General features: G+C 71.8%; 49 protein-coding genes (2 of these 49 cut by a window edge). 19 read left to right on the plus strand and 30 right to left on the minus strand.

Annotated features, from left to right (window positions below; genetic code table 11):
- The 4 genes from ACWIGU_RS09170 to ACWIGU_RS09185 all read right to left on the minus strand — a co-directional run.
- A protein-coding gene (locus tag ACWIGU_RS09170; RefSeq protein WP_454398990.1) for a dolichyl-phosphate beta-glucosyltransferase crosses the window boundary here: on the minus strand, window positions 1–1950 show its 5' portion. Its footprint begins 549 nt before the window's first position; 1950 of the gene's 2499 nt are visible here — the first part of the coding sequence; its start codon is at window positions 1948–1950; its stop codon lies beyond the left edge, outside the window.
- Window positions 1947–2633 (minus strand): GntR family transcriptional regulator, encoded by a 687-nt coding sequence (locus ACWIGU_RS09175; RefSeq protein ID WP_454398992.1) that lies wholly within the window; start codon window positions 2631–2633, stop codon window positions 1947–1949. The genes ACWIGU_RS09170 and ACWIGU_RS09175 overlap by 4 nt, the downstream gene beginning before the upstream one ends.
- Before the next feature lie 101 nt (window positions 2634–2734).
- Window positions 2735–4090 (minus strand): aminotransferase class III-fold pyridoxal phosphate-dependent enzyme, encoded by a 1356-nt coding sequence (locus tag ACWIGU_RS09180; RefSeq protein ID WP_454398994.1) that lies wholly within the window; start codon window positions 4088–4090, stop codon window positions 2735–2737.
- Window positions 4091–4153: 63 nt separating this feature from the next.
- Complete coding sequence (locus ACWIGU_RS09185) at window positions 4154–4996, minus strand: VTC domain-containing protein (RefSeq protein WP_454398996.1); 843 nt, start codon at window positions 4994–4996, stop codon at window positions 4154–4156.
- A gap of 282 nt (window positions 4997–5278) precedes the next feature.
- On the opposite strand from ACWIGU_RS09185, the gene ACWIGU_RS09190 reads away from it, so the two are divergent.
- Together ACWIGU_RS09190 and ACWIGU_RS09195 are read left to right on the plus strand one after the other, a co-directional pair.
- On the plus strand, window positions 5279–7174 hold the full coding sequence (locus tag ACWIGU_RS09190) for a serine/threonine-protein kinase (RefSeq protein WP_454398998.1): 1896 nt from the start codon (window positions 5279–5281) through the stop codon (window positions 7172–7174).
- Window positions 7175–7248: 74 nt separating this feature from the next.
- Window positions 7249–8898 carry a substrate-binding domain-containing protein gene (locus ACWIGU_RS09195; RefSeq protein ID WP_454399000.1) on the plus strand — a complete coding sequence of 550 codons (1650 nt, stop codon included), beginning with the start codon at window positions 7249–7251 and terminating at the stop codon, window positions 8896–8898.
- Window positions 8899–8983: 85 nt separating this feature from the next.
- On the opposite strand, the gene ACWIGU_RS09200 is transcribed toward ACWIGU_RS09195, so the two are convergent.
- Entirely contained in the window at window positions 8984–10267 is a 1284-nt protein-coding gene (locus ACWIGU_RS09200; RefSeq protein WP_356276546.1) for an adenylosuccinate synthase, read from the minus strand.
- A 161-nt stretch (window positions 10268–10428) separates the two neighbouring features.
- Here ACWIGU_RS09200 and ACWIGU_RS09205 point away from each other — a divergent pair, with 161 nt between their 5' ends.
- A complete protein-coding gene (locus tag ACWIGU_RS09205; protein WP_454399002.1) occupies window positions 10429–11250 on the plus strand; it encodes a diacylglycerol kinase in 822 nt (273 codons plus the stop codon).
- 9 nt (window positions 11251–11259) lie between these two features.
- On the opposite strand, the gene ACWIGU_RS09210 is transcribed toward ACWIGU_RS09205, so the two are convergent.
- Together ACWIGU_RS09210 and ACWIGU_RS09215 are read right to left on the minus strand one after the other, a co-directional pair.
- A complete protein-coding gene (locus ACWIGU_RS09210; RefSeq protein ID WP_454399004.1) occupies window positions 11260–12903 on the minus strand; it encodes an ABC transporter permease in 1644 nt (547 codons plus the stop codon).
- Window positions 12900–13889: an ABC transporter ATP-binding protein gene (locus tag ACWIGU_RS09215; protein WP_454399006.1), complete on the minus strand. Its 990-nt coding sequence runs from the start codon at window positions 13887–13889 to the stop codon at window positions 12900–12902. Before ACWIGU_RS09215 ends, ACWIGU_RS09210 begins: the two co-directional genes overlap by 4 nt.
- A 92-nt stretch (window positions 13890–13981) precedes the next feature.
- Here ACWIGU_RS09215 and ACWIGU_RS09220 point away from each other — a divergent pair, with 92 nt between their 5' ends.
- Complete coding sequence (locus ACWIGU_RS09220; protein WP_454399008.1) at window positions 13982–14512, plus strand: GbsR/MarR family transcriptional regulator; 531 nt, start codon at window positions 13982–13984, stop codon at window positions 14510–14512.
- Between the two features lie 6 nt (window positions 14513–14518).
- On the opposite strand, the gene ACWIGU_RS09225 is transcribed toward ACWIGU_RS09220, so the two are convergent.
- The 3 genes from ACWIGU_RS09225 to ACWIGU_RS09235 all read right to left on the minus strand — a co-directional run bounded on the left by ACWIGU_RS09225 (window position 14519) and on the right by ACWIGU_RS09235 (window position 17599).
- The gene (locus tag ACWIGU_RS09225) at window positions 14519–15187 is read right to left on the minus strand and encodes a response regulator transcription factor (protein WP_356276561.1); all 669 of its coding nucleotides are present in this window, start codon (window positions 15185–15187) and stop codon (window positions 14519–14521) included.
- A gap of 31 nt (window positions 15188–15218) precedes the next feature.
- The gene (locus tag ACWIGU_RS09230) at window positions 15219–16622 is read right to left on the minus strand and encodes a sensor histidine kinase (protein ID WP_454399010.1); all 1404 of its coding nucleotides are present in this window, start codon (window positions 16620–16622) and stop codon (window positions 15219–15221) included.
- Window positions 16623–16726: 104 nt separating this feature from the next.
- Entirely contained in the window at window positions 16727–17599 is an 873-nt protein-coding gene (locus ACWIGU_RS09235; RefSeq protein WP_454399012.1) for an alpha/beta hydrolase, read from the minus strand.
- Window positions 17600–17721: 122 nt separating this feature from the next.
- On the opposite strand from ACWIGU_RS09235, the gene ACWIGU_RS09240 reads away from it, so the two are divergent.
- A complete protein-coding gene (locus ACWIGU_RS09240) occupies window positions 17722–18372 on the plus strand; it encodes a TetR/AcrR family transcriptional regulator (RefSeq protein ID WP_454399014.1) in 651 nt (216 codons plus the stop codon).
- Window positions 18373–18379: 7 nt separating this feature from the next.
- Here the strand turns inward: ACWIGU_RS09240 and kynU are convergent, their stop codons facing one another.
- The 11 genes from kynU to ACWIGU_RS09295 form a co-directional block, all read right to left on the minus strand.
- A complete protein-coding gene (kynU, locus tag ACWIGU_RS09245; RefSeq protein WP_454399015.1) occupies window positions 18380–19585 on the minus strand; it encodes a kynureninase in 1206 nt (401 codons plus the stop codon).
- Window positions 19578–20417 carry a tryptophan 2,3-dioxygenase family protein gene (locus ACWIGU_RS09250; RefSeq protein ID WP_454399017.1) on the minus strand — a complete coding sequence of 280 codons (840 nt, stop codon included), beginning with the start codon at window positions 20415–20417 and terminating at the stop codon, window positions 19578–19580. Before ACWIGU_RS09250 ends, kynU begins: the two co-directional genes overlap by 8 nt.
- Before the next feature lie 157 nt (window positions 20418–20574).
- Entirely contained in the window at window positions 20575–20988 is a 414-nt protein-coding gene (locus ACWIGU_RS09255) for a DUF3151 domain-containing protein (protein WP_454399019.1), read from the minus strand.
- A complete protein-coding gene (locus tag ACWIGU_RS09260; protein ID WP_454399021.1) occupies window positions 20985–22187 on the minus strand; it encodes a MalY/PatB family protein in 1203 nt (400 codons plus the stop codon). The genes ACWIGU_RS09255 and ACWIGU_RS09260 overlap by 4 nt, the downstream gene beginning before the upstream one ends.
- A 68-nt stretch (window positions 22188–22255) precedes the next feature.
- Window positions 22256–23287: a class II fructose-bisphosphate aldolase gene (gene fbaA, locus ACWIGU_RS09265; protein ID WP_100596406.1), complete on the minus strand. Its 1032-nt coding sequence runs from the start codon at window positions 23285–23287 to the stop codon at window positions 22256–22258.
- A gap of 167 nt (window positions 23288–23454) precedes the next feature.
- Entirely contained in the window at window positions 23455–24006 is a 552-nt protein-coding gene (gene pyrE / locus ACWIGU_RS09270; protein WP_383089127.1) for an orotate phosphoribosyltransferase, read from the minus strand.
- 10 nt (window positions 24007–24016) lie between these two features.
- A complete protein-coding gene (locus ACWIGU_RS09275; RefSeq protein ID WP_356276584.1) occupies window positions 24017–24811 on the minus strand; it encodes an aldose epimerase family protein in 795 nt (264 codons plus the stop codon).
- Window positions 24812–24831: 20 nt separating this feature from the next.
- Window positions 24832–25698 (minus strand): SRPBCC domain-containing protein, encoded by an 867-nt coding sequence (locus ACWIGU_RS09280; RefSeq protein ID WP_454399024.1) that lies wholly within the window; start codon window positions 25696–25698, stop codon window positions 24832–24834.
- 53 nt (window positions 25699–25751) lie between these two features.
- The gene (locus ACWIGU_RS09285; protein ID WP_454399026.1) at window positions 25752–27398 is read right to left on the minus strand and encodes a polyamine aminopropyltransferase; all 1647 of its coding nucleotides are present in this window, start codon (window positions 27396–27398) and stop codon (window positions 25752–25754) included.
- Window positions 27399–27488: 90 nt separating this feature from the next.
- Window positions 27489–28010, minus strand: coding sequence for a DUF2617 family protein (locus tag ACWIGU_RS09290; protein WP_454399027.1), 522 nt, complete (start codon window positions 28008–28010; stop codon window positions 27489–27491).
- A 368-nt stretch (window positions 28011–28378) separates the two neighbouring features.
- Window positions 28379–28687 carry a hypothetical protein gene (locus tag ACWIGU_RS09295; RefSeq protein ID WP_454399029.1) on the minus strand — a complete coding sequence of 103 codons (309 nt, stop codon included), beginning with the start codon at window positions 28685–28687 and terminating at the stop codon, window positions 28379–28381.
- 115 nt (window positions 28688–28802) lie between these two features.
- On the opposite strand from ACWIGU_RS09295, the gene ACWIGU_RS09300 reads away from it, so the two are divergent.
- The 4 genes from ACWIGU_RS09300 to fxsT all read left to right on the plus strand — a co-directional run bounded on the left by ACWIGU_RS09300 (window position 28803) and on the right by fxsT (window position 37178).
- Window positions 28803–29990: a pyridoxal phosphate-dependent aminotransferase gene (locus ACWIGU_RS09300; protein WP_454399030.1), complete on the plus strand. Its 1188-nt coding sequence runs from the start codon at window positions 28803–28805 to the stop codon at window positions 29988–29990.
- Between the two features lie 228 nt (window positions 29991–30218).
- Window positions 30219–31721, plus strand: coding sequence for a VMAP-C domain-containing protein (locus tag ACWIGU_RS09305; protein WP_454399032.1), 1503 nt, complete (start codon window positions 30219–30221; stop codon window positions 31719–31721).
- 94 nt (window positions 31722–31815) lie between these two features.
- Window positions 31816–32934 (plus strand): AAA family ATPase, encoded by a 1119-nt coding sequence (locus ACWIGU_RS09310; protein WP_454399034.1) that lies wholly within the window; start codon window positions 31816–31818, stop codon window positions 32932–32934.
- A complete protein-coding gene (fxsT, locus tag ACWIGU_RS09315) occupies window positions 32931–37178 on the plus strand; it encodes an FxSxx-COOH system tetratricopeptide repeat protein (protein WP_454399036.1) in 4248 nt (1415 codons plus the stop codon). Before ACWIGU_RS09310 ends, fxsT begins: the two co-directional genes overlap by 4 nt.
- 50 nt (window positions 37179–37228) lie before the next feature.
- Here fxsT and ACWIGU_RS09320 read toward each other — a convergent pair whose 3' ends face one another.
- Window positions 37229–39133 (minus strand): HEXXH motif domain-containing protein, encoded by a 1905-nt coding sequence (locus ACWIGU_RS09320; protein WP_454399038.1) that lies wholly within the window; start codon window positions 39131–39133, stop codon window positions 37229–37231.
- Window positions 39127–39366 (minus strand): hypothetical protein, encoded by a 240-nt coding sequence (locus ACWIGU_RS09325; RefSeq protein ID WP_356276614.1) that lies wholly within the window; start codon window positions 39364–39366, stop codon window positions 39127–39129. Before ACWIGU_RS09325 ends, ACWIGU_RS09320 begins: the two co-directional genes overlap by 7 nt.
- A gap of 474 nt (window positions 39367–39840) precedes the next feature.
- Here ACWIGU_RS09325 and ACWIGU_RS09330 point away from each other — a divergent pair, with 474 nt between their 5' ends.
- A complete protein-coding gene (locus ACWIGU_RS09330) occupies window positions 39841–41052 on the plus strand; it encodes a mannosyltransferase family protein (protein ID WP_454399040.1) in 1212 nt (403 codons plus the stop codon).
- A gap of 32 nt (window positions 41053–41084) precedes the next feature.
- Here the strand turns inward: ACWIGU_RS09330 and ACWIGU_RS09335 are convergent, their stop codons facing one another.
- Window positions 41085–41621: a YbjN domain-containing protein gene (locus ACWIGU_RS09335; protein WP_454399042.1), complete on the minus strand. Its 537-nt coding sequence runs from the start codon at window positions 41619–41621 to the stop codon at window positions 41085–41087.
- 126 nt (window positions 41622–41747) lie between these two features.
- Entirely contained in the window at window positions 41748–44372 is a 2625-nt protein-coding gene (gene clpB / locus ACWIGU_RS09340) for an ATP-dependent chaperone ClpB (RefSeq protein WP_454399044.1), read from the minus strand.
- 141 nt (window positions 44373–44513) lie between these two features.
- Between clpB and ACWIGU_RS09345 the strand changes: the two genes are divergently transcribed.
- On the plus strand, window positions 44514–44942 hold the full coding sequence (locus ACWIGU_RS09345; protein WP_356276624.1) for a pyridoxamine 5'-phosphate oxidase family protein: 429 nt from the start codon (window positions 44514–44516) through the stop codon (window positions 44940–44942).
- A gap of 100 nt (window positions 44943–45042) precedes the next feature.
- Here the strand turns inward: ACWIGU_RS09345 and ACWIGU_RS09350 are convergent, their stop codons facing one another.
- Complete coding sequence (locus tag ACWIGU_RS09350) at window positions 45043–45387, minus strand: Rieske (2Fe-2S) protein (RefSeq protein ID WP_100596421.1); 345 nt, start codon at window positions 45385–45387, stop codon at window positions 45043–45045.
- A 309-nt stretch (window positions 45388–45696) separates the two neighbouring features.
- Here ACWIGU_RS09350 and ACWIGU_RS09355 point away from each other — a divergent pair, with 309 nt between their 5' ends.
- Window positions 45697–46680 (plus strand): helix-turn-helix transcriptional regulator, encoded by a 984-nt coding sequence (locus ACWIGU_RS09355; protein ID WP_454399047.1) that lies wholly within the window; start codon window positions 45697–45699, stop codon window positions 46678–46680.
- 23 nt (window positions 46681–46703) lie between these two features.
- Window positions 46704–47681, plus strand: a complete 978-nt coding sequence (locus ACWIGU_RS09360) for a LuxR C-terminal-related transcriptional regulator (protein ID WP_454399049.1) — start codon at window positions 46704–46706, stop codon at window positions 47679–47681.
- A gap of 136 nt (window positions 47682–47817) precedes the next feature.
- Here ACWIGU_RS09360 and ACWIGU_RS09365 read toward each other — a convergent pair whose 3' ends face one another.
- On the minus strand, window positions 47818–48945 hold the full coding sequence (locus ACWIGU_RS09365; protein ID WP_454399051.1) for a sugar ABC transporter substrate-binding protein: 1128 nt from the start codon (window positions 48943–48945) through the stop codon (window positions 47818–47820).
- A 438-nt stretch (window positions 48946–49383) separates the two neighbouring features.
- On the opposite strand from ACWIGU_RS09365, the gene ACWIGU_RS09370 reads away from it, so the two are divergent.
- The 5 genes from ACWIGU_RS09370 (at window position 49384) to ACWIGU_RS09390 (ending at window position 55007) form a co-directional block, all read left to right on the plus strand.
- Window positions 49384–50493, plus strand: coding sequence for a hypothetical protein (locus ACWIGU_RS09370; protein WP_454399053.1), 1110 nt, complete (start codon window positions 49384–49386; stop codon window positions 50491–50493).
- Window positions 50494–50732: 239 nt separating this feature from the next.
- Window positions 50733–51761, plus strand: a complete 1029-nt coding sequence (locus tag ACWIGU_RS09375; RefSeq protein WP_454399055.1) for an outer membrane protein assembly factor BamB family protein — start codon at window positions 50733–50735, stop codon at window positions 51759–51761.
- 175 nt (window positions 51762–51936) lie between these two features.
- Complete coding sequence (locus ACWIGU_RS09380) at window positions 51937–52785, plus strand: helix-turn-helix domain-containing protein (RefSeq protein WP_454399056.1); 849 nt, start codon at window positions 51937–51939, stop codon at window positions 52783–52785.
- Window positions 52782–52991, plus strand: a complete 210-nt coding sequence (locus ACWIGU_RS09385; protein ID WP_454399058.1) for a DUF397 domain-containing protein — start codon at window positions 52782–52784, stop codon at window positions 52989–52991. Before ACWIGU_RS09380 ends, ACWIGU_RS09385 begins: the two co-directional genes overlap by 4 nt.
- 57 nt (window positions 52992–53048) lie before the next feature.
- Window positions 53049–55007, plus strand: coding sequence for a PA14 domain-containing protein (locus ACWIGU_RS09390; protein WP_454399060.1), 1959 nt, complete (start codon window positions 53049–53051; stop codon window positions 55005–55007).
- A gap of 126 nt (window positions 55008–55133) precedes the next feature.
- Here ACWIGU_RS09390 and ACWIGU_RS09395 read toward each other — a convergent pair whose 3' ends face one another.
- The 3 genes from ACWIGU_RS09395 to ACWIGU_RS09405 are packed head-to-tail and all read right to left on the minus strand — an operon-like array spanning window position 55134 to window position 56911.
- Window positions 55134–56000 (minus strand): hypothetical protein, encoded by an 867-nt coding sequence (locus tag ACWIGU_RS09395; RefSeq protein WP_454399062.1) that lies wholly within the window; start codon window positions 55998–56000, stop codon window positions 55134–55136.
- A 51-nt stretch (window positions 56001–56051) separates the two neighbouring features.
- Window positions 56052–56504, minus strand: coding sequence for a hypothetical protein (locus tag ACWIGU_RS09400; protein ID WP_454399064.1), 453 nt, complete (start codon window positions 56502–56504; stop codon window positions 56052–56054).
- Between the two features lie 47 nt (window positions 56505–56551).
- Complete coding sequence (locus ACWIGU_RS09405; RefSeq protein WP_454399660.1) at window positions 56552–56911, minus strand: helix-turn-helix domain-containing protein; 360 nt, start codon at window positions 56909–56911, stop codon at window positions 56552–56554.
- 652 nt (window positions 56912–57563) lie between these two features.
- On the opposite strand from ACWIGU_RS09405, the gene ACWIGU_RS09410 reads away from it, so the two are divergent.
- A protein-coding gene (locus ACWIGU_RS09410; RefSeq protein WP_454399066.1) for a hypothetical protein crosses the window boundary here: on the plus strand, window positions 57564–57671 show its 5' portion. The gene runs 435 nt beyond the window's last position; only the first 108 of its 543 coding nucleotides appear in the window; its start codon is at window positions 57564–57566; its stop codon lies beyond the right edge, outside the window.

The following is a 57671-nucleotide window of genomic DNA, read 5'->3' on the forward strand; positions in this document are numbered from 1 at the left end:
CCGGTCGAGCGCGAGGGCGAGCAGCATCCCGAGCGCGGGCGCGCACACCATCGCGACCCGCGACTCGATGACCGACTCGAACAGGGGCCGGTGGGCGAGCAGCGCCCAGGGGCCCGGCAGCACGACGCCGGTCAGCGGGACGCGGAACTTCGGGCCGAGCGAGAGCAGCGCCGCCGCGACCGCGGTGAACGCGAGCGCCTTCACGGCGGCGCCGCGCCACAGCCGTACGACGATCGCGAAGGCGAGCGCGACGAGCGGCCAGCCGTAGAAGGCGTTCTGCTCGGTCGGGTTGAGGGCGAGCGTGGCGGCGCGCTCGCGGGAGCCGGCGAGGGAGCGCTCGGCGAAGGAGAGGAGGGCGAGAGGGCTGTTGCCCGCGTTGTCGCCGTGCAGCACGCTCTTGTAGCTCTGCGGGCCGAGGAACTGCCAGTACAGGGGGAAGGCGACGAGCGGCAGGGCGACCGCGGCGGCGATCCCGAGCCCGCGCAGGAGCGGGCGCCAGGCCGCTTTCGCCACGTCCCTGCGCACGACGGCGTAGGCGAGCGCGAACAGCGCCATGCCCATGACGGCGAGCAGCAGCGGCTCCTCGCCGAGGAAGATCTGGTACGCCGCGAAGAGACCGAGCACCACGCCGTCGCGCACCACGCGCTTGCCCTCGCACAGCTGCAGCGCCCGCTCGATGATCAGCGGGATCATGAAGAGCACGACGAAGTTCGGGTGCGCGTGCGCGTGGCTGACCATCGGGGGCGCGAACGCGGCGAGGAGCGCGCCGGTCGCGGCGGCCCACGGGGTCCGCACGAGCCGTTTCAGGATCAGCCGGTACCAGGCGAACGCGGTGGCGGCGAGGCCGCCCGTCATCGCCACGTTCAGGGCGACGGCGGGGCCGAAGAGCCAGGTCACGGGGGCGAGCGGGACGGACAGGCCCAGCATCGCGGTGTTGGCCATCAGGTTCACGCCGTCCGGGAAGCCCTGGAGCGTCGTGAACAAGGGGTTGTGGAGGTGGCGGACGCTGTCCGCCGTCACCGCGAAGAACCACTCCCACTGGTTCTGGTCCTGGAGGGAGTCGGGGAGGTAGCGGTGGGCGGGCGCCGCCCAGCGGCCCGAGTACAGGGCGACGGACAGGACGAGGAAGAGCGCCGCCACGAGGAGGTGGGCCTTCGGCACCGCCTGCGCCCTGAGCGTCACCAGCTCGGCGAGGACCCGTACGTAGTCGAAGGGGCGCACTTTCGAGCCCGCCTGGTGCGACCACCGCACGGGCACCTCGGCGACCGGCCAGCCGGAGCGGCGGAAGTACATCAGGATCTCTACGTCGATGCCCCAGCCGTCCAGGCGTGCGGCGCCGAACGCGGCGCGGGCCCGGTCGCCGTCGAAGAGCTTGAAGCCGCACTGGGTGTCCCTGATGCCGGGGACACTCGTCGCGCGTATCAGGAAGTTGCCGGTGCGGCCCAGGAGTTCGCGCAGCCGGTGCTGGTGGCGGGCGATCGTCGCGCCGGGCCTTGCCCGGGAGCCGATCGCCGCCGCGTGCCCCTCGCCGAGCGCCTTGTCGAGGGCTTCCAGCTCCTCGATGGGCGCGGCGAGGTCGGCGTCGGTGACCAGGACGCGGCGGCCCCGGGAGGCGAGGACGCCCTGGCGCAGGGCGTGGCCCTTGCCGCGGTTGCGGGGGCTGCGGACGAGCCGGATGCGGGGGGTGCGGCCGGGGCCCTCCGGGGCGGCGGCCGCCGCCCGCTCCGCGATCTCGCGGGTGCGGTCGGTGGAGCCGTCGTCGACGACGACGATCTCCCAGTCACCCCACCGGTTCCCGCCGTCCCCGCCGTCCCCGCCGTCCAGGTACGCGGTGACCGCGTCCAGGGTGGGGCCGAGCCGGCGCTCCTCGTTGTACGCGGGGACGACGACGGTGAGGTCCACGACGCCCGCGCGCGCGACGACAGGACGGTCCGTCCGCTCCGTGCTCACCGCGCGGCCAGCCTCTCGACGAGGGCGAGGGAGTCCGCATTGTACGCGGTGACGATGTCCTGCGCGGCGCGCGCGTCCCGGCTTGCGAGCGCGTCGACGAGGCCGCAGTGCCCGGACCAGAGGTGGCCCCTGAGGTCGTCCACGCGGCGCAGGTACGGGACCGCGCACATCCACGACTGGACGCGCAGCCGGTGGAAGAAGTCGGAGAGGTACGGGTTCCCGAACAGGGCGCTGAGCTCGCGCCAGAACCGCAGGTCGTAGCCGATCAGCACGTTCAGGTCGCCGGCCGTGGCCGCGCGGGCGGCCTCCTCGCCGCGGCGGCGGACCCCGGCGAGGGCGGCGGGGGTCGCGTGGTGTGCGTCGGCGTTCGCGACGAGGCCGCGGAAGATGCCGTCGGTGACGAGGCTGCGGGCCTCGATCATGCCGCGGTAGTCGGCGAGGGAGTACTCGTGGACCGCGAAGCCCCGGTGCTGGGCGGAGTCCAGGAGCCCCTGCCCGGACAGGTCGACCAGGGCCTCGCGGACCGGGGTCGCGGAGACGCCGTACTGCTCGGCGATCTCCTTGACCGTGAACTCCTGGCCCGGTTCGAGCCGCCCCGCGAGGATCTCGTCGCGCAGGGCGTCGGCGATCTGCTGGCGCAGCGTGCTGCGCTGGACGGCAGCTCCGCCGTCGGTTCCGGGCACGTGGTGTCCCTCCCCCGTAGTGCGTCGTCAGCTGATGAGGCTGTTCCTGGTCAGCTGGTCAGCCTACGCACTACGGGGAGTGACACGGAGTACCTCTTGCCCTACGAGGTGTAGCCGTCCGCCACGGTCAGCGCCTCGTCGAGAGCGGCGAGGCCCTCCTTCGCCTCGGCCTCCGTGACGTTGCACGGCGGGACCACGTGGGTGCGGTTCATGTTGATGAAGGGCCACAGGCCGTTCTTCTTGGCGGCGGCGCCGAAGGCGGCCATCGGCGCGTTCGCCGCGCCCGCCGCGTTGTACGGGGTCAGCGGCTCGCGGGTGGCCTTGTCCTTCACCAGCTCCAGGGCCCAGAACATGCCGAGGCCGCGGACCTCGCCCACCGACGGGTGGCGATCCGCGAGGTCGCGCAGCGCCGGGCCGATCAGCGTCTCGCCGAGGTGGGCGGCGTTCTCGACGACGCGCTCCTCCTCCATGACGTTGATGGTGGCGACGGCGGCGGCGCAGGCCAGCGGGTGCCCGGAGTAGGTGAGGCCGCCCGGGTAGGGGCGCTTGCCGAACGTGTCGGCTATGGCGCCGGAGATGGCGACGCCGCCGAGCGGGACGTAGCCCGAGTTCACGCCCTTGGCGAAGGTCATCAGGTCGGGCACGACGTCGTAGTGGTCGGCGGCGAACCACTTGCCGGTGCGCCCGAAGCCCGCCATCACCTCGTCGAGGACGAAGACGATGCCGTGCCGGTCGCACAGCTCGCGCACGCCCTGGAGGTAGCCGGGCGGCGGCGTCATGATGCCGGCGGTGCCGGGCACGGTCTCCAGGATGATCGCGGCGATCGTGGCCGGGCCCTCGAAGACGATGGTGTCCTCGAGGTGCTGGAGCGCGCGCTCGCACTCCTGCTGCTCGTTCTCCGAGTAGAACGGGGAGCGGTAGAGGAACGGCGCCCAGAAGTGGACGACGCCCGCCGCGCCCTGGTCGCTCGGCCAGCGGCGCGGGTCGCCGGTCAGGTTGATCGCGGTGGAGGTGGCGCCGTGGTACGAGCGGTAGGCGGAGAGCACCTTGGGGCGGCCCGTGTGCAGCCGGGCCATGCGGGTGGCGTTCTCCACCGCCTCGGCGCCGCCGTTGGTGAAGAAGATCTTGTCCAGGTCGCCGGGGGTCCGCTCGGCGATGAGGCGTGCGGCCTCGGAGCGGGCCTCGACGGCGAACGCGGGCGCGAAGGTCGTGAGGGAGGCGGCCTGCTCCTGGATCGCGGCGACGACCTTCGGGTGCTGGTACCCGATGTTCGTGAAGACGAGGCCGGAGGTGAAGTCGAGGTAGCGGTTGCCGTCGTAGTCCCAGAAGTACGAGCCTTCGGCGCCGGCGACGGCGAGCGGGTCGATGAGCTCCTGCGCGGACCAGGAGTGGAACACGTGCGCACGGTCCGCGGCCTTGACGGCGGCGCCGACCTGGGGATTCGGCTGAGGGGTCATGGGCCCGAGGGTAAATGTCCGCATGGTGGAAGGACCATCGGCGTCCTGTCTGTGGGACGGCCGCTAACGCGACACACTGTCGCCCTCGCCCGGAGGCACCGCTGCGGGGAACAGCGTCCGCACCGCTTCCTGCCACGGTCCGGCCGCCAGTTCGGGCCGCAGCACGGCGAGCCCGCCGCAGTACTTTCCGAACGCCACGGGCGCCACCGCGAACCGCGCGAGGAGCCGGTCCGCGTCCGTCGGCCGCCCCGGCGCGCCCGTCCTGGTCTCCACGAGCACGGACCCGCCGTCCGCCCGTACCGCGCGCCCCTCGCCCGCCTCGCGCACCACGAGCCCGGCGTCGCAGGTGAGCCGCCGCCCGTCGGCGACGAACGTCGCGCGCCGGTACTCGGTGACGACGCGGGCGGCCAGCTCCTGCGGCGCCTCGATGCCGTACGTACCGCGCAGGACGCCGGTGACGAAGGCGCGTCCAGCGTCGCCGAGGGGGTCGTCGCCCTCTCCCAGGCGGGTCCGGTGCTTGACCGTCGAGCCGTCCGCGCCGCGCACCTTGAGCTCCAGCTGCCGCTTCCCGCTGTCCTGGTAGAGCCGCTCCCTGATGCCGAAACGGGGCGCGCGCTCCTGCGCGTGGTCGTGGAACGAACGCAGGGCGGGGGTGTCGTAGTGCGTCGAGCGGTATCCGAACCAGCGGCGGCCGCCCACCGACAGGGCGCGGTAGGGGCCGCCCGGCCTGCGGGGGTCGGTGAGCAGGGCGGCGAAGTCCTGGAAGAGCTCGACGGGGACGAGATAGCTGTGGCCGTGGTGGCGCAGCAGCGGGGCCGCGGCGTCGGTCTCGTCGAGTCCGACGGGACGGGCGGCGAGCGCGGCGCGCGCGAGGGCGCGGACGGCGACTGGCGTCCTGTTCAGCACACGGTCTCCTCGGTCGGGGGAGGTCGTAGACATGAAGGGGTACGTCGTGACGTGGTCGTCGTGGTGCGTTGCGGTGCGTCGTGAAGTACTACGTACCGGATCGCAAGATCGTTCCGATTGACGGAAACAAATTTCCGCGAGAGGGCGGGTCGCCCTCGGAGGTTACGGGGATCACCCGACGGCCCACCCTGTTACGGAACCGTAGACCCCGCCCCGTCCCCAGTGTCACAACCTCCCACTATTCTCGGGATGTTGGTCACATATGGGGGAGGGTGGCGCGACATGGAGAAGCTGGGGGCGGGAGATCCGCAGCGCATCGGTGCGTACCGGCTGCTGGCGCGGCTCGGGGCGGGCGGGATGGGCCAGGTCTATCTGGCGCGCTCGGACCGCGGGCGCACGGTCGCGGTCAAGCTGGTGCGCCAGGAGCTCGCCGAGCAGGAGGAGTTCAGGAACCGGTTCCGGCTCGAGGTGCAGGCCGCGCGGCAGGTCGGCGGGGCGTGGACCGCGCCGGTCCTCGACGCGGACACCGAGGCGGACATCCCCTGGGTGGCCACGGGGTACGTGGCGGGGCCCTCGCTCCAGACGGTCGTCTCGCACGACCACGGCGCGCTGCCCGAGCGTTCCGTACGGATCCTCGCGGCGGGCCTCACGCACGCGCTCAAGGACATCCACACGGCGGGCCTCATCCACCGCGACCTGAAGCCGTCGAACGTCCTGGTGACGATCGACGGGCCCCGCGTCATCGACTTCGGCATCGCCCGCGCCCTGGAGACCGTGACGGACGGCGGCCTCACGAGAACGGGCGCTCTGGTGGGCTCGCCCGGCTTCATGGCCCCCGAGCAGGTGCGCGGCGACCGGATCACCCCGGCCTGCGACGTGTTCTGCCTCGGCTCGGTCCTCGCCTACGCGGCGACGGGCGAGCTGCCGTTCGGCACGGCCAACAGCGGGGTGCACGCCCTGATGTTCCGTATCGCCCAGGAGGAACCCGACCTCGAAGGGCTCCCTGAGGGCCTCCAGGAGCTCGTGGGGAACTGTCTGCGCAAGGACCCCGCGGCCCGTCCGACCCTGGACCAGCTCCTGGAGCGGACCGGCGCCGAGGACACGCTCGGCGACGGCGGACGCACGCGTGACCCGTGGCTGCCGGGGGCGCTCGTGGCCCAACTGGGGCGGCACGCCGTGCAGTTGCTGGACAACGAGGACCCTGACGGCCCGGCCGGGGAGACCTCCGGGAAGCCGCCCGGCCTCAACAAGGAGAAGCCGGCGGCGGCCGGAACCGGAGACGGCGACGGCGGCGGCGGCGGTGGCGGTGGCGGTGAGGCCACCCCAGCCACCCCTCCCCCGCCCGGCTCGCCCGGCGCCGCCCCCGTCAATCACCTGCCGACGATGGTCTCCCCCTCCGGCCCGCCCGCCCCCGCGCTCCCGCCGGCGGCGCCGCCCGCCTCCGCCGCGTACGGGTATCCGCACCCCCACCCCCAGGCACCCGTCTACGGCTACCCGCAGCAGGGCGGCTGGGGCGGGACGCCGCCCTACGGCCCCGGCTCCACACCCCCGTACGGCCCGGCTGTCGTCCCCATCGGCGCTCCTCAGCCGGAGCCGCGCCGCAGCGGGCGCTCCACGGCGGCGCTGATCGTGGTGGCGCTCGTCGTGGCGCTCGGCGCGGGCGGATCGGTGTACGCGCTGATGAAGGACGACGGCAAGACGGCCTCCCAGAGCGACGACCCCAAGCAGCCGACGTCCAGCGCGCCCACGAGCCAGGGACCGACGACGGACGGGCCCAGCTCGCAGGCCCCCGGGACCTCGCAGCCGCCCAGCTCCTCCGAACCGCCCGCCGGCGGGGACGTGCCCACCGAGTTCCTCGGCACCTGGACCGCCTCGATCGACAACGGCACGGGCCACAACACCCGCCGTCTGAGCATCCAGCAGGGCAGCCCCGGGGACACGGTCCTGTCGATGACGGCGGACGGCCCGCTCCAGGGCGGCGGCACGTACCACTGCGTGTTCCAGGGCGCGCTGGTGTCGGCGTCCGGCGGGACGCTGCGCATCGGCGCCACGGACGTCGTCTCGGGCCCCTCCGGTTCGTGCAGTCCGGGCAAGCCGAGCTCGGTCGAGGTGCTCCCGTCGGGCGAGCTGCGCCGCACGATGAACAACGGCGACGAACTGACGTACAGCAAGGAGTGACGGGCGCGCTCCGGCCCTGAAATCGGCCTGCGGACAGGCGAGTTGAGCGCTCCGGCGAGGTCCGGGGTGAACGCGTGGCGAACAGCGGTCGACACCTCGTCCGCCGTCCGCCGCGCCGCCGCACCAGCCCCTACGGTGACTCCACCATCAGGTTCCGGGGGGAGTACACCGTGGGCTGGCTCAAGGACGCACAGAACCTCGTCGCCATCGCCACGACGGTGCTGTCCATCGCCGCGTCACTGGCCCTGTGGTACGTCGAGCGGCGCAAGCAGCACAGCAAGCGGATCGGCCATCGCATCCAGATGGACATCCCGCTCAGCCGCGCCATCTCGGAGGACCTGCCGGGCCCGGACGGCCTGATCCGGCGCCGCGACATCACCGAGGACACCACCCTGGTCCTCCTGCGGATCGAGAACGACGGCGCGGCCACGATCACCGACGGCGACTACATCTCGGATCCCAAGGGCCTGACCGTGACGTTCGCCGGGCGCCGCATCACCGACGCGTATCCGGTGCAGCCCGCCCTCACCTCGAACACCGCCCGGCAGATACGGCTCGACTCCCGGCCCGTCTACACGCCCGGCGAGAACAGCCTCCTCCTGCCGCCCGTCGCCCTCAACAGCGGCGACTACTACAAGCTCCTCGTGATGCTCCGCGGCGGCGGCGCGGGCACCCAGGTGGACATCGAGGGCCGCCTCAACGACGGCACCGTCCACCCCAACCAGGGCGCCCACCCCGACGACAAGCCGCCCCTGTTCAGCGCGCTCGGCCGCTGGACCGTCGGAATCCTCGGCACCGGCATGGCGATCCTGCTGGTTCTCGCCACACTGCCGGACCCGGTCCCCCAGCCCCGCGGCTGCGCCTCGGGTTCGCTCACCCTCACCGGGTCCTCCGCGTTCCGGCCCGCGATGGAGGCGCTGCGCGACGCGTACACGCGCGACTGCGACGACGCGAAGATCACCGTGGCGACCAGCTCGAGCGGCACCGGTGTCCGCCAGCTCCTGGAGTCCGACCCCTCGGACTCGGCGGGCGAGCACTCCGGTGTCATGGCCTTCTCCGACGGCCCGACCTCCGAGAGCGACCCCGAGGGCAAGCTGCACGACGAGAAGGTCGCCGCGATGGCGTTCGCCCTGGTCGTCAACGACGCCGTGGTCGTCAACGGCAAGCCGCTCACCGGCCTGACCGTCTCCCAGGTCCGCCGGCTCTATCTCGGCGACATCACCAACTGGAAGGACGTGGGCGGGCCCGACCTGCCCGTGCGCACCGTCCGCAGGACCGGCAGCTCCGGCACGCGCGGCGCCTTCGAGGCCCGCGTCCTCGGCCGCCCCGACTCCTTCTCGACGTCGTCGCGCGACTGCCGCACCAAGGACCTGCTGCCCACCTCGAAGGTGCTGCGCTGCGAGGAGCACAACACGCCCGACCTCCTCGAACGGGTCGCGCGGGTCGACGGGACGATCGGCTACGCGGCCCCGCCCGAGGGCACCCCGCGCAAGGGCTCCCACACCCTGAAGCTGAACGGCCTCGACCCCTCCGGCGAGAACATCACGAAGGGCTACCCCTTCCACGCCGTGGAGTACGCGTACACGATCGGCAACCCCGAGGACGGCTCCCTGGCCGACAGCTTCCTCGACTTCCTCACCCAGGGCGCCGCCAACCGCGTCATCGCCCGCGCCGGGCACCTGTCCTGCACCTCCCCCGACGGCTACGCGGCCTGCCGCGGCTGAGCCGCCGGTCTCCCCACACGCGCAGGCGCCCCTGCCCGGCTCGACCGAGCGGGGCAGGGGCGCCTGTTGTTCCGGGGCGCGGGGCCTACAGGAACGAGTTGACCTCGATGGTCTCGGTGCGGCCGGGGCCGACACCGATCGCGGAGATCGGGGCGCCCGACATCTCCTCCAGGGCCTTCACGTACGCCTGCGCGTTCTTCGGCAGGTCGGCGAAGGTCTTGGCCTTGGTGATGTCCTCGGACCAGCCCGGCAGGTACTCGTACACCGGCTTCGCGTGGTGGAAGTCGGACTGCGAGTACGGGAGCTCCTCGACGCGCTTGCCGTCGATCTCGTAGGCGACGCAGACCGGGATCTGCTCCCAGCCCGTGAGCACGTCCAGCTTGGTGAGGAAGAAGTCCGTCAGGCCGTTCACACGGGTCGCGTAGCGGGCGATGACCGCGTCGAACCAGCCGCAGCGGCGGTCACGGCCGGTGGTGACACCGCGCTCGCCGCCGATGCGGCGCAGCGCCTCGCCGTCCTCGTCGAACAGCTCGGTCGGGAACGGGCCCGCGCCGACACGGGTCGTGTACGCCTTGAGGATGCCGATGACACGGCTGATCTTCGTCGGGCCGACGCCGGCACCCGTGCAGGCGCCGCCCGCGGTCGGGTTCGACGACGTCACGAAGGGATACGTGCCGTGGTCGATGTCGAGCAGCGTGCCCTGGCCGCCCTCGAACAGGACGACCTTGTCGTCGTCGAGCGCCTTGTTCAGGATCAGGGTGGTGTCGGCGACGTAGCCCTTGATCTGCTCCGCGTAGCCGAGCAGCTCCTCGACGACCTGCTCCGCCTCGATGGCGCGCCGGTTGAAGACCTTGGTGAGGAGCTGGTTCTTGCCCTCGAGCGCCGCTTCGACCTTCTGGGTGAGGATCGACTCGTCGTAGAGGTCCTGGACGCGGATGCCGACGCGGTTGATCTTGTCCGCGTAGGTCGGGCCGATGCCGCGGCCGGTGGTGCCGATCTTGCGCTTGCCGAGGAAGCGTTCCGTCACCTTGTCGACGGTCACGTTGTACGGCGTGATGATGTGCGCGTTGCCGCTGAGCAGCAGCTTCGACGTGTCGACGCCGCGCTCGTTCAGTCCACTCAGCTCGGAGAGCAGGACCGACGGATCGACGACGACACCGTTTCCGATGACCGGCGTGCACTCCGGCGAGAGGATCCCGGAAGGGAGGAGGTGGAGCGCATACTTCTGGTCGCCTACGACGACCGTGTGACCGGCGTTGTTGCCGCCCTGGTAGCGCACCACATAGTCCACGGATCCACCGAGCAGGTCGGTGGCCTTTCCCTTGCCTTCGTCACCCCACTGAGCACCGAGCAGCACAAGTGCGGGCACAGGCGTACACCCCTTCCGGGCGGGGCAAGACCAAGGTCAGGGGCCGTAGCCGCCTGTATGGGTGTGCCTTGGTGTGCCCCGGAATAGACGAAGCCCCTGGCGCAATAGCGCAAGGGGCTCTTGCACCAAGATGCTACCCGAGGAAGCGAGGCAGGACCGAGGTGGCGGCTTTTGACCAGCTACTGGTGGTCGTCGATCCGGTCGCCCGGCGTGCGGACGGCGAGTCGGTACGCATCGCGAAGGACGTGCTCGGCGCCGGCGCGACGGTGAAGGTGTGTCTGCCGGACGGGCCGGAGGAATTCGCGAAGGCGCTGGTCAGAAGGGGTTCCCGGCGGCCGGTGGTGATCGGGGACGACCGGGCGCTGCTGCGCGCGGTGGCTCTGCTGCACCGTGAGCGCGAGCTGGCGGGTTCCGTTCTCTCCCTCGTCCCGGTCGGGGCGAGCGTCTCGCTGGCGCGCTCCCTCGGTGTGCCGACCGGGGCGGTGGCGGCGGCGCGGGCGGCCCTGGAGGGCGTCGAGCGGCGGCTCGATCTGCTCGTCGACGACTCCGACGGGGTGGTTCTCGGGAATCTGCGGATCCCGCCGGTGGCGCACCCGGCGGCGCTGGGCTCCGACCCCGCGCACCACTGGCTGCGCACCTGCCAGTCCCTCGTCCGCACGCTCGCGGCGCGCCCGCCGCGTGCGACGGCGCCCGCCCCGGGGCCGCAGCGCCTGCGGGTCGAGGTGGACGGGGTGACGCTGGTCGATCTGGACCGGCCGGTCGAGGGCGTCAGCGTGGCCCCCGACGCGGCGGGCCGGGCGAGCGTCGAGGTCCGGCCGTCCTCGGTGGGCGCGGAGGCAGTGCCTTTGCGGGCCCTCGCGCACACGGTGACGGTGTCGGGCCCGGACTTCCGCTACCGCGCGGACCAGGTGGTGGCCGGCCCCGTACGCACCCGCACGTGGACGGTACGGGCGGGTGCGTGGGGGCTGACCCTGCCCAAGTGACGCGGTCGGTCAGTTCGACAGGTCCCGGCGGCGCAGGCCCGTCAGGCCCGCCGCGACGAGGGCCACCGCGATGGCCGTCAGGGTCAGGACCGGGGTCCAGGCCATCTCGCCGCCCGGCAGCTTCGGCAGATGGCCGAACGGGGAGAGGTTCATGACCGCCTGCGGGAGGTCGAACGCCGGGCCGATCCAGCCGATCAGGAGCGCGATGCCCGCGACGGCCCAGGCCGCCACCGCCCCCCTCGGGAACACCCCGAACAGCAGCACCGCGAGGCCGCCGATGACCCAGATCGCGGCCACCTGCGTGAGGCAGGCGCCCAGGACGGGGCCGAAGCTCTTCCCGTAGCCGATCCCGAGGCCGAGGCCGCCGAGCACCATGATCGCCGCGGCCCCGCCGAACGCGATGCCCAGATGGCCCGCCGCCCACCGCAGCCGGCCGACCGCCGCCGCGAGGACCGGCTCGGCGCGCTGCGAGGTCTCCTCGCCGCTGAGGCGGAGCACCGACGAGACGATGTAGAGCGCGGCGACCATGCCGAGCATGCCGACCATCGTGGCGAGGAACGCGTCCGTGACACCGGACTGGCCGCCCATCCGCTCGATGATGTCGCGGGTCTTCTCGTTGTCGCCGACCAGGTCGGCCGCACCCTGCGTCATCCCGCCGAAGGCGACGCCGGCGACGAGGAAGCCGAGGCTCCAGCCGAGCACGCTGCCGCGCTGGAGCCGCCGGGCGAGCGCGCCCGCCGTGCCGAGCCGGCCTTCCGCGGGGCCCGGCCGGGTCGGCAGGAAGCTCATCCCGATGTCGCGGCGCCCGGCGAGCCCGTACGCGGCCACGCCCTGCGCGGCGACCCCGGCGACGAACAGGAGCAGCACCCACCAGCGCGTCTCCGCGAACGCCCGTGTGTTCTCGAGCCAGCCGAGCGGCGACAGCCAGGTCAGAACGGACGAACCTCCCCCAGAGCCGAAAGCCTGGGAAGACCCCGAGTTGCCCGAGTCCCCGGCCGCGCGCAGCACGAACGCCAGGCCGAGCACCGCCGACGTGAGGCCCTTGGCGAGGCGCGCGCTCTCCGTGAGCTGCGCGACGATCGCCGCCATCGTGGCGAACACCATGCCGGCCCCCGCGATCGCGAGCCCCAACGCCAGTGCCCCGCCGCCGCCTTGGGAGGCGAGGCCGCCCGCGACGAGCAGGGCGGTGGCCGCGTTGGCGACGAGCGCCGCGAGCAGCGCGGCGGTCAGCGGGGCGCGCCGCCCCACCATCGCCGAGGACACGAGCTCCTGCCGCCCGCTCTCCTCCTCGTCCCGGGTGTGCCGTACGACGATGAGCAGGCTCATGACGGCGGCCAGCAGCCCGCCGTAGACCCCGATGCGCCACGCTGTGAGGCCGCCGATCGAGTCGGCGAAGACCGGGCCGTACAGGGCGCGCATCGAGCTGTTCGCGGCCATCGACTGCGCGAGGTCGGCGCGCTCGGCGGCGGTGCCGTACACGCTCTTCAGCGAGGCCGGCATCGACAGGACCATCATGAGGATGACGGCGACCCAGACGGGGATCACGACGCGGTCGCGGCGCAGTGCGAGCCTCAACAGGGTTCCGGTGCCCGCGAGTTGGCGCGCTCCGGCGGCCCGGGGGGCGAATCGCGTGTCGGCCACGGCGGCGGTCATCGCGACACCGCCCCTTCGGCGGCGCGGGCGCCCTCGGTCCGGCCTGCACCATCGTCCTGATAGTGCCGCAGGAACAGCTCCTCCAGCGTGGGCGGGGTGCTGGCGAGCGACCGCACGCCGGACTCCGTGAGCGAGCGGAGCACCGCGTCGAGCTTGTCGCTGTCGACCTGGAGCTTGACGCGCAGGCCCTGGACGTCGAGGTCGTGCACGCCGGGGAGCCGGCCAAGTCCGTTGGGCGCGGAGGCCAGTTCGGCGGTGACGCTGGTGCGCGTCAGGTGCCGCAGCTCGCTGAGCGAGCCGGTCTCGACCGTGACGCCCTTGCGGATGATGCTGACGCGGTCGCAGAGCTCCTCGACCTCGCTGAGGATGTGCGAGGAAAGCAGCACCGTCTGCCCGCGCTCCCTGGCGGCCTCCTGGACGTACTCCTGGAAGACCTCCTCCATCAGCGGGTCGAGGCCGGAGGTCGGCTCGTCGAGGATGAGGACGTCGACGTCGGACGCGAACGCGGCGACCAGGGCGACCTTCTGCCGGTTGCCCTTGGAGTAGGTGCGGCCCTTCTTGGTCGGGTCGAGCTCGAACCGCTCGATCAGCTCCGCCCGGCGCGCCTTGTCGAGGCCGCCCGCCCGTCGCCCGCCACCACCCTGCCTGACGCGCTTCGCGCGGCCCCCGTCATGCAGCCGCCCGTAGAGGTCGATCACCTCGCCGCCGCTGAGGTTGCGCCACAGCGTGACGTCGCCGGGGACGTACGCGACCTTGCGGTGCAGGGCGACGGCATCGGCCCAGGGGTCGCCGCCGAGCAGCTGCACCGCGCCGGAGTCGGCGCGCAGCAGGCCGAGCAGGACGCGGATGGTCGTGGACTTGCCGGAGCCGTTGGGGCCGAGGAAGCCGTGGACCTCACCGGTCTCGACATCCAGGTCGAGGCCGTCGAGCGCATGCGTCTTGCCGAACGACTTGTGCAGTCCGGAGACGGTCATTGCCTTCGTCATGTTTCAGAACGTACGCTTCTTTCACAAATTTGTGAAGTTAAAGAAGCATATAAACTTGAGGCTGCACGTCACCCAGGGGAGATGATCGGGACATGAGCGCGACGAAGGACGGCGACGGCGCCACCGGGGCGGACCAGGAAGGCGTCGAGGCGGCGGTGTCACGCTTCGTGGAGCGGTTCGCCGCGGAGATGACCGAGGCCGGGATGCAGCGGATGGCCGCCCGCGTCTTCGCCTCGCTGCTCGCCTCCGACGAGAGCGCGCTGACCTCGGCCGAGCTCTCCGAACGACTGCAGATCAGCCCGGCGGCGGTGTCCGGGGCCGTGCGCTATCTGACGCAGGCGGGCATGGTTGGCCGCGAGCGGGAGCCCGGCTCGCGCCGCGACCGCTACCGGCTGCACAACGACCTGTGGTTCGAGACGTTCACCCGCCGCGACCAGCTCCTCGTGCGCTGGGAGAGGGTCCTGCGCGACGGGGTGGAATCACTGGGCCCGGACAGCCCCGCGGGCCTGCGCATCGCCGAGACGGCGGCGTTCATGGAGTTCCTGGACGGCGAGCTGAAGGGCCTGATGAAGCGGTGGCACGCCCACCGCGAGACGCTCGACCTGGGACCCCGGACCGCCTGACGTTCCCTATGCGGGCCTGACCAGCCGCGCCTCGTACGCGAAGACCGCCGCCTGGGTGCGGTCCCGCAGGCCCAGCTTCACGAGGACCCGGCTGACGTGGGTCTTGATGGTCGATTCGGCGACGACGAGCCGTTCGGCGATCTCCGCGTTCGACAGGCCCTGGGCGATCAGGACCAGCACCTCCGTCTCCCGCTCCGTCAGCTCGCCGAACGCCCCCGGGTTCGCCACCGCGGGCAGCTTCGGGATCTCGGAGAGCTTGGAGAACTCCGTGATCAGGCGGCGGGTGACCGAGGGGGCGAGGAGCGCCTCGCCCTGGGCCACCACCCTCACGCCGTCGGCCAGCTGGCGGGCCGAGGCGTCCTTGAGGAGGAAGCCGGAGGCGCCCGCGCGCAGCGCCTGGTAGACGTACTCGTCGAGGTCGAAGGTGGTCAGGACGAGCACCTTCGCGCCGCGGTCCATGGCGGCGATCTCGCGGGTGGCCTCGATGCCGTTCAGCTCCGGCATGCGGATGTCCATGAGGACGACGTCCGGGGAGAGTTCACGGACCCGGGCGATGGCCTCGCGGCCGTTGACCGCCTCGCCGACGACCTCGATGTCGGGCATCGCGTTGAGCAGCACCGAGAAGCCCTCGCGGACCATCATCTGGTCGTCGGCGATCAGTACGCGGATGGTCATGCGGGGTCCCTCGGTTCCAGTACGCGGATGGTCATGCGGGGTCTCCCGCCTGCGGCTCCGGCTCCGGAGTGGTCACCGGCACGAACGCCGCCACCTCGTAGCCGCCGTCCGCCGTCGGCCCCGCCGTCATCTCGCCGCTGAGCATCGCGATGCGCTCCCGCATGCCCGTGATGCCGTGGCCCGCGCCCATCGAAAGGGGCGGGCGCAGCCCTCGATGAGGGGCGGTGGTCGGGCGACGGGCGGGCGGCTTGACCAGGCCGGTCGGCGGGCCGTTCACGATGCGCAGGCCGAGGCCCCCGAGGACGTACGACACCTCGATGCGCGCCTCGGCGCCGGGCGCGTGCCGCAACGCGTTGCTCAGCGCCTCCTGCACGATGCGGTACGCCGACAGCTCGACGCCCTGCGGCAGGTCGCGGACCGCGCCGGTGACCGTCTGCCCGACCTGGAGCCCGGCCTCCCGGACGTTCTCCAGGAGCCGGCCGAGGTCGGCGAGCGTGGGCTGCGGGGCATCGGGCGCCTCGTAATCCTCTGCCCGTACGACGCCGAGAACCCGGCGCAGCTCGGTGAGCGCCGCCACCGCGTTCTCGCGGATCGTGACGAAGGCCTGCTCCAGCTCCGGCGGCGGATTCTGCACGCGATACGGCGCGGCCTCCGCCTGGATCGCGACGACCGACATGTGGTGCGCGACCACGTCGTGCAGCTCGCGGGCGATGTTCGTGCGCTCCTCCAGGAGCGTGCGCTTGTCCCGCTCCACGGCCGTGACCTGGCGTTGCGCTGTCATCTCCACCTTCGCCTCGCGCCTGATGTGCACCGTCGTGGTGACGAGCAGCGCGAGCGCGGTGATGACGAGCATCGGCCCGGTGTCCGAGTCCATGGAGTACCAGAGGACCGACGCGAAGAAGCCGAAGGCGGCCGTGCCCACCCACATCCAGGCCGCCGTGCGCGGCCGGGTCCTGGCCGCGACCACCGTCATCACGACGACGTGCGCGAAGAACCCGGCGGGCGCCCACGGGGCGCCGAACCCCTCCCCGCCGAGCACCGCGACGAACGGCGTCGACACGAGGGATATCCACCACGCCCCGACCGGCCTGAGCAGGGTCATCGCCACGGCGACCGCCGGGACGAAGCCGGACACCGCGTGGTAGAGGTCGCCGCCCATGGCTTGCCCGACGGTGAGCGCGAGCATCAGCGTGAACAGGGCGGCGCCCACGACCACGGCGTGCGGCGTCCACACCGCGTAGCGGCGCACGCGCTCCGGCAGCCGCCGCAGCGGCGGGCCGTCCGGGGACCACGGCGGTAGGGGGCGGTAGGCGAAGGGATCCTTGAACAGGTCCTGCCGCAGCCCGCTCAGCGCGCCGGCGGCGAGACGGTACTCGGGGCTGTGGCTCCTGGCCCCCGTCGGCATCGTCCGGGTATGGGTCTGGGTCTCGGTCACGTACAGCACCGTAAGCGGCGGCCCGCCCCGAAGGCGTCCGACGGGAGGAGGGTCCTCGGCCCTCCGTCGCAGGTACTACACGCTCCCGCCGGAGCCGGGCGCCGTCACCACGCCAGCTGGGCGATCTCCTCGGCCACCACGGCGCACGCGTCCGCGGCGGGGTCGATCAGCGGGAAGTGGCCGACGTCCTCCAGGAGCGTGAGCCCCACGACCTCGCCCGCCTTCGCCGCCGCGTCCGCGTAGGCCTCCGCGACCGCGTACGGCACCGTCGTGTCCGCCCGCCCCTGCACCAGCGTCGTCGCGATGCCCGTGGGAAGCAGCGCGGCCGGGTCGGCGTACGGCAGGCGCTCCTCGAACACGGCCTTGCCGCCCAGGAACTGGGCGGGTGCGCCGGAGCAGACGTCGAGGTCGCGGGCCGTCACGAAGTCGGCGATCGGGGCGAGCGCGACGACGCCGCGCAGCGGTGCGGGGGCGGCGGTGCGCCAGGGCGCGTCCTCGGGCAGCAGATGCCGCGCCGCGGCCCACAGAGCGAGCTGCCCGCCGGCCGAGTGCCCCACGACGACGGTGCGCCGCGGGTCACCCTGCGGCAGCACGTCCCGTACGAGGCCGGGGAGGGCGTCGAGGGCGGCGGCGATGTCGTCGAACGTCTCCGGCCAGCGCCCCGCCACCGGAGCGGTACCGCCCTGCTGGGGCAGTGAACTGCCGCGCCGGTACTCGACGTTGGCGACCGCGAAGCCGCGTCGCGCGAGGAAGTCGGCGAACGGCGTCACGTGCTGCCGGTCGTAGGGCGCGCGCCACGCGCCGCCGTGCAGGAGCACCACCAGGGGCGCGGATTCCGCGCCGTCGCGGGGCGCGTAGAAGTCGACGACCTGGTCCGGGTGATCCCCGTACGCGGCGGTGACATCTGGCGGGACCACGGGGTGCGAGAAGGCCGATGCCTCTTCGGCCTCGTCGCGGGCGGCGGCGTCGTCCGGCATGCTCCAACCTCTCAGCGTCACAGCGGAATTGGAAAGTATGCGGACGCTACCAGGCCGGTGACGTGGGCGGACACACACCGTAACCGGATAAACGGTTCCCCTGTGCCGTTACCCTGGGCCGTATGCCCGAACAAGCAGAGCACGGGACCGCCCCTTCGGGGGCCGGCACCGTGCAGGCGGAGCCCGGCACCGTCCGTCCCGGCGGGCGCACGGCGCGGGTGCGCGCCGCCGTCCTCGACGCCGCCGGTGACGTGCTCGCCGAACAGGGCTTCGCCCATCTCGACCTGGCGGACGTCGCGCGGCGCGCGGAGGTCGGCAAGACGACGGTGTACCGGCGCTGGGGCTCGGTCACGGGGCTCGTCGCCGACATGCTCGCCGACATGGCCGAGCAGTCGCTGCCGCGCACCGACACCGGGACCCTGCGCGGCGACCTGCGGGCCAACGCCCGCCTGGTGCGCGACACGCTGGCCGACCCCCGCCAGGGCGCCCTGTTCCGGGCCGTCATCGCCGCCGCAACCTGCGACGACAAGACGTCGGCTGCGCTGCGCCGCTTCTACGAGGTACGGGTCGCCGAATGGGCTCCGTGCGTGGAACAGGCCGTGCGGCGGGGCGAGTTGAGGCCCGGCACGGACGCGGCGGCCGTCGTGCGCGCCGTGTCCGCACCCCTGTACTACCAGCTCCTGACGGCCGGGTCCGCGCCGGCCGAAGCCGACGCGGACCAGGCCGCCGACGCCGCCGTCGCGGCGGCGGAAGCGGGCGTCTACACCGCCTGAGGCGTCGCTACGCCGCAGCGGCCGCCAGCTGATCCGCGAGGACCCGCGCGGCCCGCTCCACCTCGGCGAACCCGAGATACAGCGGGGTGAAGCCGAACCGCAGCACGTCCGGCGCGCGGAAGTCACCGACCACACCCACCGCGATCAGCCGCTCCATGACGGCCCCGGCGTCGTCGGCGCGCAGCGCCACCTGGCTGCCGCGCTCGGCGTGCGCCACCGGCGTCACCGACTCGACCCGCCCCGCGGGCACATACGCATCGACGCACTCCAGGAAGAAGTCCGTCAGCGCGAGCGACTTGGCGCGCACCGCGTCGACCGGCACGCCGTCCCAGACGTCGAGCGCCGCCTCCAGGGCGAGCATGGACAGGATGTCGGGGGTGCCGACCCTGCCCCGCACCGCCCCGTCCCCGGCCTCGTACGAGGGCCGCATCCCGAACGGCTCGGCGTGCGAGTTCCACCCCGGCAGCGGCGAGTCGAAGCGGCTCTGCAGATCACTGCGCACATACAGGTACGCGGGTGAACCCGGGCCGCCGTTCAGGTACTTGTAGGTGCAGCCGACCGCGAGGTCGACCCCGTGCTCGTCGAGCCCGACCGGCAGCGCGCCCGCGCTGTGGCACAGGTCCCAGACGGACTTGGCACCCGCCGCGCGCACCGCGGCGGTCAGCGCGGGCAGGTCGTGCAGGCGGCCCGTGCGGTAGTCGACGTGGTTGAGGAGCACCGCGGCCGTACGGTCGCCGAGCGCGCCCGGGACCTCCGCCGGGGTCAGCGGACGCAGCGTGCAGCCCGTCATCCGGGCGGCGGACTCGGCGATGTACCCGTCCGTCGGGAACGTCGTCGCGTCGACGAGGATCTCGTCGCGCCCCTCACCGGCCAGGCGCACCGCGCCCACCAGCGCCTTGAACACATTTACGCTGGTCGAGTCGCCGACGACGATCTGGCCCGGGGCGGCCCCCACCAGCGGGGCTATCCGGTCGCCGATCCGCTCCGGCGCCGTCCACCAGCCCGACTCGGTCCAGGAACGGATGCGCAGCTCGCCCCACTGCCGGCGCACGACGTCCTCGACGCGCCCCGGCACATGCGCGGGGAGCGCGCCGAGCGAATTGCCGTCGAGGTACACGGTGTCGTCCAGGACGAACCGCTCGCGCAGCTTGCCCAGCTCGTCGGCGGTGTCCAGCTCCAGCGCCTTACCGGCAAGCGCAGTGACGTCAGACATGGGACCTCGCTGTCCACAGCTCGGGGAACACGTTCTTCTGCGCGCGCTTCTCCAGCCAGGCCACGCCCGCGGAGCCGCCCGTTCCCGTCTTGGCGCCCATCGCCCTGCGGGTCGCCACCAGATGGTCGTTGCGCCATCGCCACACCAGCTCGGCGACGTCGGTGAGGGCCTCACCGAGGCGGGCGAGCTCGTCGCCCTCGTCACCGGCGTACAGCGCCGTCCACACGGCCTCGACCTCGGGGGACGGCTCGTACCTCTGCGCCACGTCCCGCTTGAGCACGGCCTCGGGGACGGTGTGGCCGCGGCGGGCGAGCAGCCGCAGCACCTCGTCGTACAGGCTCGGCTCCTCCAGGGCCTTCTCCAGCTCCGCGTACACGCGCGGCGCGCCCCGGTGCGGGACGAGCATGGAGGCGGACTTCTCGCCGAGCAGGAACTCCATGCGCCGGTACATCGCCGACTGGAAGCCGGAGCCCTCGCCGAGGGCGGCCCGGTAGGAGTTGAACTGCGCGGGGGTGAGCTGGCCGAGCGGGCGCCACGACGCGTTCAGCGCGTCCAGCTCGCGCACGGAGCGCTTCAGGGCGGCCACCGCGGTCGGCACGTCGTCGCCGCGCAGGGCCCGCGACGCGGTCTCCCACTCGTGGACGATGACCGTGAACCACAGCTCCATCACCTGGGTCGTGACCAGGAAGACCATCTCTCCGGGGTCGTCGGAGCGGGTGTGCTGGAGGTGGGTGAGGACATCGGCCTGAACGTAGTCCTCGTAAGGGGTGGTTCCCGCAAAGTCGAGATACGGCGTCTCTGGCTCGTTCGACTCGTGAGCCTCGTGGGACATCGCTGTCTCCTTGAACGTACTCCGGGTAGCGGTCCGCCCCTGCCGAATTCCGGCACGGGGGCCCCGGTCCCCACCGGCATCCTCCGCAATCGTCCCCCGAATCGGCAAGGCCCGCCCGGTCACATCGTCACGGGCGGGCCTGCTGAGGTGCGGGAATCTAGCCCAGGGTCTGGGCCGCGGCGGGCGAGGAGTCCTTGAGGAACTGCGTGCAGCGCTCGTACTCCGCCTGCTCGCCGATGGACTGCGCGGCGCGCGCGAGAGCGTGCAGGGCACGCAGGAAGCCGCGGTTCGGCTCGTGCTCCCACGGCACCGGTCCGTGGCCCTTCCAGCCCGCGCGGCGCAGGGAGTCCAGGCCGCGGTGGTAGCCGGTGCGGGCGTACGCGTACGACTCGACGACGCTGCCGCGCTCGTACGCCTCGTCGGCGAGACGTGCCCAGGCGAGGGAGGAGGTCGGGTACTTCGCGGCGACATCGGCGGGCGCCGTTCCGCTCGCGAGCAGCTCGCGCGGCTCCGGGTCGTCGGGCAGCTCGGTCGGGGGCGGTCCCCCGAGAAGGTTCTCGTGAAGGCTCATGGGTTCCAGTCTGCGCCATGACCGGCGGTGCGTTCCATGCCGGTGATCGCGAGCCTGCCCAGCGCCCGCACCAGCGCGTCCACGCCCGCCTCGGCCTTGGCGCGCGGGCAGCCGACGTTCAGGCGGACGAATCCGGGCGCCCCGTAGGTGGCGCCCGGCATGATCGCCACGCGCTCCCGCTCGACGAGCTCCCGCTGGAGCGCGTCGTCGTCGACGCCGAGGGGACGCAGATCGATCCAGGCGAGATAGCCGGCCTGCGGCGGCCGCCACCCGAGCCCGGGGAACGCGGCGTCCAGCCGCTCCGCGAGCATCGCCAGGTTCCCGTGCGTGTACTCCCGCACGCCGTCCAGCCACGCCCCGCCCTCGCGGTACGCGGCGATGTGCGCGGTCAGCGACAGGACGGCCGGCGAGGCGAGGCCCTCCGCGGTGTCCATGCGCCGCACGAACTCGGCGTGGTCGTCCGGATCGCCGACGAAGCCGTAACTCCCGCTCAGGGCAGGGAAGTTGAAGGCCTTGGTGGCGGAGGTGACGAGCGCCCAGCGCAGGCCCTCGCCGTACGGCGTCCACGGGCGGTGGACGTGGCCGGTGTGCGTGAGGTCGGCGTGGATCTCGTCGCTGATGACGGCGACCGCGTGGCGCCGGGCGAGGTCCGCGATCCGGGTCAGCTCGGCGTCCGTCCACACCTTGCCGGTGGGGTTGTGCGGCGAGCACAGGATCAGGACCCGGCTGTCGGGCCGTGCCAGCTCCCGCTCCAGACCCGCCCAGTCGTCGACACCGGCGGTGCGCATCTCGCGGCCGAGCCCGGTGACCGCCTTGCGGAAGCCGTCGTACGTGGGGGTGTGCAGGACGACGCCGTCGCCGGGCCGCGTCCACATGCGCAGGAGCTGGGCTGTCTGGTTGAGCACGGACGGGGCGTACACGAGCCCGTCCACGTCGACCTCGGTGCCGTACCGGGTCGCGAACCAGTCGCGCACGGCGCCGCGGAAGTCGTCGTGCCGCCAGTCCGTGTAACCGAACACGCCGTGCGCGAGGCGGGACCCGAGGGCCGCGAGGACCTCGGGCGCACAGGCGAAGTCCATGTCGGAAATGGTGAACGGCAGCAGATCGGGCACCGCGAACCGGTCCGCGACCCCGTCCCACTGGACGCACCACGTGCCGCGCCGGTCGACCGGGGTGTCGAAGTCGTAGCGCACAGTCATCTCCCTCGGGGTACGCCGGAGGCCCGGCACCCCAGGAGGGATGCCGGGCCCCGGTGACCAGCCTCGTACTACTTGAGCTTCGTGCCCGTGGAGCGCAGGTTCGCGCAGGCCTCGGAGACGCGCTTGGCCATGCCCGCCTCGGCGGACTTGCCCCAGGTGCGCGGGTCGTACTGCGACTTCACGCCGACCTCGCCGTCGACCTTCAGGACGCCGTCGTAGTGGCGGAACATGTGGTCCGCGACCGGACGCGTGAAGGCGTACTGGGTGTCGGTGTCGAGGTTCATCTTCACGACGCCGTTCTCCAGCGCGGTCGCGATCTCCTGCTCGGTGGAGCCGGAGCCGCCGTGGAAGACGAAGTCGAACGGCTGCGACCCGGCCGTCTTGCCGTACTTGGCGCCGACGCCCTCCTGGAGGTCCTTGAGGAGCTCCGGACGCAGGACGACGTTGCCCGGCTTGTACACGCCGTGCACGTTGCCGAAGGACGCGGCGAGCAGGTAGCGGCCCTTCTCGCCCAGGCCCAGGGCCTCGGCGGTGCGGATCGCGTCGTCGACGGTCGTGTACAGCTCGTCGTTGATCTCGTGGCTGACGCCGTCCTCCTCGCCGCCGGTCGGGGTGATCTCGACCTCGAGGATGATCTTCGCGGCGGCGGCCTTCGCGAGCAGCTCCTGGCCGATGGCCAGGTTGTCGGCGAGGGTCTCCGCGGAGCCGTCCCACATGTGGGACTGGAACAGCGGGTTGCGGCCGGCCTTGACGCGCTCGGCGGAGATGTCGAGCAGCGGACGCACATAGCCGTCCAGCTTGCCCTTGGGGCAGTGGTCCGTGTGCAGCGCGACGGTGACGTCGTACTTCTCGGCGATGATGTGCGCGTACTCGGCGAGGGCCACGGCGCCCGTCACCATGTCCTTGTTGTACTGGCCGCCCAGGAACTCCGCACCGCCGGTGGAGATCTGGATGATGCCGTCGCTCTCGGCCTCCGCGAAGCCGCGCAGCGCAGCGTTCAGGGTCTGCGAGGAGGTCACGTTGATGGCCGGGTAGGCGAACTTGCCGGCCTTCGCCCGGTCCAGCATCTCGGCGTAGACCTCGGGAGTTGCGATGGGCATGTGTCCGCTCCTTGGGATGTGCGGGTGTGTGCTGTCAGACCCTGACCTGGGGCCTCACGTCTGGATCGGCCCCGGATGGCGACGTCATCGTCGCCCCCATCTTTCCAGACTTGCCGGACAGCTCCAGTACTGGTCGCGTACTGGGTCCGGCCCGTTATCGACCGGCCTCAGTCCAGGCCCAGCTCGTCCTTGCCGTACGCGAACAGGTAGGGCACCCCGGCGCCCTCGCTGATCTTCTCGGCGGCACCGGTGGCGCGGTCCACGATCGTGGCGACGCCGACGACCTCGGCACCGGCCTCACGCACGGCCTCGACGGCGGTGAGCGGGGAGCCGCCGGTGGTGGACGTGTCCTCGACTACGAGGACGCGGCGGCCCCTGATGTCCGGGCCCTCGACGCGGCGCTGCATGCCGTGCGCCTTGGCGGCCTTGCGGACCACGAAGGCGTCGAGGCGCTCGCCGCGGGCGGCGGCCGCGTGCAGCATGGCGCCGGCGACCGGGTCGGCGCCCATCGTCAGGCCGCCCACTGCGTCGAAGTCGAGGTCGGCGGTCAGGTCGAGGAGCACCTGACCGACCAGCGGGGCGGCCTCGCCGTCGAGGGTGATGCGGCGCAGGTCGATGTAGTAGTCCGCCTCCAGACCGGAGGAGAGCGTCACCTTGCCGTGCACCACGGCCTTGTCCTTGATCTGCTGGAGAAGCGCGTCGCGCACGTCGTTCGTCATGGCTACGAGCTTAGAGGGCTCGCCAGGTCCAGGTGGTCGACGCCTCAAGGGGGTCCACCGGGGTGACGAGGCGGGGCAGCGTGTTCAGTCCGTCCGGCGGGCCGGTCTGCGGCTCCACGCACACGGCCGCCTCCTGCTCGTCGTAGACGACGACCCAGTGCTCCCGGCTCGCGACCTTGACCTCCAGGCGCTGCGGCCAGGTCAGGGTCACGTCGACGCCGTCGGGCATGCCGAAGCAGTCGTCCCAGGGGCCGTCGGTGCGGTCGATCCGCTTGCCGGTGGGGAGGTGGTCGTCGCCGCGCTCCTCCTGCCAGGCCGGGGAGAACTCGACGCGCACGCCGTCGGCGGAGCCGTCGAGGGTCCGGTTGAACCAGGGGTGCCAGCCGGCCTGCGCGGGGAACGAGTCGCCGTACGTCTCGATGCCGAGCGTCAGCGTGAGCGAGTCCTCGGCGAGGCGCACCAGCTGCGTGACGCGGCCGGTCCAGGGCCAGGGCTCGGCGAGGTCGTACGTGAAGACGGCCTCGTCGGCGCTCACGCGGGCGGTCCTCCACTCGGCGTCGCGGGCGAAGCCGTGGATGGCGTGGGGCGGCGAGTTCAGGGGCATCTGGTACGTCTGCCCGCCGTCGCGGAACCTGCCGTCCCTGATGCGGCCGCACCACGGCACCATCGGGAAGCAGCCGTACCGCTCCCCCTGCCGGAGGAGTTCGGTGCCGCCGATCCGCAGGCTGCTCACGCGGCAGCCGTTGCCCGGCTGCACGGTCACTTCCGCGTCACCCGCGGTCAGCGTCGTTTCCTGGGTAGTCACGGGCCGACCTTACGTTTGTGTCAGCGCCGGCGGCGCAGTACCCGGCCGACGACGATCGCGGACGCGACCACGAGGGCGGCGGCGGGCGCGGCCCAGCGCAAGGTGGCGGTGGCCGCCGTGGACTCGGGCGCGGGCACCGGGGCGTACCGGCCGCGCGGCGGCGCGTGGTCGACCTCCTCGGCGCTGCGGCCGATCATGGTGCGGCGCGCGTGGGCGGCCTCGGCGGGCGGCGCTTCGGCGTCGAACCCGGCGTCCCCTGCGTCAGCCTCGGCTTCGGGCTCCAGCTCGGCGAAGGGGGCGAGCGAGGGCGGCGGGATCTCGGTGTCGAAGACGGAGGTGTGGTCCTCGTCCTCGGCGTCCGCGCCGGTGGCGTCCGCGTCGTCTGCGGCGTCCGCCGTGTCTGCGGCGTCCGCCTCCTCGGCGGAGTCCTCCGCAGGGGCCGCGTCCTCCGCCCCCGGGTCCGTCCCCGGTTCCGCCACCGTGCCGAGCGCCTCCGCGAAGCGGCTCAGGAGACGGCGCACGGCGGACTGCACGGCGTCCTCGGAGAGTTCGGCGACCCGGCCGTCCCCGCTGCCGGACGCGACGAACGTGACGTTCGAGCCGCCGGACGCGGCGGCGACGCGCACGGTCACCGCGAACTTCACGGACCCGGTGCCGCGCGCCTCGGTGCCGTCGCCCTCGACCGCGAACGTCCCGGTCTCCGTCTCGGTGACGCGCAGGGAGCCGCGGTAGGTGATGGTGTGGCCGCCGATGCGGAGCTTCAGCCTGCCGCCGTCGCCGGAGGCCTCCCGCTGAAGCCCGGGCACCGCCCTCGCCACCAACTCCGGGGCTGCCAGCGCGCCCCTCAACGACTCCGCCGGAACCGGAACGAACACCTCATGCTCCATGCCGCCCGAGCCTACCCACGCCCGGCCCCACGCGTCCCGCGTTCGGCGCGTACTCAGTCGGCGTACCGCGGATGAACCAGGGTCGACGGGGCGAGTCCGGTGATCCGCGAGCGCTCCGCCGCGCGCATCCGGTCGCGCGGCACGGCGCCCTCCGGCGGCGGCCCGAGGCCCGCGAGCACGAACCCCCAGTCGCTCGGCGCCCGCGTCCCGTCGAGCGTCCGGTCGGGCCCGTCGGCGATCCCGGTGAGCCGGCCCCACGCCCCGTGCTGCCGGCCGGCCTGGGCCGGGGGGCAGCCCGTGCCCACCCAGTACGGCACCGTCCGCAGGCCCGCCGCGCGCAGCGTCGTGTCGACCGTCCAGAACACGCGGGGCCGCGACGACAGCGACCCGGCGTGTACGGCGAGCCGCCCGTCCGGCGCGAGGACCTGGGCCGCCAGGCCGTAGAACTCCTGCGAGTACAGCTTCGTGCTGGCCGTGATCCCGGGGTCGGGCAGATCGGAGATCACGACGTCGTACGGGGTGTGGGGCCCGCGCAGCCACTGGAAGGCGTCCGCGGTCACGGCCCGCACGCGCCGGTCCTCGTACACGTGCCCGTTGAGCGCGCTCAGCGGCGGATCGTTTCTGGCGAGGCGCAGGACGCCGGGGTCGATCTCGACGATGTCCACCTGCCGCACCCCGGGGAAGCGCAGGACCTCGCGGGCGGCGAGGCCGTCGCCGCCGCCGAGGATGAGCACGCGCGCGTGCGGCCCGGCCATCGCGGGCCGCACCAGGCCCTCGTGGTAGCGCTGCTCGTCCCGGCCGCTGACGCGCAGGCGCCCGTCGAGATAGAGGCCGAGCGGCTCGTGCTTGCCGCCGGTGAGGACGATCTCCTGTACGCCGGTCTGGACGGCGACGCGTACGTCCCTGCCGTACATGGCCTGCCGGGCGGCCCGCTCGAAGTCGTCCACGCGGGCCGCGGCACAGGCGAGCAGGCCGAGCACGACGACGTTCGCCACGAGCAGCGTCCAGCGGCCCCGGCGGGTGAGGTCCCTGCGGAACAGGCCGAGCACGAGGGCGCCGCCCGCGAGCGCGTTGACCGCGCCGGTCAGCAGCGCGCCCGTCAGCTGCCCGAGCATCGGCAGCAGGAGGAAGGGAAAGGCGAGCCCGCCGACGAGCGCGCCCACGTAGTCGGCGGCGAACAGGTCGGCGACGGCGCCGCCGGCGTCCTGCCGCCTGATCCGCTGGATGAGCACCATCAGGAGGGGCACTTCGGCGCCGATGAGCACGCCGATGGCGAGGGAGAACCCGACGAGCATGTAGCGCGAGCCGCCCGCCCAGGACCCGCCCCAGTCGCCGGTCCACGCGAACACCGCGTACAGCGCCATCGCGCTGCACCCGCCGACCAGCGCGAGGGCGGCCTCGACCGCGCCGAACCCGGCGGCGGCCCGCAGCCGCAGCCGCTTGGCCCCGAGCGAGCCGATGCCCATGGCGAAGACCATCACGGACAGCACGACGGACGCCTGGGTGACCGAGTCGCCGATCAAGTACGAGGCGAGCGCGACCAGTTCGAGTTCGTACACGAGTCCGCAGGCCGCGCAGAGGAAGACGCCCGCGAGGACGAGGAAGCGTCCGGTCGCCGGCTTTACGGGGAGGGGCGCCCTGCCCTCCTCGCTCCGGGCGCGTCGGACGCCGGACGGGACGGGGGTGCGCGGCTCGATCACGTTGCGAACGCTACGTCACCCCGCAACTCCGTCCCGTCACCCACACGTGTGGAAGTGGGCCTGTGCGCGCATGGGTCGTGGCGCATGGCGTCACCGCAGCGCGGCCGGGGTCCGCACCCCCACCCGGGTCCGGGTGACGACGAGTTGACCCTCCTGCGGATAGGCGTGCCAGGTGCGCCAGTGCACCTGGCCCTCCTGCCGGTGGGCGAGCAGTGCGGTGAAGGCGTGCGGGCTGCCGGGGAACACCCCGGCGAGGCCGTTGGGATGATCGGACACCAGCGCGATGAGTTCCTGGGCTCGGCCCGCGAACGAGCCCTCCGAGAGGGTCTCGACGTGTGCCGCGAACTCGTACTCCCAGTCGCCCATGCGCTTGGCGACGCCGAGCGGCAGCGGGGTGCTGCTGCCCGGGATACAGGCGACGGTCTCGGAGCAGGTGCCCCGCTCCTCCTCCAGGAGTACCTGGTGCGAGGCACCGAGGAGTCTCAACTGGAGCCGGGCACCGGCGAGTTCGAGATCGAGCGTGGCGAGCGCGGGCAGCGGCTCGCGGCCGAGAGCCCAGGCCAGGTCGTCCGCGCGCGTGTCGGTGTAGGCGGTGTTCAGGGTCGTGAGCATGGGTCGGCTCCGCTAACACACAAATGGAGGTGAGGCCGGCGCTGAGGGGGGAGGGCCGGCACGTGCCCACGCGAACGTACGAGGGCCGCTTTTGACGGTTAAGAGGGAATCATGAACGGTGGCGCCACCACAGCGTTTTTACCCAACTTCGCCGGGTTTCCATCCCCTCCGGGGACCCCACAGCTCAACTGTTCAACTTCTCCGGGCAACTTGCGTACGCTTCCCGCACAACGGACCGTTCCAGGCGCATATGGCGCCCTGTTCGTCGCTCGTTCCTCCGACTGACTCACACATACGTACGGCCCACGCGGACCGGCTGCCCCGTGTCAGCCGCCTCCCTGTGGGCCGTACGTGTCCTGGTGTCGCGGTCAGCTTCCGCCGCCGCACCCGCCCCCGCCGCCGCAGGAGGACCCGCCCCCGCAGGAACTTCCGCCCCCGCACGAGGATCCGCCGCCACAGGAGTGCCCGTGGTGTCCGCCGGAGCTGCCCGAGCTGCCGGACGAGCAGGAGTACCCGCTCGCCGCACCGCCGCCGCCGGCCCACCAGCTGCCGCTGGAGCGCCGCGACCGGCCCTTGCTCAGCGACGTCTTCCGCGCCTTGCCCGAGCCGCCCGCGGACGACACGGCCACGACGATGCCCACGATCACAAGCACAAAGATGATGGCTCCGATGATCACGGCCCCCACCTTCCTCTCATTCCCCCGAGAACGCCCCCGTCGGGCGTGATTCGGGGATTCCCGGGCCCGCGCCCCGTCAAAGCAGAGTTGAGGAACTCCAGAGGTTCGGCGCAGGATGGCGGCCATGACCTCCAGCGCGCGCCCCCTGCTCAACCGCCGTCTCGCCGAGTTCGGGACCACGATCTTCGCGGAGATGTCCGCGCTGGCCACGGCGACCGGCTCGATCAACCTCGGCCAGGGCTTCCCCGACACGGACGGCCCCGAGGAGATCCGCGAGGCGGCCGTGCGGGCGCTGCGCGACGGCCGCGGCAACCAGTACCCGCCGGGCCCCGGCGTCCCCGAGCTGCGCACCGCGATCGCCGCCCACCAGGAGCGCCGCTACGGCCTGTCCTTCGACCCGGACCGCGAGGTCCTCGTCACGGCCGGCGCCACCGAGGCCATCGCCGCCTCGCTGCTCGCCCTGGTGGAACCCGGCGACGAGGTCGTCGCGCTGGAGCCGTACTACGACTCGTACGCGGCGAGCATCGCGCTGGCGGGCGGCACCCGCGTCCCCGTCACCCTGCGCCCCGACGGTGGCGCCTTCCGGCTCGACCTGGACGAGCTGCGCGCCGCGGTCACCGACCGCACCCGCCTCCTGCTCATCAACACCCCGCACAACCCGACCGGCACCGTCCTCACCCGCGAGGAGCTCACCGCGATCGCGGCCCTCGCCGTCGAACGCGACCTCCTGGTGATCACCGACGAGGTGTACGAGCACCTGACGTTCGGCGACGCCGGGCACATCCCGCTCGCCACGCTCCCCGGCATGCGCGAGCGCACGGTGACCATCGGGTCGGCCGGCAAGACCTTTTCGTTCACGGGCTGGAAGGTCGGCTGGGTGACCGCGTCCCCCGAGCTGGTCACCGCGGTCCGCTCGGCGAAGCAGTTCCTCACCTACGTCGCGTCCGGCCCCTTCCAGTACGCGATCGCCGAGGCGCTCTCGCTGCCCGACTCGTACTACGACGCCTTCCGCGCCGACATGAGCGCCAAGCGCGACCTGCTCGCGGACGGTCTCGCGGCGGCGGGCTTCGAGGTGTTCCGGCCCGCGGGCACGTACTTCGTCACCACCGACATCCGCCCGCTCGGCGAGAGCGACGGCTTCGCGTTCTGCCGCGCGCTGCCCGAACGCGCGGGCGTCGTCGCCATCCCGAACGCGGTGTTCTACGACCACCGCGACGCGGGCGCCCCTTTCGTACGGTTCGCGTTCTGCAAGCGGATCGCCGTGCTCGAAGAAGCGGTCGACCGCCTCAAGAAGCTCGCCTGAGTCCGGCCGGGTCCCGCTTTCCGGGGAGTGACGCGATGCGCGCGTGATCCAAATGGGACGGTTGTGACCGTACCCACGCGCGGCTCTTCGTCATACCCTTGCTGGCTCGGGCAGCGACAGTACGACCGCTGCCGCGGGACGCGTGAGGGGGACACGTGGAAGTGGCTCGACCAACTGCGGACATCTATCCGGCGGACGCCACCCGGTGGCAGAACCGCTCCGACGGCCATGCCTGAGCGCCCGTCCCCGTACCCGGCCTTTCCCGCGAGCGAAGAGCAGCTCGTGGAGGCGCTGATGCGGGTGTCCGTCATGGAGGACCGGCTCAGCCGCAGGATGTGCGTCGAACGGGCGCTCCACCGGCTCGGACAGCGCCTGTCCGTGACCGAGTTCGGCGAGAAGAAGCCGCACATCGTCGAAATGGTCCGGGTGTTCGGCGCCGTGCCCCACGGCTGGCTCCGGCTGGTGGAGGCCGTCCGGTATCTGGCGGACGACGATCTGGCCTCGCTCCAGGCGTCCGCCCTCGTGGAGTCGCCGCTGCCGCCGGCCGGCGACCCGGCGCAGCGGGCCGCGCTCGACCCGCTCCTGAGCGGCCTCGACCGGGGTTCCGTGCCGGAGCTCGCCGACCTCTTCCGCCATGTGGCCGGGGACAGCTTCGGGCCGCTGCCGAGGACGACCAGCACGGCACGCGAGGCGTACGGGCTCCTGGAGCAGTGCAACGTTCCCCCGGACGGGATACCGAGGAGCGTGCGCTTCCTGCACGAACTGGCGTATCTGGTGGGCCCGGAGCGCGGCGACCCGCTCAGGGTCTGGCTCAGCAGCCACATCCGCTCCCTCGCCGACGCGGGAGTCGAGGGGCAGCGCCTGCTCGACGCCGTCCGCACCTCCACCGGGACCTGGCGCAGAGACCCCGGCCGTGAAGCCTTCCTGGTGATCCGGCTCCAGCCGTTGACCGAGTCACCCGACCGTGTCGCACTCACCTGCTGGACGAGCACCGGCAACGCCTGGGAGCCGCGCCAGCGGGACGACCGGGAACTGCGCCTGACGGAGGTGCCCGACTGGGTCGCCACCCTCGTCGACCGGGAGGAAGAGCGGCTGCGCAACCACCACGGCGGCATCGTCGTCGAGTTCATCCTCTCCCTGGCGATGGCGAACACACCGGTCGAGGACTGGACCCGGCCGACCCCCTTCGGGCCGCGGCAGCCCGGCCTCGGCCGATCGACCCCGTACACCCCTCCGCTGGGCATGGACTACAAGGTCGTCATACGCAGTCTGGAGCGGATGGAAGCACGCCAGGTGCACCGGGTGTGGAACGCGCGCTGGGAGGTGCTGAGGAGCGGGGGCGAGGCGCACGTACACCGGTGCGAAACCGGCGCCGGGTCCCAACAGCAGGCGCTCTACGCCAAGTTGAAGCGTAATCAGGCCATTGTGCTGATGACTCTGGGGTCGTCACCGGACGAGGAACACGGGCTCAGCGAGCTGACGCTCGGCCTCCAGGCGGGCCTGCCGGTGCTGCTCTGGGCTCACCAGGGACCGCTCGACGACAGCGAACACGCCGAACTCCACCGGGTCGCCGAAACGGGTGCCTGGGACGACCTGTTGGAGACAGTCACGCGCTTGCGCTTCTCTCCCGGAACACGCGACGATGGGACAGAGGGTTCCGTCGACTCTCGCATCGCTGTGCTGTGGGACGATCCGAGCCGCCTTCCCGAAGTACCGGAATCAGCGAGTTGAAGACTTCCAGTCCAACCAGGTGTCCGGGCTAAGGCGGTTGGGGAGTACGGACGTGCACCGACCGGGCACGAACCAGGGTGAGGGGGAACGGTCGATGGCCGACAGGGATCCGCACGTTCCGGCACAGGCCGGCGGCGCCGCGGCCGACCCCGGCGCATGGCGCATCTACCGAGGCACGGCGAGGCCCCGCGGCAAGGACCCCGTGTCCCGCGAGTTACCTCCGCCCCCGCCCTGGCGCCGCTTCACCGGCGGACCGCTGATCACCGGTCCGCCCCCGGGCGACGAGGACGAGTTCACCCGCCGCCTCGGCCCGCCGGACGGCCCCGTCGTCCGCAAGGCCTCCGAGCAGGAACTCGATCTGGTCAATGCCGCGCTGTTCCTGCGCAGGCCGCTGATCGTCGCGGGCCCTCCCGGCATCGGGAAGTCGAGCCTCGCCCACTGCATCAGCCGCGAACTCTCCCTCGGCCGCGTCCTGCGCTGGTCGATCACCAGCCGCAGCACCCTCAAAGAGGGCCTCTACGCCTACGACGCCATCGGCAGAGTGCAGGAAGCGGCCACCCGCGGCGCCCTGCGCGGCTCGGAACCCGGCGCCGGCCCCGGCGACCCGGCACCCGACCCGGACGGCCTGAACAACCTCGGCGACTACGTCCAGCTGGGCCCGCTGGGCACGGCGTTGCTGCCCCGCGAGATCCCCCGTGTCCTGCTCATCGACGAGTTCGACAAGTCCGACACGGACCTCGCGGGCGACCTGCTGAGCGTCTTCGAAGAGGGCGAGTTCCGCATCCCCGAGCTGGCCCGCGTGCGCTCCAGGCTCCCCGACGCCGAGGTGCACACGGACGACCCGGACGGCACGGCGGTCATCCACCACGGAGCGGTGCGCTGCGCCGCGTTCCCCGTCGTCGTGATCACGAGCAACGGCGAGCGCACGCTGCCGCCCGCCCTGCTGCGCCGCTGCCTCTATCTCGATCTCCCCGCGCCCGACGCGGGCCAGCTCGCCGCCATGCTGGCGGCGCAGCTCTCGCAGGACGACGAGGGGCGCACGGCGATGATCCGCGACTTCCTCGACCACGCGAGGACCGGCGGCTCGCTCGCCGCGGACCAGCTCCTCAACTCGGAGTTCCTGCGCACCACGCCCGCGGGCCCCGACCAGGGGTCCATGAGCACGCTGTTGCACGCGCTGTGGCGACGGCTCGACGAGGTCGGCACTGGATGAACCGGTCGCCCTCCCACGGCGGCGTGGCGGGTGACGGTATCGGGCCGGGTGCCGCATCGCTGGCCGAGGCGTCCCCGCAGCCGCACTGGTACGAGGCGGGCGAGGTCCTGTGGCTCGCCGCGCAGCGCTGGCTGCGGCTGAAGGACGCCCGGCGCGGCAGGCCACGGCCCGGCGCGCCGCCCGAGCTGCCCGAAGCGCCCGAAGAGGGGCGCCCGCGCCCCGAGGACGTGGACGCCCCCGTGCCGGAGCTCACGGAGGAACCCGTGGAGCAGCCGGCGCCCCCGCCCGGGCCGTCCGGACCGGCCCCGGACCCGGGCGACCATGTGGACTCGCTCCTCATGAGCCTCGGGAACGGGTTCGCCCTCGACCGGTCGCGGGAGATCGAGAAGGCGCTGAAGCCGCTGAAGCGGCGCATCGCCTCCCGGGGCCAGGTCTTCCTGGACGAGGAGGCCACCGCCGAGCTGCACGCCGAGACCGGCATGTGGCTGCCCCAGCTGGAGCCGGGCCAGGAACGCTGGCTGACCGTGACGCTCCTCGTGGACTCCGGCGACTCGATGCGGCTGTGGTCGCACACCGCGCAGCGCCTCGCCGAGACCCTGCACTGCTCCGGTGCCTTCCGCGACGTACGGACCGTGCGCTGGCAGGAGGACGGCGCGGGCTCCGAGGTCGCCGGCGACACCGACGGCCGGCATCTGGTCCTCGTCCTCACCGATCTGCACGCCGACCACTGGGGCGACGGCAGCGCCCGGCGCAGGCTCGCGCGGTGGGCCCGCACGATGCCCGTCGCGCTCGTCCATGTGCTGCCGGAGCACGTCTGGGCGAGGGCGGGCACGCAGACCAGCAGCCTGCTGCTGACCAGCCCGCGCCCCGCGTCCCCCAACAGCGCCTGGACCGCCGAGCCCGTGGGCCTGGTCCTGCCCACTGAGACCGACGGGCCCGGCGGCTTCGACGGGGTGCGGCTGCCGGTGGTGACGCTGACTCCCGAAGGGCTCGGCGGCCTCGCCCGCTTCCTCGCGCACGACGGCACGGGCGGTTACACGGTGCGCGTCCTGGACCGGACGCCCGGCGACGAGACGGCCGTCGCGCGCAGGCCCGCCGCCGCGCTGCCCGCCGACGTCCAGGTCAAGACCGTGCGGGCCCAGCTCTCCCCCACCGCCTACCACCTGGCCCGCCTCTCCGCGGCCGTCCCGCTCAACCTCGACGTGCTGCGCCTGCTCCAGGAAGGGCTGATCCCCGGGGCGCGGAACTGGCACGTGGCGGAGCTGCTCCTGAGCGGCCTGCTGCGGCGCACGGAGGCGGAGCCGGGCGAGGCCGCCGGGCCGGGCGTCGAGCTCGAATTCGACGACGGCGTGCGGCGGGAGCTGCTCTCGGACGGGACGCGCGGCGAGACGGCCCGCGCGCTGATGCTCGCCTTGGACCATTTGGCGGTCGCCGTACCGGCGTACGGGGAAGGCGTCGCCCTTCTGCGCGAGCCGGATCGCGCGCGGAGTGTCCCCATGGAAGGTTTACGGCCATGGATTTCGTCTATTCTGCCCGCATTCGCGGCCATGGCAGGACCGCACGCCACCGCCGCCCGGGAACTTGAGGCACGCCTCGACGAACCTCCACCCCGGGTGACCACAACCTCCGGAGAACACAGTCAGTTAGGCGATGGGGCCGAGCCCACCGCCCCGGAAGACAACGGCAACGAAGGAAGGGTCGAAGTAGTGAGCGGCTTGCAGTCCACCCAGGCCGGGGCAAGGGGTGACGCGCTGCAGAAGCCGCCCCCCGTCTGGGGCAACGTCCCTCCCCGAAACCGTGCCTTCACCGGTCGCGTCCAGCTCCTGGACGACCTGCACCGCAGGCTCCAGGAGGGGACCACGGCGGTGCTCCCCGAGGCGCTCCAGGGCATGGGCGGCGTCGGGAAGTCCCAGCTCGCGGTCGAATACGTGTACCGGCATCTGCACGAGTACCAGATCGTGTGGTGGATCCCCGCCGAACAGCCGCAGCAGATCCGGCAGTTCCTCGTCCAGCTGGCGGCCCGGCTCGGTCTGAACGTCGGCAGCGGCGAGGCGAACACGGCGGTGCCGGCCGTCATCGAGGCCCTGCGCGTCGGCGAGCCCTTCAAGAACTGGCTCCTCATCTTCGACAACGCGGAGGACCCGGAGTCCGTAAGAGAGTTCTTCCCGACCAACGGTCCCGGCCGCATCCTCGTCACCTCACGGAACTCGCAGTGGGCCTCGTCGGCGCGTCCCCTGGAGGTCGACGTGTTCACCCGCGAGGAAAGCCGTTCGCTGCTCCAGATGAGGGCACCGAGCCTGGACAACGCGACCGCGGACCGGCTCGCCGAGACCCTGGGCGACCTGCCGCTGGGCATCGAGCAGGCCGCCGTATGGCTGGCCGAGACGGGCATGCCCGCGGACGAATACCTGCGCATGTTCGAGCAGCAGGCCAACGAGCTGATGGTCAGCGAACCGCCCGTGGACTATCCGCTGTCCGTCGCCGCCGCCTGGAACGTGTCCCTGGACCGGCTGCGCAAGCACCACCCCGCGGCTCTTCAGCTCCTGCAGATGTGCGCCTTCTTCGCGCCCGAGCCGATCTCCCGGCGCCTGCTCACCGGCGTCCGCGACGCCCCCGTGCCCCCGGAGCTCAGCGCGGCACTCAGCGACCCGATCCGGCTCAGCCGCGCCATCCGCGAGATCAACCGGTACGCACTGGCGCGCATCAACCACGAGACCAACACCATCCAGCTGCACCGACTGGTCCAGCGCGTCCTCATCAACCAGATGACGGAGCCGCTGAAGTCGCAGATGCGCGCCGGCGCGCACCGGCTGCTCGCCAAGGACGACGCCGGCGAGCCCGACAAGTCCCACCGGTGGCAGCAGTACGGCGACCTGCTGCCGCACGTCCTCAACAGCAGGGCCGTCGAGTCGACGGACCCGTGGGTGAGGAATCTCGTCCTGAACGAGATCCTGTACATGTACTACTGGGGCGACCACCAGGGATCCCTCGACCTGGCCAGGGAGACGTACACCACCTGGCGCGAGGCCGACGGGGACACCGCCGAGCACGTACTCAACGCGGCCCGGATCTACACGAACTCCCTGCGCATCCTGGGCCGCTACTCGGAGGCGTACGAACTCGACCAGCGGACGCTGGCCGGGATGACCCAGGTCCTCGGCCCCGAGCACGAGTCGACGATCGACATCACCAGCATGCTCGCCTGGGACCTGCGGCTGCGCGGCGACTTCCAGGCGGCCCTCGACCTCGACAGGCACGCCTTCGAGACCTGCGAGCGCCTCTTCGGGCCCAACGACCCCTCCACCCTCCTCAGCGCCCACCGGCACGCGCTGAACCTGCGGTTCATCGGGCACTTCCGGGCGGCGCTCGCGCTCGACCGCATGACGCACAGCCGCAAGGTCGCCGAGCTCGGCGAGAACGCGGTGTCGACGCTGTCGACCATGGCGGCGGTGACAATCGACCTTCAGGAGGGCGGCGAGTACCTGGCCGCCCGCGACCAGGCGCGCGACGTCGAGGAGCGCTTCCGCAACACCGTCGGCGACAGCCACCCGAACACGATCTCCGCGATGCGGATCCGGTCGGTGGCCGAACGGCGCGCCGGCCAGCACGCCGTGGCCCTGGAGCTGTCCGGCCGGTCCCTCGTCATGTTCCGGACCCGCTACGGCGACCTGTACCCGCAGACGGTGAACGCGGTCGCCTCGCACGCCATCGACGTACGGCACAGCGGCGACCTCGCCCGCGCACTCGAACTCGGGCAGGAGGGGTACGAGGGGTACGAGGCGCTGCTCGGCGCGCGGCATCCGCACTCCGTGGCGGCACGCGTCAACCACGCGATCTGTCTGCGCCTGGCCGGGCGGACCGAGGAGGCCCGCGCGAGCGACGTGGACTCGCGGGCGCAGCTGATCGAGCTGATCGGCGAGGACCACCCCAACACCCTTTCCTGCACCTCGAATCTCGCGGCCGACCTGTTCGAGCTCGGCGAGATGCAGGCGTCGGCGGACCTCGCCACGAGGGGGCTCGACCTGTGCCGCACCCACCTCGGCGAGGACCACCCCATCACCCTCGCCACGGCCCTCAACCTCTCGCTCGGACTGCGGCAGCTGCGGCGTGACGACGAGGCGGACGAGCTGTACGCGGACACGGCCGAGCGCTACGCACGCACCCTCGGCGAGGACCACCCGGCAACGGCGGCGGCCGCGGACGGCAGGCCCGCGAACTGCGACATCGACCCGCTGCTGATGTGACGTCGACCGCTGTCCCGCACTGACCCCGTCCGGGATCCTTCCGGGCGGGGTCAGTGCTGTGGCACGTCCGTCGCGGTCTGCGCGGTGAGTCCGGGGATCCGCGCGGTCCAGCGGGCCAGTTCCAGCGGGTCGGGCGTCTGCGCGCCGCGGGCCCGCGCGTCCAGGGCGAGTGCCCGCACCAGCTCGGGCCGGTGCAGCAGGGCCGTGGCCGGGGCGTCCTCGCCGGACGCCTCCAGGGCGAGGCCGAGGCCGACCCAGGCCGGGCGGGTCCCGGGGGCACCGGCCAGGACGGCGCGGTAGCGGTCGACGGCCCGCGCCGCGTTAGCCGGCCCGCCGCGCAGGAGGCACATGTCCGCCTCCAGGAGGTCCGGGGACCGGTCCACCCCGGAGAGCCGGGCTTGCGTGTCCGGGGTGAACGTTCCTGCGTCGGCGAGGTGCAACCGCCGCATCTCACAGCGGAGTTCGGGCAGGCGCGGCGGCGGGTCCGTGCGCAGCCGGGACAGCGGGACGGTCGCGTCCCCGCCGGGGCCGCCGCCGAGCCGGTGGTCGGTGAGCAGGCGGGTGGCGGCCGGGTCGGGCGCGAGATTGTGGCTGCACCACGTGGCGCGCAGATCGGCGAGTTCGGCTTCCGCCGGGGCGAGGGCCTCGGCCGGCACCTCCTCGTCGGCCCACGGGGCGGCCTGGCGCGCCATCCCGTCGACGAAGCGGCGGCCCCACGGGGTGAGCCCGGGCTGGGCGGACAGCGTGCGCAGGGCGATGGCCACCGCTTCGCGCCACACGGCGAACTCGAAGTGCGCGAGGGCGGCCCGGGGTCCGGTCAGGGCGTGCCGTTCGGAGCGCCAGAAGGCGGCGACGCCGGTGAACGCGTACGTGCCGTGCAGCAGGCCCCACGGCGGGCGCGGGTCGCTGCGCCAGGGCGCGTAGAGCAGCGTGTCCTGCCGTGGTCCGCGTGCCGCCCTGTCGACGAGCTGGATCTGGTGGCTCAGGGCGTTGAGCACGGAGTGCCGTGACTCGTGGACGAGGGTGACGGCGAAGTCGACGGCGTCGCGCGGCAGGGAGACCAGCGCGCTCCCGAACGCCTCGGCGTACGAGGCGCTGGAGGCGCGGAAGCGGGGCGCGCCCGGCAGGGGCACGAGCGAGCCGAGGACGAGCGGCACCGTGCGGGCCGCGTCCGGGTGGCGGGCCCCGAGAAGGCGTGCCGCGTCGTGCAGATGCCGCTGCCAGGTGTCGGCCTCCGCGTCGGTGAGCGGGGCCGGGGGCGGCCAGGGGGACCGGAAGTCGCGGTAGGGGTCGGCGTCGTCCAGGAGGACGCCGGGGCCCGGCTCGCGCGGGGTCGTCCAGCTCAGCAGGCGCGCGGGGTGCCAGCCGGGGGCGGGCAGGTGCGGTGCGGCGGGCAGTTCGAGGGCGTGCGGGCCGAGCGTGACGCGGGCCGTGCCGCGCCCATCCGTCTCCACCGTGGCGACGTCGTGGCCGCGCGGGTCGTCGTCCAGTACGGCGTGCCCCACCGTCGGCAGGATCACCCTGCCCGCGCGGGCGGGTACGCGGACGCGCGCGGCAAGTCCCGCCCGCAGCGCGGCCGCCGCGGCGAGCGCGTGCGCGTAGCCCGCCTCACGCCACAACGGGGGCTCGTCGGGCCCGGGCTCGGCACCCTTGCGCAGCCGCCCGAGCAGGCGGACCGCCCAGACCCCGACCGGCGGATGCCCGAGCACGCTCGCCACGGCCCGCGGATCGTGGGCCTCCGCGCGGGCCAGCAGGTCGAAGGCGTGCGCCAGCGGGGGCAGCGGCCCTTCGCCCTCGTCCGTCCCGCGTTCCGCTTCCGCGGCGGCCAGGGCCCGCAGCATGAGCATGCGCCGGCTGCGCTCCGCCGCCGCGATACGGGTCGCGGTGGGTGCGGTGACGCGGCCGGTGGCGATGGCCTCCAGGTCGGCGACCGGCACATGGTGCCGTGTCAGCACGGCAGGGCGGGCCGGTCGGGCGCGTCAGGTCCGTCGCATGGGGACAGCGGGCCGGACAGCACGGGCGGCCCGTGTTCGTGCCGTGGCTCCTGAGGGGCCGTGCCGCCGTGCTGTTCCGCGCCGAAGTGCGGACTGCCCTCCCCGCCGGCCACGACCTGCCCGACGGCGTCCTCGGTCAAATGCTCGAGCAGCGCGTTCTGCGCCGCCGCCACCAACGGGTCCCTCAGTGCCATGGCCTCCTGAAGGCCCCAACGGCTGAGATCGACAAGTCCGGTCTCGATGTCAGTCGTAGAAGTCCTCACGTCAAACTTCCCCCTGTCGGCTCCCGCTCGCGGCCCCGCGGCGCAGACCCACCTCCTTCCCATAGTGGCCCGTGGTCAGCCGCGCCGAAAGGGGCCCCGGTGGCCATCAAGGCTTGAATTGTTCGATTCATGGCCGGGGGAGACGGCATCCGGTGCCGCGGGCGGCCGTTGGCCAGGTGCTCAACTGGCGTGCCCTGTGGGGACATTGATGCGTTGTGGCGGTACGGGTCCCTGCCTCGGGCCACTTGCACCGCTTCTGTCGTACAGAGGCACATTCCTGACGGGCCGACATGAGCGCTCCCCGCGCCCCGTTGTCACGCAGCCGCGCCGACCGTCCCCCCGACGGCACCCGTGCGGACCCTCCCAACTCGCGCGCCCCGCGCGGTGCCCGCAGGGTGCGGAAATGTGACCCAGCAGCAACTTGCCCCGGCCCCCGCCACCGTCCCCGTCGCGGAGCCCGGAGCCGGACCACGTTCCCGCTCGGCCCGGCTCAGGGCGGCCGCCCCCCTGCTCACCGCACTCGGCCTGTTCGCCGTGGTCCGGCTCACCGGTGTCGCCGCGATGAGCTTCGCCGCCTCACTGACCGGAAAGCGCTCCACCGTCCTGCTCGGCCGGTCCTGGGACTCGGTCTGGTACCTCAGGATCGCCGCGGACGGCTACGGCCGCTCCATCCCCTACAAGCCGGGCATCATCTTCAACGACCTCGCGTTCTTCCCGCTCTACCCGGGCCTGGTCCGCGCGGTGCGGACCGTGCTCCCCCTCAGCGGCGGCGCCACCGGGATGCTCATCGCCTGGACCGCGTCCCTGGCCGCCGCGGCCGGGATCTACGCGATCGGGGTGCGCCTGCACTCCCGGCCGGCCGCCATCCTCCTCGTGCTGCTGTGGGGGCTGCTGCCGCACTCCGTGATCCTCACGATGGCGTACACCGAGCCGCTGCTCACCGCCTTCGCCGCGTGGTCCCTGTACGCGGTCCTGACCGGCCGGTGGATCTGGGCGGGCACGCTCGCCTCGCTGGCCGGGGTGTCCCGCCCCAACGGGTTCGCGGTCGCCGCCGCGGTCCTCGTCACGGCGGCGTACGAGGTGATCAGCAAGCGCGGCAGAAACGTTCCCCACAGGCTGTGGACAGGCGCGGCCATCGCCCCGCTCGGCTGGACCGGGTACGTGCTGTGGGTCGGTGTCCAGCGGGGCGATCCGCTCGGCGGCTACTTCGACGTGCAGCGGGACTGGGGTTCGCGCTTCGACTTCGGCGTCGGCGCGGTGCGCGTCGTACGGCATCTGCTGCTCAAGGGCGACCGCTTCGTCTACCCCATGACGGTCCTGATCGTCCTCGCCGCGGTGCTGCTGTTCGCGCTGCTCATCGCCGAGCGGGCGGCCCCGCTGCCACTCATCGTCTACAGCGGCGTACTCCTGCTCATCGCGCTCGGCGGCGCCGGCTTCTTCCCGTCCAAGCCGCGCTTCCTGCTGCCCGCGTTCCCGCTGCTGCTGCCGCTGGCCCTCGCGCTGGCGCGAACGGCGAAAGCCCGGCCGCGCAGCGCCCTCCTGGTGGTGGGCGCCCTGGCCGGGCTCTCACTTTCGTACGGGACGTATCTGGTCGCGTTCGCGCACAGGCCCCTGTAGGCGGTTACGGAAACCGCCTGCTCGTCGACTGCCTACTCGTCGTCGGACGGCTTCTCGTCGTCGGCGGAGTCCACGGCCTGCTCCAGGCCGAGCTGCTCGACCAGCCAGCGGTCGAACTCGATGGCGGCGCGCACCCAGCTGACCGTCGACGACACGAAGTGCTCCAGGCTGACGCCCGTACCGATGAGCATCTGCGCCTCACCGATGAGGCGGACCGTGCCGTCGTCGTGGGTGTGGCTGTAGACCTTGGGCCACAGGGTGCGGCGGTTCCAGTCGTCGATGGTCTCGAGGAGCGCCTGCTTGGTCTCGAGGTCGTGCGGGCGGTCGTAGAACGTCCGCACCGAGAAGACCTGCTGGTCGTCCTCGCCGCGGAACATGAAGTACGTGCGGAACTCCTCCCAAGGAGCCGCGAGGTCACCCTCTTCGTCGAGGACGTACTTGAGCTCCATCTGCTCCAGGAGCTGCTTGACGAGGTCCTGATCGGGGACGACGGGGCCCGCCGGTCCTGAGCCCTGCGGCTGCTCGGGCTGTCCCCCGAAGTTCGGAATCGAGGACGGGTCGATGCTCACGTGCTTGGTCCCTTCGTACGGATTCCGCCATCCTCCCCCATGCCGGGTGGGAAGTGACAACCCCCGACCGGTTGGATCGGCCGAGTTGTCGCCCCGACCCGGTCCGGCATCGGCGTCCGCCCCGCGTTACAGCGTCTTTCCGGCGGCCGGGCCCACGATCAGGCCGTCGCCGAAGGCGTCCACGCGGACCGTGTCGCCGTCGGTGACCTCGCCGGAGAGGATCTCCTTCGCGAGCCGGTCGCCGATCGCCGTCTGCACGAGGCGGCGCAGCGGCCGCGCGCCGTACGCGGGGTCGTTGCCCTCCTCCGCGAGCCAGGCCAGGGCCGCGTCGGAGACGTCCAGGGTGAGCCGACGCTCGGCGAGCCGCTTGGCGAGCCGGCCGATCTGGAGCTTCGCGATCCGCTCCAGCTCCTCCTTGTCCAGCGCGGAGAAGACGACGAGGTCGTCGAGCCGGTTGAGGAACTCCGGCTTGAAGGACGCCCGGACGACGTCCAGGACCTGCTGCTTCTTCTGCTCCTCGCTCGTCGCCGGCTCCGCCGGGCTGTGTCCGCTCAGGAACTGGCTACCGAGGTTCGAGGTGAGCACCAGGATCGTGTTGCGGAAGTCGACCGTGCGGCCCTGGCCGTCGGTGAGGCGTCCGTCGTCGAGCACCTGGAGCAGGACGTCGAAGACCTCCGGGTGCGCCTTCTCCACCTCGTCGAGCAGGACGACGCTGTACGGGCGCCTGCGCACCGCCTCGGTGAGCTGGCCGCCCTCCTCGTACCCGACGTAGCCGGGAGGAGCGCCCACGAGACGCGCCACGGAGTGCTTCTCTCCGTACTCGCTCATGTCGATGCGGATCATGGCCCGCTCGTCGTCGAACAGGAAGTCGGCGAGCGCCTTGGCCAGCTCGGTCTTGCCGACGCCGGTCGGGCCGAGGAACAGGAAGGAGCCGGTGGGCCGGTCGGGGTCGGCGATCCCGGCGCGCGTACGACGCACGGCGTCGGACACCGCGCGTACGGCCTCGCTCTGCCCGATCAGGCGCTTGCCGAGCTCGTCCTCCATCCGCAGCAGCTTCTGCGTCTCGCCCTCCAGGAGCCGCCCGGCCGGAATGCCGGTCCAGGCCGCCACCACATCCGCGATGTCGTCCGGGCCGACCTCCTCCTTGACCATCGTGTCGGCCTTGGACGCCTCCACCTCTTCCTCAGTGGCGGCCGCCAAGTCCCTTTCCAGGGTGGGGATCTCGCCGTAGAGGAGCTTGGAGGCGGTGTCGAAGTCACCGTCGCGCTGGGCGCGCTCGGCCTGGCCGCGCAGCTCGTCGAGCTTCTCCTTCAGCTCACCGACGCGGTTGAGGGACTGCTTCTCCTTCTCCCAGCGGGCGGTGAGGCCGCGCAGCTCCTCCTCCTTGTCGGCGAGGTCGCGCCGCAGCTTCTCCAGGCGCTGCTTGCCGGCCGGATCCGTCTCCTTGGAGAGCGCCAGCTCCTCCATCTTCAGCCGGTCGACGGCGCGCTGGAGCTCGTCGATCTCGACGGGCGACGAGTCGATCTCCATGCGCAGCCGGGACGCGGCCTCGTCCACGAGGTCGATGGCCTTGTCCGGCAGGAAGCGGGACGTGATGTACCGGTCGGAGAGCGACGCGGCGGCGACGAGCGCGCCGTCGGCGATCTGGACCTTGTGGTGGGCCTCGTACCGGCCCTTGAGGCCGCGCAGGATCGCGATCGAGTCCTCGACCGTCGGCTCGGCGACCAGCACCTGCTGGAAGCGGCGTTCCAGGGCCGGGTCCTTCTCGATCCGCTCGCGGTACTCGTCGAGCGTGGTCGCGCCGACCATGCGCAGCTCGCCGCGCGCGAGCATCGGCTTCAGCATGTTCCCCGCGTCCATGGACGAGTCGCCGCCCGCCCCGGCCCCGACGACCGTGTGCAGCTCGTCGATGAACGTGATGACCTGCCCATCGCTCTCCTTGATCTCGGAGAGAACGGTCTTGAGGCGCTCCTCGAACTCGCCGCGGTACTTCGCGCCGGCGACCATCGCGCCCAGGTCCAGCGAGACGAGCCGCTTGTTCTTGAGCGACTCCGGCACGTCCCCCTTCACGATCCGCTGGGCGAGCCCCTCGACGACGGCGGTCTTGCCGACACCGGGCTCACCGATCAGGACGGGGTTGTTCTTCGTACGGCGGGACAGCACCTGCACCACGCGCCGGATCTCCTGATCGCGCCCGATGACGGGGTCGAGCCTGCCCTCGCGCGCGGCGGCGGTGAAATCGGTGCCGAACTTCTCCAGGGCCTTGTACTGGCCCTCGGGGTCGGGTGTGGTCACCCGGCGCCCTCCCCTGCTCTTCTCGAAGGCGGCGAGCAGCTTCTCGGCGCTCGCCCCCTGTTCCGTCATGACGTCGGCGACCGTGCCGCCCTTCGCGGCGATCCCGATGAGCAGATGCTCGGTGGAGAGGTACTCGTCCCCGAGCTCCTCGGCGCGCTGCGCCGCGTCCGCGATGACCGCCAGCAGGTCCCGGTTGGGTCCGGGCGGCGCGACGGTCGAACCGGTCACGCTGGGCAGCGCGCCGAGGACCCGCTCGGCCCCGGACCGCACTGCGGCCTGATCGGCTTCGACGGCCGTCAGCAGATCCGTGATGTTCTCGTTCTCTTGCCGTCCTCGGCCCTCGAGAAGCGCCAGAAGCAGATGCGCGGGAGTCAGATCCGCGTGCCCTGCGGACACGGCCCGACTGGTGGCCACGTTGATCGCGTCCCGGCTCCGGTTCGTCAGCTCGGCATCCACGTGCGCACTCTCCTCCTTGCGTATACCTCTCCAGCACACTGACCCTGTCAGCATACACAAAGTTGAGTCGATTCCACTCAAGGGTACGAGCCGGATACCCCGGGGCGGGATATGTCCTGGAACGGGGATATCTTCCGGAGCATGGCCAAGCGGAACGACCCCCTGAACCCCGACCCGACCTTCCTCGGATTCTGGCGGGAGCGGCACCTGTGCACGCTGACGACCCTGCGCCCCGACGGCACCCCGCACGTGGTGCCGGTCGGCGTCACGTACGACCCGGAGGCGGGCCTCGCGCGGGTGATCGCGAACAAGTCGAGCGCGAAGGTGTCGCACGTGCTCGCGGGGTCGGGAACGGCGGAGGGCGGGGCCCGGGTCGCGGTCTGCCAGGTCGACGGCCGGCGCTGGGCGACGCTGGAGGGCCTCGCGGTGGTCCGCACGGAGCCGGACCGCGTCGAGGAGGCGGTGCGCCGGTACGCGGAACGCTACGAGCGCGTGCCCGCGCCCAACCCGGACCGGGTGGCCATCGAGATCACGCTGACACGGGCGACGGGAAACGGGTCGCCGTCGTGACGGTGGCGCAAAGCTGCAGCGGCGCCACCGTGTTCAGGTCCACGGTGACGCCGCTGCGGGGGGAAGCACCTGCGCGATCTACAACGACGGGGGAATCGCGTCAGGCACTGCGGGGGGTGGCTGAGGCAGTACGCGGAACCTCTGGTCCCGCCTCCCGATCCAGCTGGTGGTCACGCTGGTCGAGGTTGACGAAGACCATTCCGTACCTGACGGCACACCGCACGGGCTGCGGGGCGCCCCGAGGGCGGCGAAGACACCGGTAGGCCCGGATCTCCTCGTCGTCGAACTCGTCCCGCACGACGACGATCGGCTCACCGAACAGGGTGACCATCAACGAATCGCCGCGATGAGGAATCGCCGTGGCGAGGTCGATGAAATGCCACCCGGACCGGTAGGCGGTCGCCATCTCACGGCGGAATGTTCTGTCGTCGGGGGGTGTCGTCATACGTCCGCGTCCACGGGAGCGACACTCCAGGAAAGATCCGGAGGCGCGATGCTCTCTCCGGCGGACACGTGAGTGGCGGGTGTGCCACTCCAGGAGAGGTCCTGGGTGCTGAGCACACCGAAAGCCAGACCGGCGGAGAAGGCAACAGCCATCACCGAGCGAAGCATTTTCTTGCACATAGTGGGCTTCGTCCTCACTTCCATGGCTTCTCTCCCCCGACTCACTAGACGATGGCTCATTCGGCCATCCAAACACCACAGGATCGATGCATCATGTTCCTGCACGTTCAGGACCCTGGGGGGTGGATCTATGACCATGAATGACGCACAACGGACACATCCTCATGCCACGACTGAACTGTGCGACGAGGGCAGGCGGCTGTACGCCAGTGCTCTGCGTTCCGGACGCGTCGCCCGAAGCGAAGCGACCGCCGCTCCCTGCCTGATGGATTTCGCCCTTCTCCACCCAGACCCGGATGACGCCGACTGGCTGCGCCCGGTTCCTCCCGCCGCCGCCCTGGCACAGCGCCTCCACCCCATCGAACGGGAAATCCAGGAGCGGAGAAGCCTGGCGGTCGAACTGACCGAATACTTCGAGCCATTCATGGCCATCAGTGCGCAGGATCAGCCGACGACGCACGCCGTCACCGTGCTCGAGGGAATCAACAGGATCAATTCGGCCATCGAACTCGCCATCGCCGAGTGCCAGTCGGAGATCCTCACGGTCCAGCCCGGCGGCGGCCGCAGCGAGCACTCCCTGACGGAGGCGCTCGAACGGGGCGAGGCGGTCATCGCGCGCGGCATCACGATGCGCACGCTCTACCAGCACACGGCCCGGCACAGCCAGGGAACTCTCGTGTACGCCGAGCACATGGCCAAGGGGAACGTAGAGATACGCACCCTTGAGGAACTCATAGAGCGGCTGATGGTCTTCGACCGGACCGTCGCGTTCATACCGGTCCCCGGAGACCACCCGGTCGCCCTGGAACTCCGGCATCCGGGCCTCGTCGACTACATGGCCAAGGTCTTCGAGCAACTGTGGCGCCGTGGGGTCCCCCTCCTGGAGGAGACCCCCTACGCGCCCCCGACCGACGGCATCACCGGAGTCCAGCGGTCGATCGCCAAACTGCTCATCGAAGGCCACGTGGACGAGGCGATCGCCCGCCGCCTCGGCATGAACGTCCGCACCTGCCGCGCCCACATCGCCAAGCTCGCCGCCGCGCTCGGCAGCGGAAGCCGCGCGCAACTCGGCTTTCTGATAGCGCAGTCGGGAATCCTCGACCAGGATCACTGAATGCCGAAGGAGGAGAGCCACACGTGACCGCCGAGGTCCATCCCCATGGAGTCGAGGAGCTGTGCGCGGCCGGCTCCCAGCTGTACGCGCGCGCTCTGCGGGAAGGCCGTATCCACCGCGAGGACGCCGACCCCACGCCCTGCCTTCTCGAATTCGGCCTCCTGCACACCGCCGCCGACGACATCCAGTGGCTCACACCCGTCGCGCCGGCCGTTGCCCTGCCCGGTCTCCTGCGCACCATAGAAGACGAGATCGCCCAGCAGCGCCGCCGCGAAGCCCGCCTGGCAGAGACGTTCGCGCCGCTGATGGCCCTCGACGCACAGCGCGCCGCCGTCCCCCACGCCCCCATGCTCACGGTGCTGCTCGGCTTCCAGCGCATCAACGACGCCATCGGCGAAGCCATGGCGGAGTCCGCGGCGGAGCTGCTCACCATCCAGCCCGGCGGGAACCGCCCCCCGACGCTCCTGGCGGCGGCCCTGCCGCGCGAACAGGAAATGCTGGCCCGCGGCTGCCGTATGCGCACCCTCTACCAGCACACGTCCCGTCACTCGCCCGCGGTGCTCGCCCACTACGAGCAGTTGGAGGGCGACGTCGAGGTCCGCACCCTGGACGAGGTCACCGAACGGCTCATCCTGCTCGACAGGAGCGTCGCGTTCATCCCGGCGAACCCCGACCGCACGGTCGCCCTGGAGATCCGGCACCCCGCCCTGATCGCGTACCTGGTCACGACCTTCGAACGGCTGTGGCGCCTGGCCACCCCCATGTTCCCCGACACGGGCCGGGGAACCCCGGTCACGAGCGGTGTCCCCACCCGTCAGCGGACCATAGCCGGGCTGCTGATCGAGGGTCACAACGACGCCGTCATCGCCGAACGCCTGGGCATGAACATCCGCACCGTCCGCGTCCACATCGCCAAGCTCGCCAGCACGCTCGGCAGCGACAGCCGCGCCCAGCTGGGCTATCTCATCGGCCAGTCCGGAATGCTGGAACACGACCGCTGACCTCAGGTCCGGGACTGCGGGTCGAGGCCCGCGACGGTACGAAGAACCGCGGCCCGGGGCCGAGTTCACGATCTCCCGCGGCTGAGCGGACACGGCGCCCCGCACCAAGGGGAGGGGCGCCGTGCGATCCGCCGGCCTACTTCAGCCCGATCCGCCCGCAGTCCGCCGCGTACTTCGTCGTGCAGATGTCCCCGACCTTGTAGATCCCGTCCTTGACCACCGTCGACTTGATGTTGCTCTTCGTCATCGGGACGACCTGGACCAGGAGTGACGGCACGCTGGGGGTCGTGGGGCTGTCGACGCGGTCCTTCGCGAGCGCGTTGAACTCGATGTCGCGCTGCTGCGCGATGAGGACGGCCATCTGCGCGGCCGTGGACGCCTCTTCCGGGTACGGCTTGTAGACCGTCATGTACTGATCGCCCGTCACGATGCGTTGCACAGCGGAGAGTTCGGCGTCCTGACCGGTCACCGGCGGGAGACCGGTGACACCGGCGGCCTTGAGTGCGGTGATGACGCCGCCCGCCATGCCGTCGTTCGCGGAGTAGACACCGGCGATGTTCTGCGCGCCGACGGCCTGGATGGCGGCCGCCATGTTGGCCCGCGCGTTCTCCGGCTTCCAGTCCTTGGTGTCGTACGACTTCGAGATCGTCACCTGGTCCTTGAGCTCGGCCAGGGCGCCGTCCTTGTAGAGCGCGGCGTTCGGGTCGGTGACCGAGCCGTTCATCATGACGATCCGGCTGTTCTTGGACGCCTTGCTGCCCAGCGCCTTGAGGAGCGCCATGCCCTGCACGTGGCCGACCTGGTCGCTGTCGAACGACACATAGCCGTCGACGGGACCCTCGGCCAGGCGGTCGTAGGCGATGACGGGGATGCCCGCGTCCTTGGCCTTCTTGACCGATCCCGCGATGGACTTGGAGTCGACCGCGTCCAGGATGAGTACGTCGACCCGGTCGGCGATCATCTGGTCGACCTGTCTCTCCTGTCGCTTCGCGTTCTGTTCCGCGTTGGCGTAGAGGACCCGGCCCTTGCCGCTGGTGAGGCCCTCGACTTCCTTCTTGATGTGCGGATAGTCGAACTTCTCGTAGCGGGCGGTCTCCTTCTCCGGCAGGAGGACACCGATCTTCAGGTCCTGGTTCTGCCGGGCGGACGCCTTGCCCGCGGAGTCGCTCTCCGGCTCGAGCCAGCTGCTCCCGCACCCGGTGAGAGCCACTGCCATGGCGGACGCGACGCCGACAACGACGGCGCGCTTCGTACGCGGATTCACTTTCCATACCTCCCTGAAGTGACCGCGTCGTTGCGGCCGAGGTGGCTGGAAGCCAACTCCGCCCAACACACAGCGTCAAGAGGTGAATCCCTACCGAGACGAAAACGGGTCGGCGCGTTCCAGTGATGAATTCAGCCGTACTGCGGGTAACCCCAGACGCCGCACAGGTCACAGCGCTTCTACCGCGTCACGTCCACCGTCACCGTGAGCAAACTCACGGGTTGAACACATACCCTCCGCGCCCCGCACCGGCCTCCTCCCCAGCACCTTCACGACGCCCGTGCCTGTCTCCGGCGGCTCGTCCGAGCCGGGCGGATCCCCTTTACGCACTCCGACCCCACCGGCACACTGACCACGCATCAACCCGTCAGCCGTCCGGTGCCCCCCTCCCCGGGCCGACGGGCTCCTCCTGCCGGTCCCGAGGAAGACAGGAGCACCATGAGACGCTCCACCCTGCTCACGCGCGCCCTGGGTACCGGGGCGCTGGCCGCCGCTGCGACCTCTCTGGCTCTGGTCTACGTACCGGTCACCCCGTCGGCCCCACGTCTCGACGTCGTCGGGGCACTGGTCGCGAGCGCCGTACTCACGGCCGCATGGGCGCTGGCGTGCCCCACCGCGCCCCGCCTGACGGCCCCGGCCACGTCCCCACCCGCCGAGCCCCCGCCCCTGCCGGCCCGACTCCCGTCGCCTCCCCGTGACTTCGGGCGGGCGACGGGCACCGTACTGATCGCCCTCACCCCCTGCACCCTGGCCTGGCTCGCCATGAGGGGTGGCACGTTCATCGGCACCTTCCTCTTCTTCCTCACCCTGTTCGCCACGCTGAAGTTCGCCACGGTCCTGCGCCGCTCGGCGTCGCCGAAAGTCTTCCGGGACAGGGTGCGCGTGCTGATCGAGGACGCCGCCGCGGGCGAGGTGCACGCGGTGCGTGTACGCGTCGGGCGACCTCTGCTCCTGCGCTACAGCGAGCGCGGCGACCGCCCGGGCCAGATCTCCGTCACACAGGAGCACAGTCTCCTCCTCCACGACGCAGGCGGCGACGAGATCCCGCTCTCGACGACGGAGGTCAGCGAACTCGCCCGCGCGGGAGAGCTGTTGAGCGGTGCCCAGGGCTGGCTGATGTGGTCACGCCGCTACAAGCTGATCGAGAGCATGCAGCCGGTGGCATTCGTGGCCGACCACGACGGCACCACGATCCTGGGCCTGACGAACCCCGCCGAAGTCACCTACCGCACCGCCACCCACAGCGCCCGCGATCCCCGCCCCACCACCCGCGACCGCAGGGCCCGCCCCCTGCGCCGCAACGCCAAGTTCCGCCTGCCGGTCCACGGCCCCATCGCCGCCGGCGCCCTCCTCGCGGCCCTCCTCTGCCTGCCCGTCCTCCTCCTCGGCACCGACGGCCTGCCGGCCCTGCTCACCTGGCTGTTGTGCGGCCTGGCGGCGGCCACCTTCGTGTACGGGGTGCTGCGCGGGGTCGGCGCGAACCTGGACTCCGTGGTCAAGGACACCCGGTGGACGGTGCGGGACGAGCAGGATCCGTCGATCACGTGACGTGGCATGGCATGACGTGATGGCGGCACGGTCAGGTGCGGCGTCGGGCGGCAGCCGGGGCAGGCAGCAGTCCGGTTCCTCCTCCGGTTCCGGCGGCTCCGACGGCGGGGTCGGTGGCGGGGCGGGAGGCGGGGGCGGAGGGTCCTGGTGACTGCCGGGCCGTCGGCGGTCGCACGCTTCGGGTTGTTGTGCCTGCCGTGAGCGTGGAGGTCGCAACAGGCGTATGAGGAGGGATCACCGTGTACGAGGACGCAACACCGGCACCACCATGGCGCCGCAAGAACCGCCTGCTGAAACAGCGGCCCGTGTGGACGGCCCTCACGGAAGCCGACCGGCACCTGCGCCTCACGGACACCCCCGTGGGCGGCTGGCTCACCGAGCGGTACGCCGTGCGCGCCGATCTCGACCGGCTCAGGGCGTACGACCTGGCCACCGGCATCGTCCGCTGGACCAGACCGCTGCCGGCACCGCACACGCTCGACACCGTGTCCCCCGACGTGGACAACGACACCGTGCTCCTCCTCCACTTCGACGACTCGAGCTGGTCCACCGACGGCCGTATCACCGCCGTCGATCTCACCAACGGCAGACAACAGTGGTCCCGCCCGGTCGACCCCGACGTCACCGTGCACCGCAGCTACGGGAGACCGAACACGGCACTGAGCGCGCGCACGGGCGGCGCCCACGCCGACGACCGACACCTCCTCCGCTTCGCACCCGACACAGGCACCACGCAGTGGCGCCGCCCCGCACCCTCCAAGGCAGCGCTGCTGAGCACCTGGGTCGTCAGCCTCGAACCGTTGGTCGTGATCGTGGAGAGCCCCGGCCCGCGCGTCCATCAGGAGATTCGCGTCCACGACGGCACCGGAGAACTGACCTCCCGCTTCCGGCTCCCCGCCCCGTACACCGAGCTCAACCCTCCCGCCCTGGTACTCAACGGGCTCCTCATCGCCGAGATGCGCCGCCCCGAACGGTCCGAGCACACCAAGCGGCTCGTAGCTGTCGACCTGTCCACCGGCAAGCCCCGCTGGGAGTGGCGCGCCGGTTACGACGTCGTACGGGATCTGACAGCGCACCGCGGCCGGCTCCTGGTCCTGCACGCCGCAGGCCACCGCGTCGCCGCTCTCGACCCGGCAACGGGAAACACGGTCATGCGCCGCTTCCTGTGGGGCGACGGCGGCCGTCTGCTGCGGGCCGCCGACGCCCACTTCGCCGTGTTCAACAACGCGGACGCCCGGCGCCCGTTGCGGCTCTTCCGCTGGCGATGAACGCCGAGCAGTCGGGCGAGGAAGAGTTCGGCGATTTCACGGTTCACGTCACTTAGCGTGGCCGCGCCCGCTGCGCAGCTTTTGTCCAGGGCTGTACGGGCTGTCCAAGACGCTTTATGGGTACGGCCGTTGGCGGAACATGGCGGGGAGTTCGGCGGACTGGAGATGCGCGCGGATGACTGAGGCGACGGGCAGTGACGGCTGGGAGATCGAACCAGGTGATGAGCAGGGCGCGGCGGTGGTGGCGCTCGTGGGCCGACTACTGAGGGCCCGCCGGGAGGCGGCGGGACTCAAGGCACCTGAGCTGGGTTCGGCCATGGGCTACGGCGAAGGGATCATCTACAAGGTCGAGGCCGGCGCACGGATTCCCCGGCCTGAGTTCCTCGACAAGGCGGACGAGGTACTGAAGACCGGCGGGCTCTTCAGGGACATGAAGCCGGCTGTGGCGGAGATCCGGTATCCGAAGAAGGTGCGGGACATCGCACAGATGGAGGCGAAGGCCGTTGAACTGACGGCGTACTGGACCCACAGACTGCACGGTCTGCTCCAGACCCCGGAGTACGCGCAGGCCCTCTTCTCCATGCGCCGCCCCACTCTGCCGTCGGAGCAGATGGAGCGCGCCATGGCCGGACGCACGGCCCGTAAGTCGATCTTCGAGCGCGATCCGGCGCCCGACCTCAGCTTCATCCAGGAAGAGGTGACGCTACGACGGCCGATCGGAGGGAAGATGGTGTTGCGGCGTCAGCTCGAACACCTGCTGGAACTCGGTCAGTTGCGTACCGTCGAAATCCAGGTGATGCCGACGGACCGCTCGGACCACGCCGGAATGAGTGGAGACATGGAGGTGCTGAAGTTCAGGGAGGGGACGGCGATCGGGCGCTGTGACGGCCTCTATTCCGGACGGCCCGTCTCCGACCCCAAGCAGCTCCGTAGCGTCGAACTGAGGTGTGGCATCATCCGGGCTCAGGCTCTCTCGCCAGGGGAGTCACTGGCCTTCATCGAGCAAGTGCTGGGAGAACTATGATCCGCGAGACCACCGCCGGGGACCCTTCCGAACTGGCCTGGTTCAAGAGCAGCTACAGCAGCGGCGGCGACGAGCCCGACTGCGTAGAGGTCGCCCACACCCCCGGCACCGTCCACGTCCGCGACTCCAAGAACGCCGCCGGCCCCCGGTTCACCGTGACCGGCACCGCCTGGGCGGACTTCCTCACCTACGCCCAGGAACGCTGAAGCCGCCGCTCACCACCCGCGTACAACCCCGGGGCCCCCTCGCATGTCTTGATCGTCATGACATCCGCCAGACCCATCGCAGCCGCGGCCGTGATAGCAGCCACCGCGGGCGGGCTGCTCTGCGCCGTCGCCCCGGCTGCCGACGCCGCAGAGGTCAGTTGCACCTCGCCTGTCTTCAAGCGGGAGTTCTTCGCGAACACCAGCTTCTCCGGTACGCCGAAGAGGACGGACTGCGACTCGAAGATCGACCAGGACTGGGGCACCGGCGCTCCCGCTTCCGGCCTGCCCACGAACTACTTCGGCGTGCGATGGAGCGTGACCCGCGACTTCGGCTCGGGCGGCCCCTTCGCCCTGCCCGTCGAGACCCGGGACGGCGTCCGCGTCTATCTCGACGGCGTGCGCAAGGTCGACATCTGGAAGAACGTGTCGACGACGCAGTCCAAGACGGTCAATGTCACGATCCCCGCCGGGAAGCACACCCTGCGGGTCGACTTCGTGAACTGGACGGGCTCCGCCAACGTCAAGTTCGCCTACACGCCCCGCACCTCGGCATCCGTCGACAGTACGGCTCCGCGCACGCCGACCGGGACGAAAGTCTCGTACAGCACCGACACCAGGATAACGGCGGTGAGTTGGGGCAAGAACGTGGAGATGGATCTGGGCGGGTATCGCGTGTACCGACGGCCTGACGCCTCCACCACCTGGACGAACATCAGCGGCGACCTCTCCGCCACCAGCACCGCCTACAGCGACACCCCACCCGCCGACGGCACGAAGTTCTTCTACCGCGTCCGGGCCGTCGACAAGGCGGCCAACCGCTCCGCCGCCACCACCGAGCAGGGCATCACCACCGTGGACAAGCTCGCGCCGGGCGCCCCCGGCGGCCTGAAGGCCACGCGGATCGAGGGCGGCGCCGTCAGGGTGGACTGGCAGACGGCCACCGGCGCCTCCGCCTACCAGGTCCTCCGCTCGGCCACCGCGGGCGGGACGTACACCGCCGTGTCCGACTGGCTGACCGACCCGTCCTTCCGCGACACGCCCTCCTTCGCGACCACACACCGCTGGTACTACCGGGTCGTCGCGCGCGACGCCGCGGGCAATGTCTCCGGCCCGTCCAGCACCGCCGACACGGGCGCTCCCGACAGCACCCCGCCCGGTCAGGTGCAGGGCATCACCGCGGACGCCACCACGGCGGGCAACAGCGTCAGCTGGCAGGCCGGCACGGACGACACCGCGCACTACGAGGTATGGGTGACGACACCGGAGGGCCCCGACCCCGCCGGACCTCGAATCGTCCTCGGCACCTCGTACCTGGACGCTACGGCGGCAGTCGGCGTCCGCACCGAGTACCGCGTGTACGCGGTCGACACCGACGGGAACATCTCCCCGGCCTCGGAGGCGGCGACGGCCGTGCGCCCGGCGGCCTCCGCGCTGGCCGCGCCCGGCAACCCGACCGCGCTCCCGCTGGACGGCGCGACCCGACTGTCCTGGCCGTCGGCCGACAGCATTGAATACCGCGTGTACCGCCGCACGGACCCGAACGGAGCCTGGACCCTGCTGACCCCACGGCCGGTCACCGCCCTGGTCTTCGACGACACGACGGCCCCGGCGGGCGACTCCTGGTACTACGTGACCACCGTCGACCGAGACGGCCTCGACTCGGCTCCTTCGAACACCGTCACCCTGCAGCGCCGGACCCCGGCCACCCCGGACGCGCCCGCTGCTCCGACCCTCACTCTGTCCGCGCCGTTCACGGAGTGCACCGCGAACGACTGCGCCGGGCACGGCTACGGACAGGACGTCACCGTCACGGCGACACCCGCGGCGCAGCCGGGCCATGTGGCGGGCGGCTACCGATGGGTGGTCAGCGGTCCGGGCGGGTTCGTGAAGAACACCACCGATCCCACACTGACGTGGCGTCCGACCGGCACCGGCGTCTACACGGTGCAGGCCGAGACGAGTGACGCGTACGGGCGCTACGGACCGTCCGCGACCATCACCTTCAAGGTCGGCTGAGAGCCGCGGCACGACGGGGCCCCGGAAGTCGACACCTCCGGGGCCCCTCGCGATACCCGGGTCAGGGCCAGAGCCAAGACCCGGGCCAGGCTCACGTTCTCGGCCGGCGCTGAACTATCGCCTCCTCTAGAACGCGGCGATGGCGATCCCGAAAAAGACCACCGGATACAGCGCTGTGAGCAGACTGATGGGCAGGCCGATCAGCACGTACACGAGGAAGAGGAGCGACTTGGCGACGATGCCTCGCCGGGCATTCACGCGATCCTTGTCGAGAGGGTCGTAGGTCACTTCGATCCGGTCCGGATCCCGCGCGACGATCCTGCCCCCGCCGCGGTACTCGTGCCGGGTTCCCCCGACCTCCTCGAAGGCGTACACCTTGGTGGACGAGAGAACGCCATCGCTGTCGCGGTCGAAGTCGGTCCGGTCGTACGTCGCCTCCACGGTGATCCCGCGCCGGCGCAGCACCCACCAGTCCCTGGTCGCGTTCCACACCCCGACCGTGATCGCGTATCCGGTGAGGAACGGCGTGTAGGACACCACCCACCCGAGGACGAGCCCGCCCTCACCCGTGGCAGACGTCAGGCAGAGCCCCAGCACGAACAACCCGCCGAGGGCCCACCAGAGGCCCCGCCCCTCGCCCGGCGGCCGTCGCCCGCGCGGCGGCCTCGGCTCGTACGACACCGCCGCACGGCCACTGCGCCGGGGCTGGGCCGCATCCCGTACCGGTAGCGCCGAGTTGACCGCGTCGGCGAACGCCTTGGCGGCCGTGCGACTGGAGGGACGCAGGCGGTACGTGACGGGGTCGGTCTCGTCGGGGGCGGCGGTGAGGACGATCTCGATACCGCGCCGCCCGTCCGCCCCGCGCGGCCGGACCGTCTCGATCGCGGTCAACGGAATGCGCAGGCTCAGCCCGGTCCCGAACCGGTCAAGGACGACGGCGCCCCGCCGCAGGCGCGCGGTCGTGAGGCGGCTGCGCAACACCTGTTCGGCCACGCCCGGAGCGTAGGGCATGGGCATGACGCGCCGGAAGGGGACGCCGGGCGCCTACGGCCGGTCCCGCCCCCGCGGTCTGAACCGGTGCGGCATCAGCTCCCGGACCTCCGCTTCGGCCGCGCCGACGATGGGCAGCGGGTGATCGTCGTCGTCGGGGGCGCGGTCGTGCTCGCCTTCGCCCCGGGCGCGTTCGCGCTCCGCAAGGCGTAAGCGCCGATCGCTCACCGGGGGAGCAGGCCGAGCCTCGCCGTTCTCCCCGGAGACCGACCGCTCATGCTCCTGCCAGCCGAGGCGGAACCAGTCGAGCCGCTCGCGCTCGACCTCCTCGGCGGTGACTATTCGGACCGCATCCGGACCCAACTCGGCTATCTTCCTGCCGAGTTCGGCGACCAGCTCCCCGGTCAGATGTCTCTCCTCGTCCCGCCGGGGAAGCGGTTCGACCGCATCCTCGGTGTGGCCACGCGCGGAGGAATCCCGCCCCGCGCCGGGCTCATCGCCACGCATACGACCTGGTTCTCCTTCCCCCGCGGGACTGACTGCTGACCGCCCTTTCAGCCACCTTCGGGCAGGAACTGCTTCGCCACCCGGACGAAGGTCTCCCGCAGCTCAGGCGGTACCCCCATCCTCCGGGCCGCCTCCTCAGGTGACAGACGCGGCCCGTCGGCCTCCGTATTCCCTTGCGTCGCACCGCCAACCGGCAGGTCCGCCTCGCTCAGGCGCCCGGACCGGATCAGCATGTCGCGCAGCGGCACGCCCAGCGCGGCCGCGAGCCGCCGCATCGTCTCCAGGTCCGGCATGCTCTGCCGGTGCAACAGCCTGCTGACGGCGGCCCGATGGACACCCGCGTCATCCGCGAGCCTCGACCTGCCGCCGCCGCGCGGGCTGTCGATCGTGTAGCCGCGCTCGCGCATCAGGCCTTCGATCCAGGACGCGAACGCCTCAAGACCTGACGGCCCGCCACCGCGCCCAGCGTCCTCCTCGATGTGGGCTCGGGCCCACGAGCCACCGCTCATGATGCTGATCTCCCCTCGTCGCGGCCACAGCGTACCGAGCGCGCACGCATCAAAGGTGCGCGCGTACGCACACGGCGGGGAAATCTGAACAACTCGCAGGTGGCGTCGCCTGGTTGGAGTCTCTGGGCACCACTCCTCTCTCGCCTCTCACCCACTCACTTACTTGCGGACGCGCACGCAACGTGTCACTCTCGTCACGCGTTCGCATGTGTCGAACAAATATTCCCATACGTGGGGAGGCGCTGCACGTGTCAAGCCCGATGATTCTTTCCGCATCGCCGCTGACCAGCGGTTACACCCGGTACGACGATGAACTCGACTGGCGCAGGTCCGCCGCCTGTGCCGGACTACCCCAGCGTCACGTCTTTACACGGAGCCCCTCCGAAGCCGCACCTACGTTGCGAGTCTGCAATCAGTGCCCGATCAGGGCGGAGTGCGAGGCCGTGGTCGACCCGGCCCACACCTGGTTCGACGGTGTCTGCGCGGGGCGGCTGTGGCGCAACGGACGAGTGGTTGATACGGACACACCGGAAGAGAGCGAGGACAGGCGATGACCGCAGGTGCGCGTACCGACAACGAAGCCCTGGCGTGGTTACGCGCCCTCGCCGAGCGATTCCCTTTGCTGCTCGCCGAGTTGGCGCCGTCGCCCGCCGCCGGG

It is taken from the genome of Streptomyces sp. NPDC055400, assembly GCF_053644375.1.

Coding starts and splice junctions, on each gene's coding strand:
- ACWIGU_RS09370 (WP_454399053.1), top strand. CDS start 49,384: ATGAGACGCTCCACCCTGCTCACGCGCGCCCTGGGTACCGGGGCGCTG.
- fbaA (WP_100596406.1), bottom strand. CDS start 23,287: ATGCCCATCGCAACTCCCGAGGTCTACGCCGAGATGCTGGACCGGGCG.
- ACWIGU_RS09250 (WP_454399017.1), bottom strand. CDS start 20,417: ATGTCCCACGAGGCTCACGAGTCGAACGAGCCAGAGACGCCGTATCTC.
- ACWIGU_RS09325 (WP_356276614.1), bottom strand. CDS start 39,366: ATGGCACTGAGGGACCCGTTGGTGGCGGCGGCGCAGAACGCGCTGCTC.
- ACWIGU_RS09215 (WP_454399006.1), bottom strand. CDS start 13,889: ATGACGAAGGCAATGACCGTCTCCGGACTGCACAAGTCGTTCGGCAAG.
- ACWIGU_RS09310 (WP_454399034.1), top strand. CDS start 31,816: ATGGCCGACAGGGATCCGCACGTTCCGGCACAGGCCGGCGGCGCCGCG.
- ACWIGU_RS09280 (WP_454399024.1), bottom strand. CDS start 25,698: ATGGAGCATGAGGTGTTCGTTCCGGTTCCGGCGGAGTCGTTGAGGGGC.
- ACWIGU_RS09180 (WP_454398994.1), bottom strand. CDS start 4,090: ATGACCCCTCAGCCGAATCCCCAGGTCGGCGCCGCCGTCAAGGCCGCG.
- ACWIGU_RS09255 (WP_454399019.1), bottom strand. CDS start 20,988: ATGAGCCTTCACGAGAACCTTCTCGGGGGACCGCCCCCGACCGAGCTG.
- ACWIGU_RS09235 (WP_454399012.1), bottom strand. CDS start 17,599: ATGCCGGACGACGCCGCCGCCCGCGACGAGGCCGAAGAGGCATCGGCC.
- ACWIGU_RS09190 (WP_454398998.1), top strand. CDS start 5,279: ATGGAGAAGCTGGGGGCGGGAGATCCGCAGCGCATCGGTGCGTACCGG.
- ACWIGU_RS09350 (WP_100596421.1), bottom strand. CDS start 45,387: ATGACGACACCCCCCGACGACAGAACATTCCGCCGTGAGATGGCGACC.
- ACWIGU_RS09385 (WP_454399058.1), top strand. CDS start 52,782: ATGATCCGCGAGACCACCGCCGGGGACCCTTCCGAACTGGCCTGGTTC.
- ACWIGU_RS09210 (WP_454399004.1), bottom strand. CDS start 12,903: ATGACCGCCGCCGTGGCCGACACGCGATTCGCCCCCCGGGCCGCCGGA.
- ACWIGU_RS09225 (WP_356276561.1), bottom strand. CDS start 15,187: ATGACCATCCGCGTACTGATCGCCGACGACCAGATGATGGTCCGCGAG.
- ACWIGU_RS09400 (WP_454399064.1), bottom strand. CDS start 56,504: ATGCGTGGCGATGAGCCCGGCGCGGGGCGGGATTCCTCCGCGCGTGGC.
- ACWIGU_RS09355 (WP_454399047.1), top strand. CDS start 45,697: ATGACCATGAATGACGCACAACGGACACATCCTCATGCCACGACTGAA.
- fxsT (WP_454399036.1), top strand. CDS start 32,931: ATGAACCGGTCGCCCTCCCACGGCGGCGTGGCGGGTGACGGTATCGGG.
- ACWIGU_RS09380 (WP_454399056.1), top strand. CDS start 51,937: ATGACTGAGGCGACGGGCAGTGACGGCTGGGAGATCGAACCAGGTGAT.
- ACWIGU_RS09290 (WP_454399027.1), bottom strand. CDS start 28,010: ATGCTCACGACCCTGAACACCGCCTACACCGACACGCGCGCGGACGAC.
- ACWIGU_RS09240 (WP_454399014.1), top strand. CDS start 17,722: ATGCCCGAACAAGCAGAGCACGGGACCGCCCCTTCGGGGGCCGGCACC.
- ACWIGU_RS09300 (WP_454399030.1), top strand. CDS start 28,803: ATGGCGGCCATGACCTCCAGCGCGCGCCCCCTGCTCAACCGCCGTCTC.
- pyrE (WP_383089127.1), bottom strand. CDS start 24,006: ATGACGAACGACGTGCGCGACGCGCTTCTCCAGCAGATCAAGGACAAG.
- kynU (WP_454399015.1), bottom strand. CDS start 19,585: ATGTCTGACGTCACTGCGCTTGCCGGTAAGGCGCTGGAGCTGGACACC.
- ACWIGU_RS09345 (WP_356276624.1), top strand. CDS start 44,514: ATGGCCAAGCGGAACGACCCCCTGAACCCCGACCCGACCTTCCTCGGA.
- ACWIGU_RS09220 (WP_454399008.1), top strand. CDS start 13,982: ATGAGCGCGACGAAGGACGGCGACGGCGCCACCGGGGCGGACCAGGAA.
- ACWIGU_RS09390 (WP_454399060.1), top strand. CDS start 53,049: ATGACATCCGCCAGACCCATCGCAGCCGCGGCCGTGATAGCAGCCACC.
- ACWIGU_RS09405 (WP_454399660.1), bottom strand. CDS start 56,911: ATGCGCGAGCGCGGCTACACGATCGACAGCCCGCGCGGCGGCGGCAGG.
- ACWIGU_RS09260 (WP_454399021.1), bottom strand. CDS start 22,187: ATGACTGTGCGCTACGACTTCGACACCCCGGTCGACCGGCGCGGCACG.
- ACWIGU_RS09305 (WP_454399032.1), top strand. CDS start 30,219: ATGCCTGAGCGCCCGTCCCCGTACCCGGCCTTTCCCGCGAGCGAAGAG.